Source organism: Paenibacillus amylolyticus (genome assembly GCF_051136285.1).
In the GTDB taxonomy this organism is placed as follows: Bacteria; Bacillota; Bacilli; order Paenibacillales; family Paenibacillaceae; genus Paenibacillus; species Paenibacillus amylolyticus_F.
The window spans coordinates 5,475,969-5,533,639 of the sequence record NZ_CP194938.1 but is presented as its reverse complement, the minus strand read 5'-3'; the positions used below and the strand labels follow the sequence as shown (position 1 = coordinate 5,533,639).

Genomic DNA, 57,671 nt, shown 5'->3' with positions numbered 1-57,671 from the left:
AGCCTGAATCAACTCCATCTCCTGACGGAGTGGAATCAGTTCTTCTGTATTATCCAGATGAAACAAAATTCGCAGATAACGACTGAAACTGCCCAGCAATTCTCCAGCTCGTGGTCCATCCGTAAAACACAGGGACATAATTGTTCCCAGAGCATTATATAAAAAATGCGGTTTGATCTGCGAACGCAGAAACGCCATCTCGTTATTCGCGGCTTGCTTCACAAGCTGCTTCATGCCAAGCAGCATGTGAATACGAACCAGAATCTCCCCGGCATCCAGAGGACGGGTAATAAAATCATTGCCGCCAGCCTGAATGCAGGCCTCAATGTCCGCTGGTGTACTTCGCATGTTAATAAACAACACCGGTAGTTCCGCCTGGCTGAAATCCATACGTATCCGTCTGCACATCTCATACCCGGTTATTTCAGGCAGCATGGCATCCAGGATCACCAGATCTGGCTGTCTGCCGCCAGCCAGAACAGAACTCACTTTGGTATGATTGTCTGCAAAGCTTAGTTGAAACCCTTCCGCAGAAAGCAATGTATTCAGCTGTTCCAGGTCTACGAGGTCAGATGTTGCAATCAATACGTGAGCTGAACTCATGCCTTCCACTCTTTTCTCCTCCCCCATATACGTCTCTTCACCAACTGCTGCTTCTAACAGACTCATGTCAGCATCTGAAGCCGGCGGAAGCTCAAGGGTAATCCATGCCTCCTCTTCATTAATCGTTAGTTTTCCTCCCATCGCACTGACAATCTCGAATGCCGCTGACAATCCGGCAGCTGTTCGCTCTGCCTGTGCTGAAGTCGTATCCAAACCTCCTGGACCCAGCCGAGAGCCTAATCCCTGCTCTGCTTTCATATGTAACATAATTCGAATCGCAGTTCGATCCCGTTCACTGGCAAAAATCAACTCTCCATGATGATACTGCCCCATCATGTGATAGACCAGGTTATATAATACTTGCAGCAGCCGAGTCTCATCGGCTGTAACGTACCTTGCATCTGGCTCCACTCTGCGGACGATAACGATCTCCTTGCCAGACGCCAGAAACCCCAGTACCTCTGTAACGAGCGAAAAACATGAAACCAGATCAACGGTGCCCAGTGAAATTTTCACGGCGCCATCCCTGAACCTTGACACATCGATGAGATCATTAACCAGATTGGACATCCGATAAGCCGTATTTCGGATTAATTGAAGCTTGGACCTGATCTCCAGTTCATTCGTTCGTTTCATGGACGTTGTCAAAAGAGAACGAGATAGATGAATGATGCTGTGCAGCGGCGAGTTTAACTCATGTGAAGTCAGCAGCAAAAACTCATCCTTTGCCTTATCCGCCACTTGCAGCTGGCGGGTAAGGCGCTGCATAGAGGCATACGCCTGCACATACTGATAAATTAGCAGCATTGCAAATGTGCCCAGAATCACGATGGTTGTACAGTTCAGTAACACCTGACTGACCGGATACCAAGTTACGATGACGCCCAGAACATAATTGACCAGCATGAGCCAGATGCAGACAATCAGCAACTGGGCCTCAGAACGGGTCCGTTTTTCATCACTTGTTCGAATATACTGACGAAGAATGACAATGAAAGACACTGCATAGGCGCAGACATTAACAGCATACATCACTTCCTGGATAGACGAATATACACGGAATGGAGATATCGTGATTAAACCGAGATACAGAGTCAACATGACACTGGGAATCATCCTCCACTTTTTCCACCAAACTCTATTATCAGGAACCAGTCTCCAAGTGATCAAGCTTGCAATGACGGACAAGCCATAAACAGCTATATATTTCAGCTTGTAAACCAGTTCAAAGGAGAAGTCCGGCACCAGATGTAACAGCAAACGCTCACCGTTGGTTACCACGGTCAAGGCAAAACCGATAAAGAACAATGCATACAGAAGTTGAATGCCATCCCGATGCAGACGTACATATAAATAGAAGAACAATAAGCTGAAGATGCCTACGATCCCAATGATCAGTAACTCAAGCCCCGATTGAATCATCGCTCTGGCCTCCATATAACGGCCTTGGCCCAGATCAATCGAATTGTAGATTCCGCCGCTACGAAAATCAAAATTGGCAACTTGCAGCACGATTTCGATCTCGGAGCGATCCGGATGAAAATAGACCATGTAAGGTTCATTCCTCGGAACATAGGAGTCAACAGATTCTCCCGGGATGCCGGAGCGATTCATTAATTTCCCATCGATATACATCGCATCCGAGAAGCGAACATAACGTTTGGCGATGGCCATCATTTCTCCTTGGGGTACGTTTCTCACGAGCAAACGATAGGTTCCATAACTTTTACCGTTCATGGTGTATCCGTGACCGTTGCTCTCTTCGTCCCAATTACCCGGAACCTGCATCATCATCGGCTTTAGGTGCGTGAGGTGAATCTGCCGGGGAGTAAGCAGATGCTCCGGGTAGAACTCCCATTCTCCATCCAGCGGGATAACGGATCGACTTGTCCACTCCAGACCTGCCAAGTCCATCACACCCTTTTTAGCCACTGGCCTCTCCTGCTCAGACGTAATCTGCCACATGACCACCAGGGCGAGCAACAAAGTCATGAATCCGATCCCTAACAAAAATCGATCCTTTCTGATGACCTTCATCTCTCTTTCTCCAGTAACGTCTATCTTACCAATAGCAATCTAGCGTTATTTTCGCACTCACACCTGAAACTGTCTATGCTTATTCAGATGATCTGCATACAAGATGGAAAAAAGGCATCCGAGGATGCCTTCGCAAATGCCTTCCGTAATACCTTCTGCCTTAATTGAATGATCTGCCATGGATGAACAGACTGAGAGAATCAGCAAGCTTCGTGCTACTTTTGGGATGCAGCCTGGATCGCTCCATACGCCCAGTAACTGGCAGGCACATCCTTCCACATCGGAGAACTCTCCGCAACCGATTCAACATGGTTAAAGCCTCTGCCCGTGTAACTGCATCGTCTGGGCGGAACGCGCCATGCTCTGACACACTCATAATGCCAGGGGCCAGTAGTGTAGTACCGCCTCTTTAGCCCAATATTGTGTAATATCAGAAGCATCCATTGCACCGTCATTAGTAGTTCCGGTTGTTTCCTTGTTCAAAACTCGATGTCTGTAGGTGCACTTAACGGAATGGATGTAGTTGCATCTGTGGTTGATGAAGCTGAATAACTAACACTAAAGAATAACGCAGTGACGAGCGTAAGTAGTAAAGTTTTGCGTTTTTTTACTTTTGCAACATTGAAATAATATGGTCTCAAAGCGTTTTCTTCTTATAAATTCTAATTATGTTTTGTATTACTCATTATACAAGCATATCCTTAACAATCACTGAACAAAAGTCAAAAGAACCGAAGGGGAGCTTTGAACGACAAAAAAACGATTGAATCAAACGGTAGCACGTTTGATTCAATCGTTCACTACTAGAACAAAATTTAAAATTCTCTTCATGATATCTCTCAAAATGATCCCATTCGTGTGCCAGTGATACGAATCGACGAGCAGAACTACATTGGACTGTATCGCATCGATCCAGTCCAATATATCCTCTACACGCCAAAGAAACGGATTCTTCGATTGCGTGCGCAAGTGATGACATCCCACAAATTCTAGTCCGAGCCGGATTCCATAAGCATCCAAAATATCAAGTAATATATTGTTCATCGGAGCCTACCCTCATTACTTCGTAGCCAAACTTTAGAGGTGCTAAGAGAATGGAATAGCCAGTATTTCAGTCAAGTTCATTCAGATCATAGATGAGCTCATTCGCGAAGCAGAGGAAAGACGTGCCCTCCTTGATGGTACTAATGATAAAGAGATGTATGAAGATGCAACACAAGGCAGGCGCATTTATCCCACCTTTAAGTTGAAAAAGGTCATTCTGATTCCCCAATACCATGCTCGTCCTTTTGTCACGTCAACCATCTTTAACGAGGTCATTTTCACGAATTACGCTTGTGACATCATGCCAACAGAACCGGGACGGCCTGATCCTAAATTGCTGCGTCTAACAAGAGCTTTGTCTGATGAGACGCGATTAGTTATTTTACGTCTGCTTGCGGGTAAGCAACTATCCTTTTCCGAGATCGTCCGTGAAGTCAAGCTTTCGAAGAGCACCATACACTATCATCTGATTTTTCTGCGAGCTGCAGGTCTAGTTCTCGTTCACTATGATCACAAAAAAATTAGCCACGGTTACTCTAAGCTCCTTCGGAGACGTTTTTGGTACATATTTCCACTTATAAATTATAAGTGGCACAATCTGATGCAGGAATATATTCCTGCATCCTCTTTTCTGTAAAAAAAACATTGCCCCACCAGAGGTTTCTGATGAGACAATGCCTGCGAATGGATTCTACTAGTATAGCGCGATGCTGTATTACATTTTTTGCAAAATGCCTTTAACCAAGCCAATAAAAGTTGTCTTCACTTTCGCGGCTACCTCAATAACTTCATCATGGCTGAGCGGTTGATCCAGAATACCGCAAGCCATGTTTGTCAGACAGGAAATACCGAGCACCTTCATGCCGCCATGAATGGCAACAATCGCCTCAGGTACAGTAGACATCCCTACAGCATCCGCACCCATCGTGCGAATCATGCGAATCTCCGCAGGTGTTTCATAAGCTGGGCCACTCCACCACGCGTATACCCCTTGTTGCAGGCTTACATTTTGCTCTTCGGCAACCTGTAGTGCGATACTGCGCAATTCACGATTGTATACTTGAGACACATCCGGGAAGCGCACACCCAGATCAGCATTATTTGGTCCAATCAGCGGATTGTTGCCAACCAGATTAATATGATCCGTAATCAGCATGAGCTGGCCTAGTTCAAAACTGGTGTTGACTGCACCACAAGCATTGGTGACGATCAGTTGTTCAACGCCCAGTGCCTTCATAATGCGAACCGGGAACGTTACTTCATCTAAGGTAAAACCTTCATAGTAGTGAAGGCGGCCTTTCATGGCTACAACTGTCTTCCCCATTAATTCTCCAATCACCAATTCATTGGCATGCCCGATAGCTTCGGATTGAGCAAAATATGGAATCTCTGTATAAGGAATCACTGTTGCATTCTCAATCTCGTCCGCAAGTGCCCCCAGTCCTGAACCCAGAATCATACCTACTACTGGCTTGGTGTTGATCCGGTTTAATATGTAATCGCGTGCTTCCTGAATGTGTGCTGATTGATGCATAATAACGTCCTCCTGATCATCTGAATTAATATTACGTATATCCTATTTATAAGCGTTACTTATCAAGTGTAATGAACAAAGGCTTGGATGTAAATGGTTGTCCTCATTCTCTCCTCGATACACCGTTCATAAGGTGACCTGCCCCATAGCTCTCTCCGATTCATGCAGATATCCAACGAAAGGATCGGAAGTGCACTCCTTCTCATTTTCAGGATTCTCTTTTCTCTCTTCCGTTGAGATCTGGAGCACCTGCAACTGTTCCTGTTTCCGTTGCATCCAGCATCGGAATGAGTCAAGCGAAATCGGTCGTGACATCAATCCAGCACCTCCTCTCCAAAATTGTACACCAAATAGCCGATCCTCTGCCAGGACCGGCTCCATGGTACCGTATGCTAATTTAGTGTATGACTCTTCCTACTCTTGTACCAGTCCAATCCCATCATCAACATAAGCATCCAAAACGCAAATATTAGCGGCTTACCGATTGTTCCCTCTCCAAAAATAAAATAGGCCATCGCGAAATTCCCGATAAACGTTAACGCATTATTACGGATGCTTTCCATCTTATTCAACCCCATCTTGAATTAGATTTATGACCCTTCAAGATATATCGTTTCGGCTCGATCTTCATTCCATTGAATATGAACAGAGACAGGAAATTGCTGAAGATCTAGAAACGTAGCACCTATCGAATTCTTGACCGCTGACTCACAAGACCACGCCGTATTATTGAAAATTATAACATATACAGCAAATGATTAGATGTCTTTTTCTACTCATTTTTCCGATACCTACGTATACCAAAAAAGCCGACCTCATTCGGCCGACTTCTTTAGATCCTACTATCATTCGCTTCCTAACGATGATAACTCATCGTTTCTGCTTCTTACTATTCTTTCACACTACCCAATTGCAATCCGTGTACAAAGTACTTTTGCAAGAACGGATACACGACCAGGATTGGCAATGCTGCAACAATAGTGATCGCTGCCCGGATTGATATTGGCGTAACCATGTTACGTGCTTGCCCCAAATTTGCCCCGTTGGATACCGAAGCACTGCTGTTGGTGTTCATAGAAGAGGACAGCAGTTTCATCAACTCGTACTGCAACGTACTCAGGTTTTGCTTGGATGAAGCATACAGGAACGTATCAAACCAAGAATTCCATTGCCCTACCGCAATGAACAACGCAACCGTTGCAAGTACAGGCTGACACAATGGTAAAATGATGGACATAAACGTTCTAAAATCTCCCGCACCATCAATCTTGGCCGATTCAATCAGTCCTTCAGGCAGCGTCTGGATATACGTCCGAATAACGATCATGTTAAACGCACTGATCAGACCCGGAATGATGTATACCAGGAAATTGTTAAGCAAGTGCAAATCTTTGATCAGGAAGTACGTTGGAATGAGACCTGCACTGAAATACATGGTCATTACAACGATAATCGTAATCGGTTTACGCAGAATGTAGTCTTTGCGGCTCAGCGTATACGCCAACATGGAAGTGAGGAACAAGCTGAGAACAGTACCAAGTACAGTTCTGGCAACCGAGACCCCAAAAGCCGCGAAGATGGTTCCACCCGCAAATACGGCTTTGTAGTTCTGGCTGGTCCACTCCCTCGGCCACAAATAGATTCCGCCTCGAATCGTATCGTTACCCGCATTAAAAGAAATAGCCAGCGTGTTCAAAAATGGATATAAGGTCACTACTGCAATAAAGATCATCAGCAAGCCGTTAAATGTGTGGAAGACAATCGGCTCAACTCGAGATTTGTTTATTCCCATCGATGTGTCCTCCTCATATTAATCGGTCTTCGCCGAATCGTTTGGATATTGAGTTAGCTGCAAATATCAGGGTGATACTAACGACGGTTTTGAATATACCGGCTGCGGTAGCAAGTGAATAGTTACCGATCTGTAGCCCGTATTTCAAAACAAAGATGTCAATGGTCTGAGACCAGTCAACAACTACACCATTTCCAAGCAAGTACTGTACTTCAAATCCGGCTTCCAGAATCCATCCCATATTCATAATCAACAAGATAATGACGATGGACTTGATGCCAGGCAACGTAACATACAACATTTTTTTATACCGGTTAGCTCCATCAATCTCAGCCGCTTCATAGAGGGATGGGTCAATGGAAGTGATCGCTGCCAGATAGATGATTGCATTCCAGCCGACCTCTTTCCATACGTGTGATGCCCCGACAATACCCCAGAAGTACTCTGGAACGCTGAGCCACATAATCGGTTCATTGATAAATCCTAACTTCATCAGTACCACGTTCACAATCCCGCCATCAACAGATAACGAACTGGCTACAATGCCCGTAACGATGATCCATGACAGGAAGTGAGGCAGATATGAGATCGTTTGAATCGTGCGCTTGTACAAATTGTGTTTGATTTCATTCAGCAAAATCGCAAAAACAATGGCTGTCACAAAGCCAAGAATCATGTTAATTAAACTCATCGCGATCGTATTGCGAAGCACGTTCAGAAACGCGTCGTCCGTAAGCAGAAACTTGAAGTGCTTAAGTCCGACCCACTCCTGCTGCGAGAATTTCTTCGCTGGACTGTAATTCTGGAACGCCATAACCCAGCCCCAAACCGGATAATACGAGAAAACCAAAATATAAGCGACGATGGGCAGAGACATAAACATCAGTTGTTTTTGACTGCGCAGGCGCTTCATCAGAGGCGTCTTGGTCACAACGGTTGGAGCAGATTTTTCCTGTATGGCTCCTGGCGTATTCGCCATCTTTCACTCCTCCTATCAACGTACGCGGATTTTGAGGATAAATTGTTCGGAAGGCACAGGCCATGATTTATATCCATGTACCTGACACCTTCCGAGCCAATCTAACAACCGCTTTTATTTATTTCACGGTCCAGTTCTGAATCCGCCATTGTAATTGCTCATTGATTCGGTCTTCATACGCTTTCACGTTGATTTTCTTGTAAGCGTCCACATACTCGCTCCAGATCGAATCAAATTGATCTGCATTGGACATGATTGCTTTAGGCAAGTACTTCAGCGACGTATCGGTCATTTGTTTGTTGGCTACCGAAGCATCTGAACCTTCTTTCAAGTCCACTTGCCACGCTGGATAATACACTGGGTTTTCAGGTGCAGGAGAGAAGAAATCACTCCATGTTTTGAAACCGTATGCATCCAGCAATTCTTTATCCTCCGGCTTCAAGCTATCGTAGAATTCCTCAGGCTGGTTAAGCGCTCCTACAGCATTACCGTCCTCAAAAGTTCCCTCGAGCTTCGGTGATGCTTTGTAGAAACCTTCCGCTTTGTTAGCCAGTTTCCATGCCGGGTCGTCCTGTTGAAGACGTTGTTCAGGTGTACGATAGAATCTACCTTTATCGTTAACCATGTAGTCTACGCCCTCTTCACCCCAGGACAGCAACTTTTGATACTTTTCATCCATCAACTTATCCAGGAATTTCAGAATTGCAACAGGATCTTTAGCATCTTTACTGATACCAAAACCGTTGTTCAAGTTAATGACCGGACGATCCAGGTAATGATCCCTGATGCTTGTGTCATAAACCAGCGGGAAGCCAACATATGTTTGAGCAATTTTGTTCTGAGCTACAAGCGGGTCCTCCCCTTGCTGGAAGTTCCAGTGCTGATCAAACATGCCGATAACACGGCCCGAAGAAATTTTCGCCAAATACTGGTCGTAGTTCTGAACGAAGGCTTCTTTATCGAGCAGTCCATCGTTATAGAGACTGTTCAGCTCTTTATAGTATCGTTTTGAAATGTCTTTATCCGCGAATACGGTTGCAACACCTTTGTCTTCTACAACAACACCACCATCATTTGGATGACCGGTCAAGTGCTCTGGCGGATTAAGGAGAGGGAATGTTCTCCAGTCAGAAGCCAGTGTTGTGAAACCGATGGTTGGCTGACCATCCGATGTCGTCGGGTGCTTAGCCGCATAATCACGAATCAGCTTCATGTACTCATCAAGTGTTTTCGGTGTTGGATATCCGGCTTCTTTCAGTACCTGCTTTTGAATCCAGAACGCAGGTCCGGAATAATAGTTACTAATGAATTCACCAGTATATACACCGTAGTTAGGCAACCAGTAAATATGCCCATCACTGGAATCTTTCATCCGTTCCCAGTCTTTTGCGTAATGCTTTTTTAGGTTTGGAGCATGTTGCTCGATCAGATCTTCCAGCGGGATCACCGCGCCAGCCGCAACCAGTTTGGTATCTGCCGTAATAAGATCCGGGTAATCTCCACCCGCAATCATAACCCCCAGCTTCTGTTGCAGGTCACCGACCAGAAACTCCATGTTTAATTTGACACCCAGCTCTTCTTCAATCCTTTTGTATATCCGGTTATCCGCTGCCGGTGCCTGATTCGGCTCACTAATAAATGCCGAGATGTTTAATATTTCCTTACCATCGGGTGTGGTCGTTTTGGCTTCTTCTCCACTGCATCCTGCCAGTGCCAAAGTTAATGCCAGAACAAGAGAAACGGAACCCCAAAGTTTCTTTTTCTTCAATCCCCCCATGTATTGCGCCTCCTTGGAAATGGTTTGCCTTACTGATTTCATTATGAGGAAATGTATGCGGTTTCAAAATAAACAGATTTAAGCATCTCCCCCCCTTAATTGCAGGAGGTCTTGAACCGGTTCATACCTCCTTATGTGTGCTCTACTTAGCATGCTTAAGGCGATACTCAGCCGGTTTCATCCCTGTTCTGCGCTCAAATTGTTTTAGAAAATGCTGGTAGCTCTTATAACCAACCTGCTCTGCAATCGCACATGAAGCATCGTCCGAATCTCTTAGCAGTCTCATCGCTTCCTCTATCCTTAGATCATGCACCATATCGAGAACACCCTTGCCATATTTGCGCATAAAAGATTGGCCCAGATGCACAGGATGCATGAAGAATCGTTCGGCCAGCTCCTTGATGGTAAACGTCTCTCTAAAATGCTCTTGCAAATACTCAGCTACCATCGCTTGTGTTCCGCCGAGCTGTTTTTGACGAAGAGATGATGCCGCAGCTTGACACTTCAGGCAAAATTTTTCCAGCATACTCGCTGATTTTTCGATGTTCCAGTGGTACCGCTCATCGGAATCAAAGGCTGTATCTAGCAACATATCCTTCGTTTCTCCTCCAAGCTCCTTGCATAGAGAAAAACCACGGAATAAAATCTGGGTCATGAATATGTGTACAAATTCAGGTGCAGTCTTGTTCATTACAAATTGATGGAATGCTTCTCTAATCGACAGACTCAGCTGTTCTGGCGAACCGTTCTCCAGATGCTCCATAATGAGATCCACTTCACGGAGAGATTCGGGATTAAACCTTAGTCGTTGTTCCTGAATATCTTCGGCGAATAGCAAATTCCCCTGGTGCAGAAACAAAAAACGCTCCGTCTCGACAGCCATACTTCTGGAAAGAGATAAAGCTTCCAGTTGCTGCACAGGCAAACCTACGGCAAACTGCACTCCGTCTGGGACGACTTCATCCAAGGCAGACAGCAGCCTTTTCGCAAAATCTCGATGACCTCTTCCTTGCCATGTTTCTGGCCCTGAAGATACTTCACCCCATACAATGCCGCAGGTATCCAGTTCATTTTCCACCACATAACAGCACGGTTCACGGCTTATGGTCTCATGAATCATCGAGCGAATCTGTCCAGAATCAGCACGCTGAAATCTTACTTTCACATACGTCCACCTCTGAGCTTGTTCATACAAATGAGCGATATCATGAGCCATCTGTTCTGCATCCTCAACTTCCTGTCCTGTGACCAGTGCAGCTATAACATGCCGGGTTTCCTGCACTTTGGCCTGTTCACGAACACTCTCGCGCTGTTGCTTCTCCTTCAACTCCTGCGCCAGTCGCTCCAGCATATCGTCCGCTTCCACCGTATCCACAGGTTTGGTTAAATAATTGCTTACGCCAAGACGAATCGCCTGCCTTGCGTAATTGAAATCGCTGTAACCGCTTGTAATGACAAACATTGTGGAATCATGCCCCAGACGACGTGCCTCTTCAATCAATTCGAGCCCGTTCATCGCTGGCATATGAATATCCGTGACAACCAGATCAGGTTTACTCTTACGGATCGCTTCGACTGCCTCTTCTCCATTGGTGCACACACCGTTAATTTCAAACCCGAATTTTCGCCAATCAATTAACAACTGCAGGCCTTCAATCGCAAATGGCTCATCATCCACCAATAGTACTTTATACATCTAGCTGTCCCCCTTTGTTCATCAGTCACAGTCTGTCTGTCGGAATATGAAATCCGGCTTCTGTACCGTTGCCCTTCTCACTGCGAATCGTGAACTTTGCATCTCCTTCATAAAATAACTCCAGTCGGCGATAGACATTACGAATGCCCACATGTGAACCATCCTTCGCCTGATCCGAGCGTACATCCTGTATTAATTGCCGCAGTTTATCCTGTTCCATCCCGATCCCGTTATCGATGACACGAATAATCAGTCCGGATTCACCTAGCTTTGCGGTAATATGAATTAATCGTCCCGTCTTGCGTGCCTGCAATCCATGTTTGCACGCATTTTCCACCAGCGGCTGAATACTCATACGTGGAATACGTTTGCCTGCAGCCTTTGGATCAATATCCAGAGTATAATCAAATAATTCTCCGAACCTGAACTTCTCAATTTGAAGATAAAGTGTTGTGAACTGCAACTCCTCTTCGAGTGGAATCAGGTTGTCTGATCTGCTGAGCAACTGTCTCATGAGTAAAGATAAGCTTTTAATAATTTCAGATACTTCGGTATAGCCGTTTTTAGTGCTCACGACGAGCAGCGCATTCAGTGTATTAAACAGAAAATGTGGATTCATCTGGCTCTGGAGCATAGATAACTCCGTTCGGACTTGATCCAGTTCCAGATCCTTGTGCCTGATCTCCAGTTTGTATACGTCATTAATCAGGGAATGGATTTTGCTGATCATCATATTAAACGTGCGAATTAACCCGCCAATCTCGTCCCGGCCTTCCTGGATCTCGATCAGGTCAAAACGTTCATTCCGCACTTTCTCCATATGCCGTGACAATTTACGGATACGGTAGTGGTACGAACGCAGAATAAAGTAAATGAGCACCGAGGGTACGATCACACTGATGACCGCCAGCCACAAAATAGAATTACGCGCTTCGTCCAACAACTGATCCACATGCCGCGTATCCGCAACACCAATCAGCTTCCAACCGTCCAGGTAAGCCAGATTACCAAGTGATTTTTCCATGATATATTCGGAATTCACATCGGAAGACCATCCCTCTGCCGGGAAGCGTGCACTGGAAACAACCGGACGGCTGTTTCCGTCCACAAGTCTGAGCTGCAGGCTGTTTGTCTCCCGATTAAGGATGCTGTAAATACGATTCACTTCGAGATCAATTCTGGAATACTTCGCATAGTTAGCATATGAAGTGAAGGTCTTCATTTTCCCGATGACACTAATTCGCTTCCCTCGGCTAAATCCAGACTTTTCTTCGTAATCAATAACTAAAATATCGCCGTTTGCTTGATTTAACTGCTCCATACCCGGCAGTGATGTCGTTTTGTCCTTCATGACGAAGTAGTGACTGCCCGTCTGAATGGTATCGTTATTCGTATAAATTCGGACTTCCAAAATATTGGCCGACATATACCGTGTCAATTTGTCACGCAAGAAAACATGATACTCGTTGTAATATTCCACAGGTGACGCGTAGGTACGATCCAGAGCCTCATACAAGGAATCATCCGCTGCAATCATACGGCTTAGCGCCACGCTCTCATCAATCATACCGACTAATTCTCCTGCAGCCCTGTCAATCGATTTGCGCAAATTTTCCTGTTCCCGCACTTTGATATCTGCAGATGTTCGTTGATAAAAAAACATATTAATCGCAATAATTGGAAGAAGAATACTGACCACATAGATCAGCAGAAATTTATATCGAAGGGGGATGTCGTTTACCGTATGAAAAGTCCTCTTTTTCTTATGCACATAATCACCCTTGGTTATTGTTTTTATATAGAGATGGGAGTTCACCTGTAAGCGCTTTAAATTTTTCTGTAAAATACTCCGCATCATGATAGCCTAATTCAAATGCAATATCTGAGATTTTCATATTGGTCCGGCGGAGCATCCTGCGTGCCTCTTCAATACGAAGACGATGAACATACTCACTGAAGCTGACTCCCATCTCACGTTTGAATTGCTGGCCTAGATAAGCCGCATTGACATGAATGTGATTGGCGAGCTGCTGCAGTTTGATTTTTGTGCGATAGTGCTCTTTCAGATACTGGACAGCCTCTGCCACCAGCCCACTGGAACCCGGGTCAGCCTGAGCCATTGAGGCAAAAGTTTCCGTAATCCGAATAAACAATTTCTTCAAGTCTCCCATGAACCAACTCTCTGTATGATGCCAGGTCCGCACTTGGAGAACAGTCTGATCTGCTCCGATCATGCTGTATCTGCGTAGCAGTTCTCCATGGATGTATCTAACTGCGCTTTGAGCCCAGACCATCGCGGCCCGTGATTCTTGCATCTCCTGTAGCATATCATCAACAGTGCGAGCAACGCCTGTTACATCTCCTGCCTCGATTAAAGCGATAAACTGCTGGGCGCGCGATGCCATTTTCTCCAGATCCGCCTCATTCAGCATGCCGCCCTCATCCATAGTTGTGTCCTTCATCTCCATGGCGTCATATTGTTCTTCTGCAAGCTTGATCTCTATTTCCTGTCGCTGGGTATCCAGCGGTATGATCAGGTTCCGTAATAACTCGTGAATTTCTTCTGGCACCAAAGGTTTGAGCACATATTCATTCACCCGATATCGTATCGCCTGCTGTGCATAACCAAACTCGGAATAACCGGTTACGATCACGATCTGGGAATCATATTTTAACTCTTCACGCATGGTTCGAATCAAACCCAGTCCATCAAGCACCGGCATCTGGATATCGGTTACCACCAAATCCGGATTTACATGATTGATCAGATCTAGTGCTTCTTCCCCATCGGTCGCAGTTCCACACAACTCATATCCGCAGCCTTGCCAATCGATCATCGTTTTCCAGCCTTCCAGCATAAACGGTTCATCATCAGCTACAATGACCTTGTACATTGGATTCACCTGCCATTTCCCCTTTTTTTCTCCAGTATGGCATCGTACCGTGCATGTGACAATGCTAAGATTCAAATAAATCTGCTCTCTATATAAGATACTTCAAAAAAGCCTTACATGCTCGCCTCTTTTTATGAGGTGTGCATGTAAGGCTTTGAGTCCAAAATAGTCAGCAGACTGCTGGATGTTTAGCTTGAGTCTAATCCTAAACTGAACCTGAGTTTATGCCTGAGCCTTCGTCTTTTCGAGAATACGCCAGAATGAATCCTTTGGCTGCAGCTGTGTATCAAACACAAATGGCCAGTTTTTGCGGCCTCGTACCGGAAAATGATCCAGCCAAGTATAGTTATCAGAAACACCCCAGAATGTCACGGAAGTGATATTGGATTTATACTCCTGGAACAGTTGAAAAACGTCCTCATACCGCTTCTCTTGAAGCTCCAACATCTCGGACGTTGGCTCTGTCAGATCGGTGCGCTGATCATCATGTTGAAACACGGATAGATCCAGTTCGGTTACGTGAAGCTGTACATCCAGTGAAGCATAACGTTCAATGGCTTGACGGATCTCCTCAATGGAAGGGCCATGGATATTCCAGTGCCCCTGCATACCAATGCCATGTACAGGTACTCCCTGCTCCAGCAGAGACCGTACCAGATTGTATATTTTTTCCCGCTTGACCGGGTTTGTCTCGTTGTAATCATTATAGAATAGCAATGCATCAGGATCAGCTTCATGAGCCATATGAAATGCTTGAGCCAGGTAATCTTCTCCCAGCAATCGCAACCACTTTGTATCTCGCATAATTACGTCGGTCTTATCCTCGATGGCCTCGTTCACAACATCCCATGCGTAAATCTGTCCTTTGTAACGGCCAACAACTGTATCGATATGCTGCTTCAACCGGGACAACATCAACTCTCTCGAAGCCGGGCCTCCGGAAGCATCCTCAAATACCCATGCCGGCGTCTGATTATGCCACACCAGAGTATGACCACGTACACCTATCGCACGACCCACTGCAAAATCAACGATCTCATCTGCTGCCTCAAACGTATATTCATGCTCTCGCGGATGAACCTCTTCAAACTTCATCTGATTCTCCGCGGTAACACTGTTGTAATGCTTCGCAATAAATTGCCCTTCGGATTGTAGCATTCTCGTATGTACTGCTGCACCTATTTTGAATGAATCGGCATAAGCAGTATGTAGGGACGGAATTTCGGTAGACATCCTGGTTCCTCCTCGCAGATTTGTTTCTTTATCATAACGAAAAATGAATGCGCTTTCCCTGAACAAAATAAACGTTTTGCCCCCTGAAATTCTACCAATTTCAGAACATAAGGATAGAAAGCAGGAATATACGTTATAACTTGTCTACCTGCAACAACGTAACCTGCTTCACGGTACATGCCGGGCTGACCTGTTCCTCGGAGAGAACATTCAGCTTGATCAGGCTCTTCAATTTATGGCTGTCCACCTTGGACATGAGCCTCCAGATCTCCGGGTCGGGCAGGGAAGCGTACAGCTTCTGATCGTCATATTCCTTACGGTGCTGGAGCACCGTTTTTACCTTATAGCTGCCTACTTCTGTCTCGTACACTCCTTGCTGCACACAGTACGCCACGATCTCATCTCTCAATACCGATAACGTTTGTTCAATCTCTTTCTGCTGCTGTTTCAGTTCGAAATACGTCTGTACCTTCTGTTCCATTATTCATCACGCTCCTCTACTACCATAGGTATGCAGAAAACGTGAATTTAGGACAGGCTTGCAGGCTACCTTGAAAAAGATATTGCAAATACCGAAAGCATATTTTGGGGATTCAGGAAAATGTTCCAGCTTTATGGAGGGAATATTTTATCTACAACAAGTTTGGGTCCAGGTACGGGTTTTGAGAAGATATATTCAACACACGTCGCATAACTCCCAAATCTCTCGGAACATCACCGCCGCGCGAAAGCAGTACCCAGCGTAACCAAGCCAACGCTTCAAAGGCTGGTTCTTCATCCGGCATGCTGCTATTAACAGCTCGTAATTCAGCCTGATAAAACTCGCCGTACTCTTCTCCCTTATAGATGGTAATTAGAAAAACAGACCATGCCGCATCATATCTCGGATCTCCGCACTGTCCGTTGGTCCAGTCTATGATAGTGTATTTTCCATTCATTTCAACAATATTCCCCAGGTTATAGTCGCCATGAATGAAGTGATTTTGTGTAATCTGTACACGCTGTATCAAGTCATGAACAATGGGATAGATATCTTCGTGTTTGGCAACCTGAGGAAAAAAATAGTCAACAAAGTTGTAGCGAGGGATGTAATCTTGTTCTAATTGTTCCGCCTGCGATTCACTAACATTGACTGGATACTGGTGGATATCATGTAAAGTCTGAGCCATTTGTCTTAATATTTCTTGATCTAGCCGGGTAACCGGCACACCATCGTAACTTGTGAGCAGTACTTGATTCCGATGCTGATCTATCCCCCAGCCATACGGCCTGGATACCTGAATCCCGCTTTGAATCAGCTTCTGCAACAACTGATACTGTCTTTCAATATCCGGGCGAGATTCCTTGTTCCATATTTTCAACACGCAGTCATGATCATACAACTCAACACGCATAACATCCGCTTCCAATCCAGGCTTAAGCGGGATCATCCGATGCTCCTGTCCTATTCCCTGCCGAATCGCTTCATCCAGTTGAACCCAGTGGATACAGCTAAGTTGTATCACTTATACTCACGGCCCTTCATCATGGTTTGGCTCGATCAATCCTTTACCTATGACATTAGCAGATACGGGCTCTCGGCCAAGTTCTCTAGCCCATACGGATAACTGTCCCATATGATGAATTTCATGCGCAATGACATGACGCATAATTTCACCCCAAGCATCGATATCCACGCGCCCATCACTCCGGCAGTCAATGAAAGTTCTCTTCTCCATGCCCGGCTCCCAAGCTAATACGAATGCTTCCACGTCCTGATGCAGCTTATGATCCAGTTCCCGAACGGATTCGAGCGTCTGATATTGTGCAAAATCCTCCGCACCATCCGGTTTCCCTTGCAGCAGCTGAAGCCAGCTCCACTCGACATCAATGACATGAAAAAACGTCTTCAAGATGCTTCCTACGCCACCTGTACGTGGTCGAAGCAATTCTTCTGGTGGCAGGTCTGCACACCATGCATACCACTGTTCACGCACCATCCAGTTGTATCGAAAAAAGGGTTCCATAATATAGCCTCCTATTCTGCTGTAATCAGCTGATTACAGCTTCTTAATCAATTCAATATTTGCAAAATTGTTTGATGAATGTTTCTCATCACCATAGATGCCGCCGATCTGGCTAAAACCCGACCTAAACCAGAAGCGTAAGGCTGGCCAATTTTTGAGTGCGACATTAATTCTGATCTCATCATAACCCAGAATGGTCAGCTGATTAGTTAAAGCAGACATCATTTCCTGGCCGTATCCTTGTTTCTGAACAACGTTCTGAATATATAAAAATTCCAAATACAATACATGTTCAGCAGGGTAGCCATGATATACACTTAACATCCCGATCGTTTGATTCGCCTCAAGCGTACGTATACTTTGAATTCTATAATTGGCTAATATTCCACCTGGGGGAAGGTTTCCTTGTTCTATACAATTCTTAACGTAATTCATATCATTTTCTTGTCCATCCCATTCCTGTATATAACGGCTTGTATCATATAATTTTTGCAGTTCAACAATCTCGAAAGGCTTTACATCTGAAATAATTAGCCTTTCTGAATTCCATCTTGAAGGAAGATGCTTCATTATTATTCACTCCACTGATTTCTTAGTTAATCTTTTTTTGATATACACAATCACATGTATTCCAGCATAAATAAATAGAACATTCACGAAATATATCAGTACATTAATATGCATATCGGATATAAACCAGATTGATCCGTTCGAATTCGAGACATGATAATCTGTCAAAAAACGAAGCGGGAATCCATATTCAGTTCGTAAAATTTTGTTATCGTTATTCAGCGTTCCTGGAATAAACAGTACAGCCAGTGCGGCAAGCCAAGCCGACAGATTGAATATTTTTTTATGTATCTTCATTACGTCTCCTCCTGTTCCTCCTTCGCCAGATTTCCTCCGTAATAGGTTCCTTCCAGCTCTTGATCCAGATAATTCTCCAACGCCTGATGTTGCAGCGAATACCTCGAATTTTTGCTAAAACGGCCAATCTTCGTAACGTATATCTGTTTGCCGTTGTATTCTATCATGACCTGAGTGTTATGCTTCAATCTCAAAGCGATGCCCATGAAAGCCCCTTTGAACTGCACTTCATTCCTATCTTCAATGTAAAAAGGCCATCTTTTAATGGATGGCCTTTACTATTTCCATGGAAATAAAAAAAAGTCTTGAATTTTTTCAAGACCCTATTCAACATTATACCAAAAAGATGATTATAAGTCTATATTTTTCTTGCCATATATGTGAAAATCATTTGTAAATATGTATTTGGAGGGGATAATGAATGATTCCTGCATGTTTTTCAGATTATCACTTAAGAATACCCTTGCTGAATCAGATTGATGAATGGTCACTGTTAAGAAAATGGACTCTTTCGGAAGTTTACCGAGTAAAACTAACAACCGGTGAATCACGCATAATTAAATGGGGTGGGCAAGAAATGGCAGGAGAAGCTGAAAAATACCGAAATCTAGTACACCCACTACAAATCAAAGCCCCACAGATTTTTGAGTTTGTACAACTTGACGATAGCGGAGTCATGGTCATGGAGGATGTTGGTGAGAAAAATTTGGAGCAGCAACCTCATCCTGCTCATTTTCTTGAGGCATCAAGAGAACTCGCCAGATTAAGAATGCGTGCAACAAACAATATAGAAAGAATGCTCTCTAAGAAGGTTATTGACACTTACTCAGCTTCAATGGAACACTTTCTGGAGCAACTTGATGATTATCATGCTAAAAATTTAGTCATTCAAGACAATGGCATTATGCCAATAGATTGGCCTATCTCCTATCTGAGCCCTCATCTTGGAGACCTATATTGCTTAATTATGGAAGCACACGGTTGGTGTAGTCTACCAAGAGAAGAAATGATATTAGCATACCTTGACGTAACTGAACTTAAAATTGATGACTTGAACTGGCAAGTGCATATAGGCGGTCTATGTTGGCTGATCAGAACGTTACGTTGGCTTGTTTATGGTGGTACTGATATAATCTCCGGATCAGAAACCTGGATACCTGGTTTGCAAAAGGAGGTAGAAACTCTATATCAGGAAATTATATAAGTTCTCTTTCATTCTAAACTTGTGAGCTAAAAAAACATTTATTATAATCTTGAACCAGCACCTCTATCTTACACGGAGTTGTCTTTACTGTCTCTCTTTCAATAAAGACTTAATTTCCTTTAACTCTTCCAAAATCTCTTTCGTATGCTGAGTATTTTTTGAAGTATCAATGGCCGTCTTGATGACATATTGACCTAGAATTAAAAGTACAAGTAAACAAATAATTATAACAAATATAATGATCTTCTCCTCCTTTTTCTGAAATAAAGAGGGCGATCTCCTTAGACCGCCCTACCTCTACAACATTTCTTTTTCGAATTGATTTCCATGGAACGCTTTCAAAATAAAATCCTTATCTGGAACGTTCAGGTGCTTATACGCTTGAAGATACTGCCCGTTGTCATAGGGAACCGCTGTAAACCTCACATCCAGACGTTCCTTCTGAAAATCCACAATTCCGTATCTTGCAACCGCAAGATCATTACATCCCAACGCTCCAGGATTCATGTAAACCCGCTGCTCTGTTCTGAAATAATGCAGTATGTGATAATGTCCAAAACAGATCAGGTCATGAGGGCTTCCTTTATATTTTGCATCCCACTTCACTCCTGAGGGTTCCCGGTCAATCGTATCCAGTTTGTTATCATTCATATGATAATGAGTCAAAAGTATATGATGTCCTTCAACTTCTTTTTCGATTGATTGGGGCAGGTTCTGTATTCTCTTGATCGATTCCTGACTCAACTGCCCGCCAACCCACTCATGATGTTCCTTCATTCCTTTGTGTCCTTCTAGCGGCCCTCTGCCTTGAAGTAAATGAAGCACAGCAGCTTCGTGATTCCCTGCAATGGCTGTCGTATGCTCACGGCCGTATAACATTTCGATTACTTCATTCGAATAAGGACCAATGCCAATCATATCCCCTAAACAAAATATTTGCTCAATGTCTCCCTGTTGATCGATATCATTTAGCACAGCTTGAAGCGCAGGAATATTTCCGTGAATATCGGTTAAAATGGCAACCTTCATTCCGCTTCCTCCTCTGGTATATACATCGTCTGAATCTCCTGCACACCTTGAACAAAACCGAGATTAAGATATACGGACTCTGCATCATTACCTTCCATCACATACAGCCGCAAAAATGGATAGTGTCCCTTGAGCATCGTTAATGCTCTTTGTAACATTTGGGTAGCAAGTCCTCTGCCTCTATACGCAGGAATGACACCAATACTGTAAACAGCTGCCTGATTGTCCTGTAGACATAAACGGCAGTTGGCGATCAACTCCCCCGTCTCCTGATCGTATACAAGTGTAGATGCCTGAGTCAGAATTTCGTTTGTATAATTAGGATCTTCGTCAGGTGTAAAATCTTCTAGTGAGCTCTGTTTTCTTCTCGTTGCTTCTAGAGTCCCGCCAAAACTCTTCAGGTCACACCTGGCAATCTCCCCTTCGTTTACATATTTGAAGCCACCTGATTCTTTTTCGATAATCTCTGGACTCTTTACGCTCACCCTGCTATCCCAATCGATATCAAAATGATCCGTAGGCCGCTGCATCCATCGGCATCTGAACTCGGCCGGCCAGAATCCGGCTCTTGCAAACCAGTCGACCTGACCCGGTAGAATCTCGAATGACAAAATACGTTTGCTGCGATCCGACCATTGCATTAATTTCTGTTTCAGCAGCTTGACGATCTCAGAGCCTTGCTGGAATGGTGGGATTAGAAAAAAATGATACATCTTGTTAGGCTCCATTCGTACACCACCTATTTTGCTTTCCCCCCGATAAATCCAGTACGCACTGCACCTTGAGGAACTGAATTCTTCTTCCCTGAAAAATCCGACGTATCCCATATCATAATAAATGGTGCAAAATAACCCCCACTCCGTAACATCCGCAAGCCGAATTGAATATTCATCCGATAAATCATATTGGAGCGTATCTGCAGTCCATTCTGTTAAATTCATATGTCATTCCTCCTGAACCTGGTATCCGATTTCTGTAATATCCTCTTCCAACTCGTCCAGCTCAAGCTCCGGATTTAACGCTTGCAGCAGCTGTTCATTCAACGGTTTCATGGCAAAAACATGCTGGATCAGCTTTAGATCCAGTTCAATCTCATAGTACTCCTGAGCCCAGGCATGATAGTACTCTGCACCGCCCACAAGAACTTGTAGCAGAGCATACGATTCATCCGAAAGCTGTTGAGTTGAAGCCCACTTGTTCTGTTCCTCTTCGTTCCAGATGCAGAAGGAGGTCTGATCCATCATAAAAGCAGGCTCTTCCAGAAACGTTTGGAACACCGACGGCACGCCCTGCAACATATCACCAGATTGATGCTTATGAAGAGACGCATACGTTTTATCGTACCCTTTAAAAATCAGACCGTTAGAATTAAACAAAGCAAAATAGTGATCTCCCTCCCCGTCTCTCATCGAAGCCAGCTGTTCGTTCGCATCCCACTGTGCATTGTACGAATAGTACCTATACTCCCATTCTGGCATTAGAATCGCATCCAGCATCGCTACTGCCTTGAGGATTCGCTGACATTCAGAAATGCCGGGCAGTTGCTTGATAAAATCAGAAGTATCTTTCATGTTTTACCTCCCGAACAGTTGTATGAATATTCCCGTTTCCTAACTCTCTAGTTCTATATTTCAGGGGCGTTCTTAACAAAATCAGCCAGCTGTTCGAGCCGCCATAATTATGATCCCTATCATTGAGGCAGTTCCTTGGTTTTATGAAATAAACTCTATCTCGGCGTATCCGTTCTTGAACTTATCAATGAAATAATGACATATGCAAATGCCTGGATCACAAATATCAGCGTAACAAACTCCACCAGAAGACCGCTTGCTGAACTAAAATCATGCATCAAATCGATAACAATCTGCCCGGGTCTGGACACGATATCCCATGAATTCCAGCGATTAAATCTCCCGATATATACGCCCACCCCGCTTAGAAGTAGAACGAATCCGACAATGATCCAGCAAACAAACCTGTGTACGAATCGTTGCAGCACATGTTCTATTTGCCTTATAGAACATATGGAGAGCATTAACCCTACAATGGCTACACCAAACGTAAGGGTCAGACTGTACCAAAAATCCATCTCGAACCAAAAAGCACTCTCCGGCTGAGCAATAAAATACCGGAATGCATGCAACATTTCTGTAAACAGATAGGCTGCGTTAGGCAAAAAGAAAAGCCAGATCAAACCGAGCAAACCTGTCAACATCATGCCCATCCATCCGGGTCTCACAGCCTTACGTCGAAAGATAAGAGCAATCATCGTTGAAATGAGAAACGGAACCCATGCCAGAAACATATCCCAGTCTAGAAATGCATACATATTCGAGCCTGACTTTGCACGCAGATACGCCGCAATGCCAAGACAGCATAACGTCATCAACAGCAGTGTGAACGCTAATGCAATGAATCTTTTGTTCAATATTCGATCATGTTTATCTCTCATCTTGTTGGACTAGTCCTTCTTCTATCAAATTATAGATATTTCTTAAAGGCTTTGCTGGACTCACCATCGTACCCTAGCTTTTGATAAAATTGATGGGCCGCGTACCTGGTAGCCCCGCTAGCGAGCAGCATCTTTGATGCATTCATCTGCACACATACCTCTTCCACATGTTCCATTAATTCTGTTCCGTATCCCTTGCCCTGTACCTCGCTAGACATAATGACCCTTTCAACCAAACCAAACGGTCGATTTCCTGCGAGAGCATCTAAGCAGATATGTAAATGTGCCGTACCTACCACCTGCTCCTGGACTTCATACACAAAAAGGAAGCTGTGTTCGTGACGCCTGATCTCTTCAATTCGTTCAGCCAGCACCTCAGTATCCGCGTGGTTAGGCAAGAGTTCCCTGTACAATTCCTCAATAGCTGCTACATCGCTCACTTCAGCTTCTCTGATCATTTTTTGCCACCTCTACTCTCTAACTTGATAACTTAAAATAATGTCACCGTTATCCTCAAATTCACCTGTTTCCTGAAAGCCACAACGTTTGTACATTGCATTAGCCGCTACATTATGAGGCACATGAGATACCCTGATTTGCCTACAGTCACTACGTTGTTGCAACATATGAATCATTTCCTGAATGGCACGTTTGCCGTAACCTTGGCCCTGATGTTTCCCATCAATCATAAAACGAAGAATCCAATAATACCCATCCGAATAAACTTCATTATCAAACAAAACAAATCCGACCATATCACTTCCCGCATAGATCCCGTAAGGTCTCGAAGTCACTTCCTTGGTTGCATGAATTAACGAATCGGCATTGCTGGCTACCAGTGAAAGTTGATCCTCCCGTGGCTCAAGACAAATGCACTCCTGTTCATTTTCCTGTGTGATCTGTTGTAAGGTCACTCTGTTCTCCATGTGATGATTCATATTCACTTCCCCTTCAGAGTTTTCAGACACCCCCTAAATTTTCTTCATCAATATAATCTCCAACGGCTGTGTATCCAGCAGCAATGCTCCCGCATCCACATAGCCCATTTTCCGATAGAAATGCTGCGCATGTTCATCCGACTGCGTGGAGGTCATAACCATCTCAAAACCCTTCTGTTTCATTTCATTCTCCCAATACTGCACAACACGTTGCCCTGATCCACGACTACGAAACGGCTCGTCAATCCAGATCATGTTCATGAAAGGGATGTTGTCCCAAAAGTATCCATATCTCATCCAGCCAATCCTTACCTCGTCTTCCCAGAGGATATATATTTCGTTCTCTTTCATTTTGGATTCAATAAGTGTGGGATGGATATGCCGATCTTTTTCAACGAGGTATGTATAGTCTGCCTGTGATGCGTATTTAATGTTCATATGACAACTCCTTCTATCCTAAAATCATAATCTATCATAACCTAAAATGTGGTACTAGCGTATAATTTCTTCCTCTATATGAGCTAACCTTCCTTCTACACTTTCCTATGAAAAAAAGCCACAGTATCCGTGGCTTAACCCTCATGCTTTATTTTGTTTGCTCTAGGCTAACGTTCCGCTCACCACTTGCCCTTGATACCACACTGCTTTCCGGTCGGCTCTACGGGCAACCGCTTCGGCTGCACAACTCGCCTGTACCAGTACAAAGCTCGCTGTATCTCCAGCCTTCGGCCATACTCTCTCTCCCGCTGTATTCAGCGGTGCCACTCCGCCCGTTACATAGGCCAGTGACTGGGACAACGATACCTCGTCGCTATATCCATATAGTTCGGCGAAACGGCCTGCCTTTTCCAGCATATCCCCGCTGCCAAAAGGAGACCAGTGATCCGTCAGACTGTCCGTGGCCAGTTTCACGTTTACACCCACTCGTTGCAGCATCGGAAGTGGCATCATCGTTCTGCCAATTGGCACTGTTGAAGCGATACTCATTCCTAACGACGCCATGCGGCTCGCCATCTCTTCGGCTTCCTGCTGCTCCGCTCCGGCAAACCAAAACGCATGACTCACCGTAACTTGACCTTGAAGCCCAGCTTCTTCAGTCAGCCTGAGAAGTTCAAGCAGTGTGTGCTTGCCAGCTTCACCGCCATCATGCAAATGCATATCGATCCCGGCCTGATGTTTTACTGCCAGTTCCATCATAGTATGCAGCGATTTCTCCCCATTCTCATCTACAGTGTAGGGATCAAGACCACCTACATGCGTTGCACCCTCAGCCATGGCTTGCCCCATCAGTTCGACTGAGTTTGAGCGTAATAGTCCATGCTGCGGGAAAGCAACAATCTCGGAAGATATTTTACCTGTATAACTCTCCAGAGCCTGCTTGGTTACTTCCAATCGTTGTAGCCCGCTAACAGGTTCAATATTGCAATGCGCACGAACATGCGTGGAGCCATAGGTCTGAATTAATGCGAGAATGCTCTCCGCCTGACGTTTCGCATCAGGTAGCAACTTCGGCAGCAGCACCTTTTCCTCCTCAATGCGATCAAAGATGCTGGAGCTACGTCGAACAGCTTTCCACGGCCCGTCATAATAGGTTTTATCCAGATGAATATGCGCTTCTTGGAATGAAGGCAGCAGAAGCAGCCCTCTCCCATCCACCTGTGGCAGCTTGTCCGTCAGTGGATCATTACCACCCACAACGGCAGCAATGACTCCGTTCTCAATCCGCAAATGAGCAAGGTCTGTTTGTGTGCCAGTTACCTCTGCTCCTCCGCGAATATATCCTTGTTCCAGTCTTACATTGGTCAGCCAGTATGCGTGTTGCTGTTGCATTGTCTATCCCTCATTTCTCTTAACCTGCTACATGATATAGATATCAAACGATACATTAAAAATCAAATCGTGCATGTCCACCATCCGTCACGCCTTCAATCCGTTCAATATCCAGTAATCTGCGTTTCATCTCCAGACCACCACGAAAACCCGTCAGCTTGCGATTGGCACCAATAATCCGGTGGCATGGCAGCAATACTGGAATGGGGTTCGCCCCGTTCGCCGCACCAACAGCCCGCACAGCCGAAGGTCTGCCGATGGCAGCAGCGATGTCTCCATATGTGCGTATCTCACCATAAGGCACTTGCCCAAGCGCTTTCCATACCTCCTGTTGAAATGGAGTACCGATCAGGTCAAGTGGGATTTCAGCTGTAAAAGCGGTCTTTTCTCCTGCAAAATAGGACTCCAGCCAGTCCATCATGCCCGTCTGTCTTAATGCCTGATCATTCTCTTCAAGTTCAACGCCCGGCGCAATTTTGCCGATCCAGCCATGCCAGTCCTCCAGCGTTTCATTGGGCATCACCACGCGGCACAGTCCCTTTTCGGTTGCCAGCAGGCTCCACGGACGACCGTCCAGCTGCATGGTGGTGTACATCATCTTTTGCCTCATCACATATTCACCTTCTCTTCTCCCGAGTTTATCTCATGAGGTTGTCTGTGTCTGCTTTTTCGTCTTACGTTTCATGCTTCGTATCATTTGTTTGTCCTCAGGTGTCACACGGTACGATTCCGTAATCTTCTGGAGTGCCTTGTTGTACGTAAAATCATCAAGCGTATTATGCTTTAAATAAGGCATGGTCACTTCGGGCTGTTTCACATACGCAATCGAGATTGCCCAAGCCACCGCCATTTTCACGTAATAGGCCTCATGTTTAATCTGATCAAGTAAGGGTAGCACCTCATGAATATAGGGCTCCTCCAGATAAAAGTTCAGCAGCATCACGACGCCAAACCGGATCTCATATTCCTGGTCAGACTTCAAATAAGGTTGAATGAAGTTCCACATCGCGTCGGCATGCACTTTCGTATACTTCAGTCCGGCACAGAAGCTGTCACACACAGACCAGTTATCAATTTTGGGCACAAAATCCGCAATGCGTATCAGCTGCTCGTCCAAATCTGCTTGCACATGACCAATAACCATCGCTTGCAACATCACTTCTTCAAAATATTCATCCTGCGCCGTATCCAGGTACGTTCGCCAGTCTGCAACAGCAATCTGTTTGGCAATTTTGCGGATCGTGGGTAAGCGCACACCAAGCACATTTGAAATGTTCGGAATAAGGGATGCTGCGAATTTCTGGTATTCCGGCTCAGCCAGACTGAGCAGTTGCGTTCGAATATCGGTTTCCAAGGGCACACGACCTCCTCATTTGTTGCTGTAGAACAAGTATATCCTGAGTGTTTTCATTTGTAAGCCCTTCTCGAATGTTTGAGCAAGATTTCAATATGTCTTCTACTTCACTGCACACATCATTGTTTAAGAACAGAGCGTTTCCGTTTAAAAATATGAAGCTGACCATTCAGGAAAGGAGTGTCAATATGAACGGTTCTCAAGCCAATAAAGATTTTTCCGTTGAGGAGATCACCCAGCAACTGACACAGCATGTACAATCCCAGAATCTGCCGGAATTCTATAAACTGGTGAAGGAATTGCGCCCCTATGATCTTTCACTTATCTATAAAAAATTCCCTGAAGACGAAAAGAATCGTTTTCTTCTTCTATTTAAACCGGATACCCTTGCCGATCTGGCCGAGAACCTGAAGCTGCACGAGCAGGCTGAACTGTTCGAACGACTCGGGCCAGAACGTACACTGGAAGTCATGCAACAGATGGACAAAAGTGACCTCATCCGTTTCATGAACGATCTGCCCGCAAAACGCAGGGAAGAGCTGTTATCCAGCATGAATCTGGACCACTCCGCCATTATCCGGTCTGTACTTAGCTATCCACCAGAGACTGCTGGACGGATCATGACTGACCGCTATCGCACCTTGTTCACCCACGATACAGCGAAGGAAGCACTGAGACAATCGCAAGGTACGTTACATCTCTCCGCCTCCAGTTATCTCTATGTTGTCGACGATCAGGGCAAGCTGGCTGGTGTCGTCAGTTATCGTTCTCTCGCCCTGGCTGACGACAAAACCAAGGTTGAAGAATTGATGACCAGACGCGTCATTCACGCCACCGTAGATATGGATCAGGAAGAAGCGGCACAGCTGCTGCAGCGTTACGAGTTCATTGCCCTTCCGGTTGTGGATGAGAACAACAGGCTGTGCGGGATCATCCAGATGGATGATGTCATTGACATCATTATGGATGAGGCCAGTGAAGACCTCGCCAAAATGGGCGGCGGCGGTAAAGATATTGACTTTGATACGAAACCGCTCGTTGCGGTCAGACGCAGGTTGCCCTGGCTTATTTTGCTGTTATTGATCGGATTGATTTCGGGAAGCATTGTGGATTTTTTTGAAGATACATTAAATCAGGTTGTGTCTCTTGCGTTCTTCATGCCCATGATAGCCGGAATGACGGGAAATACAGGCACGCAGTCTCTTGCTGTTGTCGTACGCGGACTTATTGGACGTAACCTGGACAAATCAACGGTACTCGCTCTGATTGGACGAGAGATTAAAGTCGGTACGATGATCGGTCTTGTCTGCGGTCTGCTGATCACGGTCATTGCGTATATCTGGCAAGGGGACTGGCTACTCGGTATGATTATCGGTGTATCCCTGTTCTTAACGCTGATTATCGGCACACTGACAGGCACATGTATCCCGCTCCTGCTCAGTCGTTTCAAGGTTGATCCCGCTGTGGCATCCGGCCCGTTAATTACGACGTTAAATGATATTCTCTCCCTGTTTATCTACTTTGGTATTGCTACACGTTTTATAGGAGCACTGATGTAAATCCTACTGTGTAGGGATCGGTTTAAACTAAGCCGTCTCTAATTCAAAAATGTATATTTAAGCCAGCGCCTCTTGACGATAAAGATAATTATGGTATTGTAAAGGCATATCACTTATTGAAACTACGTTTCATAGAACGGAACAAGAGGTGATTTTAATGCCAATTAATTTTCACGATAAACGAAACAGAATGACGTACACAACCAGAACTGCCGATGTATCTTGGTTATCTTTGATTAAGGAGCATGCAGGCATAGCTGGTAAAGAAATTGTTGACATCGGCTGCGGCGGAGGGATTTATACTAAAGCTTTAGCAAGCTCAGGGGCAGCCCATGTTACTGGAGTAGATTTTTCAAATGAGATGTTACAAGGGGCTGCTCGACATTGTGAGAATCTGAGCAATGTCACATTGCAACAAGGGAATGCCTACAACTCGGGACTTCCAGACCATACATTTGATATCGTATTAGAAAGAGCGCTCATACATCATTTGCATAATTTGGACAGCTGTTTTCAAGAAGCTAAGCGTATCCTGAAACCTAGTGGTGGTGTATTCATCATTCAAGACAGAACACCGGAAGATTGTTTAATGCCAGGGGATGAAAATCATATTAGGGGTTACTTCTTCGAAAAGTATCCTAAATGGATTGACATGGAACGCTCCCGTCGGCACGAAGCCGCTGAAGTCCAAAGATCGCTTGATTCTAATGGATTCGTGATCCTTAAAACAGTGCAGCTTTGGGAGACTAGATATGTTCACCAGGACATGGCTGCATTGAATAGCGATCTGGCGCAGCGAACTGGACGCTCTATTCTTCATGAATTAACAGACCATGAGCTTGGAGAGCTGATTGTGTTTATTAACAGCAAACTTAAAAACCGTGCTGATGATGCAATTATTGAGAAGGACTCATGGACGTTGTGGATTGCGGTTACAAAATAAAGACAAAAAGGCTTGGCACATGCCAAGCCTTTTTACTAAATCCAAATTCCAAATTTGCGGCATTTCATAAGCCTGTTGGCGTGAGCTACGAAACAGCTTGCCAATATTTACGCCGCTCTTTTGTTTTTGTTATAGATATCAAATGCAACGGCCAGCAGCAGTACCAATCCTTTGATTCCCTGTTGCCAGTCAATCCCTAGACCAATGAGGGACATCCCGTTATTCAGCACACCCATAACCAAACCACCGATGATCGCGCCAAATACGGTACCGATTCCGCCTGATGCTGACGCTCCACCGATGAAGCAGGCTGCAATAGCATCCAACTCAAAGTTCGTACCCGCTCTTGGCGTAGCCGCATTCAGACGTGCAGCGAAGATCAGACCAGATACAGCGGCCAGTGTACCCATGTTTACAAACACCCAGAAGGTCACTTTTTTCGTTTTAACACCAGACAGTCCTGCTGCCTTCTCATTGCCGCCGAGTGCGTACACGTGACGTCCCATCACGGTACGATTCATGACGAAGGAATACACCACAATCAGAACAAACAGGAGCACCAGAATGTTCGGAATACCCGCATAACTTGCCAGTACAAACGTGAACAGGTTGGTTACTGCTGCTACCACAATCAGCTTAAGCAGGAATAGCCCTTGCGACACGACTTCAAAGCCATACTTGCGCTGGGAAGCACGTTCCCGCAGTTCATTCACAATGTACCAGATGGTGAGCGCGATCCCCACAATGATGGACACCAGACCCAGACCCGAGAATTGAACATCCGGCAAGAAACCGGAGCTGATTTTCTGGAACCCGGCAGGGAAGGGAGAAATGGACTGCCCTTCAAGCACGATCATGGTCAGACCGCGGAACAGCAGCATGCCCGCCAGCGTAACAATGAAGGCCGGAATCCGTACATACGCAATCCAGAAGCCTTGCCATGCACCTATTAGTGCACCCACCAGCAGGGAAGCAATGACTGCGAGCCAGGCTGGCAACTGCCAATCCACCATCATAATGGCGGCTACAGCGCCGACAAAGGCTGCAATTGAACCAACGGACAAGTCGATATGTCCTGTGATAATGACCAGCACCATACCAATGGCGAGGACTAAAATGTAACTGTTTTGCAAAATCAGGTTCGTGATATTAATTGGCTTGAGCAGCAGCCCGCTCGTCAGTACCTCAAAGAGAATCATAATGACAACGAGGGCAATGATCATGCCATATTGACGTATATTATTTTTGAACAGTTTAGTTACCGTTTCCATGCTTACCGCCTCCAGACTTGGTCATATATCTCATCAGTGTTTCTTGCGATGCCTGCTCCCGGTTGACTTCACCCGTGATTCGTCCGGCATTCATCACATAAATCCGGTCACACAGGCCGAGAACCTCTGGCAGCTCTGATGAAATCACCAGCACACCCTTGCCTTCGGCAGCAAGCCGGTGGATAATCGTATAAATTTCGAACTTGGCACCTACGTCGATCCCGCGCGTCGGCTCATCCAGAATGAGAATATCCGGCCCGGCAAAAATCCATTTGCTCAGCACCACCTTCTGCTGGTTACCTCCGCTCAGATTGCCTGTTTTCTGCAGGATGTTCGGTGCCTTGATATTCATGCTTTTTTTCATCTCTTCCGCAACCAGCACTTCCTCCTGCTCGTTAACAACGGCATTACGGGTCAGTTTGCCAAGTCCGGTAAGTGAAATGTTGCGTTTGATATCATCCATCAAAATAAGTCCATATTCCTTACGATCCTCCGTCACATAAGCAAAGCCATTCCGAATCGCCTCGGTCACACTGTTGTTCTGAATCGGCTTGCCATCCTTGATCAGTTGTCCCGAGATGTTGCGGCCATACGATTTGCCGAAAATACTCATCGCAAGCTCCGTACGTCCTGCCCCCATCAATCCCGCGATGCCTACGATCTCACCGCGTCTGATGTTCATGTTGATCTGATCCAGCACCTTGCGCTCCGCTTGATGCTCGTGATACACCGTCCAGTCTTTCACTTCCAGCACCACGTCACCAATGGTGGCATGACGTTCAGGGTAGCGGCTTGTCAGGTCCCGTCCTACCATGCCGCTGATGATGCGATCCTCGGTGACGTTGTCCTTTTTCATATCCAGCGTTTCAATCGTTTTGCCGTCCCGCAGAATGGTTACCGCATCCGAAACCTTCGTGACCTCGTTCAGCTTGTGGGAGATCAGGATACAGGCGATGCCCTGTTTTTTGAATTCCAGCATCAGTTGCAGCAGATTTTCACTGTCGTCCTCATTCAATGCTGCGGTAGGCTCATCCAGGATAAGCAAACGTACTTTTTTGGAGAGCGCTTTCGCAATTTCAACAAGTTGCTGCTTACCTACCCCGATGCTGGATACCAGCGTGTTCGGGTTTTCGTTCAGGCCTACCTTGCCCAGCAGTTCACGAGTGCCCACAAAGGTTTCCTTCCAATTCACGATGCCCTTACTGGCACGTTCATTGCCAAGATATATATTTTCCGCAATGGAGAGATACGGGATCAGTGCCAGCTCCTGATGAATAATGACAATGCCCAAATCCTCGCTCTGCTTGATATCTTTGAATTCACATGTTTTACCACGGAACAAAATGTCCCCTTCATAGCTTCCATGCGGGTATACTCCGCTCAGCACCTTCATCAGTGTAGACTTGCCAGCTCCATTCTCTCCGCATATGGAATGAATTTCACCTTCACGGATTTTCAGGTTAACATCCTCCAGCGCTTTGACCCCTGGGAACGTTTTGGTAATGTTCTTCATCTCAAGAATGATGTCCGTCATGGCATGTGCTCCTTTCCTGGATTATGCGATATAACAAGCCAATCTTTTGCACCACGCTTTACGGTAGCCCGATCACTTGCATCATACTTTACGGCAACCCTATCTCCTGTTTTGTGTAATACTTGCTGCCCACAATATCTTTTTCCACATTGGTTCGATCCACCGAGATCGGGTCGAGCAGATATGCCGGAACAACCATTAATCCGTTGTTATATGATTTTGTATCATTAACCTCTGCTTGTTTTCCCTGCAAAATGCTATTGGCCATCTCCACCGTTTTCTCAGCGAGCTTACGTGTATCCTTGAAGACAGTCTGTGTCTGTTCCCCAGCCACAATGGACTTGATCGATGCCAGTTCCGCATCCTGCCCCGTAATAACCGGAAGTGGTTTGTTCGGCTTGCCGTAGCCGATACCTTTCAGAGATGAGATAATCCCGATACTGATTCCGTCATAGGGAGATAACACGGCATCCAGATTATCGCCCGAATAGTACGCACTGAGCAGGTTATCCATCCGTGATTGGGCCAAAGCCCCGTCCCAGCGCAGTGTGGCAATTTGAGCCATCGTCATCTGTTTACTGCGGACGACTAACTTGCCAGAATCGATATACGGCTTGAGTACCGACATCGCGCCATCGAAGAAGAAGTATGCATTGTTGTCATCCGGTGATCCGCCAAATAGCTCAATGTTAAACGGCCCTTTTCCATCCTTAAGGCCCAGCTTCTGCTCAATGTAGGAGGCTTGAAGCACCCCGACTTTAAAGTTGTCAAACGTAGCATAGTAAGTCAGATATGGCGTGTTACGAATAAGTCGGTCATACGAGATGACCTGAATGCCTTCGTCATGTGCCTTCTTGATGACATCCGTCAGCGTATTGCCGTCTACAGATGCGATGACCATCACGTCGACACCTTTGGTAATCATGTTTTCAATCTGGGAGATTTGATTCTCAACAACGTCTTCAGCGTACTGAAGATCTGTTTTGTAACCTTGCTCCTGAAACAGACGAACCATATTCTCTCCGTCGCCTACCCAGCGTTCCGATGATTTAGTAGGCATGGATATGCCGACATATCCTTTTTCCTTGCTACCCACATCACTTTCAGCCAGATTACAGGCCGAGAGCATCAAGGCCATGATTAGCAGCCAGATGAGTGTTGCTCCTTTTTTCATATGAAGTTCCCCTTTCCTCACGTCATCGCGTTCAGTTGGAATCTTAAGATAACGCTTACAACACATGGAGTATTCTGCAGCTTATTGTTCCTCTCTGCATCCCATGGTAGCATTTCACAACCAGCGGGGTCTTTGCAGGTTTTGAACCTTTTTTATAAAAATTTAACTTTTGATGGAAATGCACAACCAAAAACCCACCGCAGGCGCTTAACCTTTACGGTGGGTTTGTTTTTATGTTTGATATGTGAAATATCTAAATCGGGCCCGCGGACGAATTGTCCGTTCCGCCATTTTTGCGATATTGGGCAGGGGAGATGCCCATTGTTTTCTTAAATGCTGTGCTGAAATAATGCTGTGTATCATATCCTACTCGTTCGGCTATCGAGTGGATCGGGAGTGAAGTGGAGTCCAGCAACTGTGCAGCCTTACGAATGCGGGCACGGGTGACCAGTGTAACGAAGGAATCGTTCAATTCTTTTTTTAACACACGGCTGAGGTACACCGCCGACACCTGCAGACGGGATGCCAGTGATTCCAGCGTCAGCTCCCGTTCTGCGTATTCTTCCTGAATCAACTGCCGTGCCCTGCGAACCAGCGGAGAGAGCTTCACTTCTTCAAAAACCTGCTCCCGGCAAAGCCGATACGTATCCGGCACCTCTTCCAGCAAACCGAGATGAGGTTCAACATGGGTATGGACCGAGATATTCAGGCATGCACTAATCTGCTTCTCCAGCAGAGACCCGATCTCCTCCGGAGCCTCCTGCCACAGACAGATCCCGATAACACTGCTCGCGTCGCGGAACAGCACATGTGCACGATCGTCCAGTAGTTCCGCAATAATATTTTCGATGGCAAACAGGTACAACTGACGATCTGTCTCGCGCAGTATCGTCTGACGTGCTTCCGCAGCAGGCCAGCGCACAACACCAACTTGAACGGGCGATCCAGACGGCAGATGAAGAAATGTAAGCTGCTCGGTCAAGTTTTTCCCACTTGCCTGTCCCTCCATCCACTCTTGACAAAATCGCTGGCGAAGAAGCGGAATGTTGCGTTCAATCTGCTGCGCCGCTTGTCTGACATACGCTGTCCGTTGATGTTCCTCATCCAGCCGCTGACGCAACCGCTCAAGTGCCGCTTTCAACTGGTCTGCTTGTACAGGCTTCAGAATATAATCCTCCACCCCAAGACGAACCGCCTCTTGAGCATAAGCGAATTCATCATGTCCTGATATGATCAAATAACGTACTCCAGGGCACTGCTCCTGTAAAGCGCGAATTAGTCCAATACCATTCAGAAAAGGCATATTCATATCAACCAGCACCACATGTGCATTCAGCTCAACCGCCCGTTCGAGTGCTTCTTCACCGTCCTCGGCTTCGCCGACAACCTCCATGCCAAGCGCAGCCCAATCCATAGCCTCGCGGATGCCTTCTCGAATAATGGGTTCATCGTCAGCAATCAGCACACGGTAAAGGGTATCCGTTGCATTTACGGGTGTCATTGTATAATCCACGGCCTTCTTCACTCCTTCTCCTGTCGATCTTGGTTATCCGGCGGCTCAATCTGGGGAATTACGGTCGCAGGCATTTCCCGCATTAACGGATGGACAATTGTAACACAGGTTCCTTCATTCGGCTTGCTGTGCAGCAAAATCCCATAATCACTACCGAATGATAATCGTAAGCGTGCCTGTACATTCAGCATCCCATAACTTTTGCCTGTCCACTCCGGTGAAGTCGATTCCAGACTCTCCATAGGCATATCGAGCAGCTGCAGCATCTCTGCGAGTCGTTCCCTGGTCATTCCGGCTCCATCGTCCTGAATCGTCAGATGAAGTCTCCCCTGTTGCACATTCCCTCTAATAACAATATGACCTGGGCCACGTCTACCTTTAATACCATGGTAAATTGCATTTTCCACCAATGGTTGGAGCAACAGCTTGAGCACATACAAGTTCTGCAATTCTTCCGGGACATCTACGGTACAATGAAGACGATCCCGGTACCTTGTCTGCTGAATCTGCAAATAACTGTTGATATGCTCCAGCTCCGAGTGTAGCGGAATATAATCCTGACCCTTGCTCAGCCCGATCCGGAACAAACGGGACAAGGCGGAGGCCATATCGGACACACCGTCAGCCCCTTCTTTTCGAGCCATCCAGTGAATCGTATCCAGCGTATTATATAAAAAATGAGGTTTGATATGCTCCTGTAAGCTACGCATCTCCGCATCCCGTTTCTGCCGCTCCCGTAGCTCATTCAGCGAGATTAACTGACGAATCTGACTGAGCATTCGGTTAAAGCTGTTGCCCAGCATACCGATCTCATCTGCTCGATCACTCCAGCGGCCCGCACTGAGATTGCCCGTCTCTGCCCTTCGCATATATGACATCAACCGGAAAATCGGTTGGGCAATCGAACGCGAAAACCATAAGGATGCACTCAGACCAAACAGACACACCACAAAGACAAAGCTGACCACGTAAAACTGAATCTGCCGCACCTCGGATATGGACTCTTTGGTCGGGAATACCCCTACCGTTCTCCAACCTGTAAAGGTAGAGGATTGATACATGAATAATAAGGTCTCGCTATCCACCTCTTTCGTAAACGTTCCACTCTCCCCGGAAACAAACCAGTTCGTCGGGATCTGTTCAATTAACGGATGCTCCGGTTTGTATACACTTTGTCCTTTCGCATCCGTAACCATGACATACCCGGATTTCCCAAGCTTCACATTGCGTGCTGCCTGTGAAACAGACCTCAGCTTGAGGTCAATCAGCACGGCTCCCTTCACCAGCCCGGTTGTTTCATCCGTGACAGAACGGGCAACCGATACGATCTCATCGTTTTTATACCGCACATGGGTTGTCATGTTGCGCTCCTGCGGCTGACCGAGCACCGTGAAAATACCTGGTTGCGCTGCAGCTTTTTGATACCAATCTTCCCGGGTCAAACGCTGCTCCGTTCGAGGGTACATCTCGTTGCTAATATAGTCACCGTTACTGTTCACAAGCACGATGCCGGCTATCTCCGGATATAACGTGGTGAATCCTTGCAAGGTCTGCTTGATGCCATACAACCGATTCTGCTCGGATTCCGTGTAAACTTGATTGGCTGGTGGTTCAATGGGTTCACGTTCACGTTTGCCTCCGCCTCCATCTCCGCTGATCTTATTATCCATGAATGCATTGACATCCGGTTCAAACGCAATCAGGTATGTCATATTTTGCAAGTTCTCCATCTTGGTATTCAGCGCTTCATTGACCTTGCCAATCAGTTGCATCGTATGACCTTCAACCTGCCGCTCCACCACCCGTTCTACCGTCCAATTCACGAGCAGACCCAAGCCTACAGATGGCACAATCGCAAAAAGTAAAAACAGCAGCATCAGCTGATACCGTAACGGCATGTTGCGCAGACGCAAGCGACGTAGACCATTCCCCATTACAGAGCGCCAGGTTTTCTGATTATTTGGCATAATAATCATCCACATTCGAACGTGTCACGACAGAGATCCCCGTATCTACCGTTACAGGCAACGGTGCGTTTTCTCCAGATGGCGAAGGCGCGGGAACGGTCAAGTGGTGATGCAGATGGAACAAATATTGAAGTGACCAATATCCCATGTTCCAGGTTCCTTGTGCAATCGTAGCGGATATCGTGCCGTTTTGGATCAGATCCAGTGTAGTTTTATTCGTGTCAAAAGAAATAATGTGCAACTTCTGACCATGGTTTGAGCCTGCATTTTGCACCGCTTCCCCAGCCCCGGCTCCTCCCGTTGCCTCGGTTACAAATATACCCGCCAGCTTCGGATGTGCCATCATCATCCGGATCGTTTCGTCACGGGATTTCAGCGTATCCCCATGTCCGTCTGCCACTTCAACCACTTGCATGGAAGGATATCGTTGTTCAATTGTTTCACGGAATCCTTTGGTTCGTTCCTCATGATTCTGTTGTCCGGGTAACGTTAATACCGCTACTTCTCCCTCACGACCGAGCAGTTCGGCCATTTTATCCGCTGCCGTTACGCCCGCCTTGTAATTATCTGTTCCCAAAAATGAATATGCCTTACTCCCCGGTGCATCTGCATCGAACAGGATCACAGGAATATCTGCTTCCACAGCTTTATTAATAGCAGGAATCAATGATTTCGGGTCGATCGCTGATATGGCAATGCCCGCAGGTTTACGTGCAATGGCCTGCTCAATCACCGTAGTCTGCTCTTTGGCATCATACCGTGTAGCCCCGCGATATTCGACAGTCACGCCAAGCGCATCCGCAGCATCCTCGAAACCTTTTAGTGGACTCTTCCAATATTCCAGCCCGGACTGAAACGTAATCATCATGTAAGTCTCACCCAGATCACCGCGCAGCCCGCGGTTTTCCCACGAGCTATTCACCTGACTGGTATATTCAAACCTCAATACATACAACGCAAACGCCGCAATCAATACAATATAGATCAGCAGCATTTTTTTCATCTCGTTCACTTCCTCAAGTGGTTTATGTCTATTTGTACACCCTCACTCCGTTATAGATTGTAAACGCAATCATTCAAAAAGGGAACCTCTCCGTTAACGTATAAAGAGAAATTCAACTTATATAAATGGTAGCTGATCAGGAGACATAACCATGACCCAAAACTCAATTGCAATAATGTACTATAGCTAAGGTCTGCTCTGCCGTATGATTGCGACAATAATCTTCTATCTTAGTTGAGCTACTTTTTTACACATTAACGGAGAGGACAGAAAAAACCTGAAAAAGCGGAGAGGTCGCCTAAAAGCTTTCTGAAAGAAAGCTACATCGGAAGCATACGCTTATCACCGGATTTTTCCCTTTGGAGAAGGGAGTCTAAAAAATCTGGGGATAACAGCGATTGAAAGGGTATTCTGTCATCGGAGTGGACTGTGTAAAATCTTTAGTTCAAAGTGATAGCATCAAAGAAGGAGTTCACGATGAATATACTATCTTTTTTAATTTACTGTATCGTTGTCACATTTACGCCAGGCCCTAGTAACATTGTCATTCTCTCCTCCACACAAAAAGTAGGTGCACGCCGCACCATGCCTTATGTCTGGGGAGCCACACTGGCTTTTGGCTTGCTGCTTACTGCTTCAGCTTTTCTGAATCAGCTTCTTGCTGACATCTTGCCGAGCATACTACAAGTCATGCAGATCATTGGCAGCATCTACATGCTGTACCTCGCTTATCAGGTCTATCGAATGGGCTCTACTGAAGCCGCTCCCCAAGCCATATTAGGCTTTTGGAACGGTGTGATGATGCAATTTGTCAATCCCAAGGTGGTGCTGTTTACCTTTACCGTCATTCCAGCCTATGTACTTCCTTACGTCGCTGCGAAATCCTGGTCTGCGTTCTACTATGTTATGCTGATTACGTGTATTGGTTTTCTGGCATACTCCAGTTGGGTAGTGTTCGGTACTGTCTTTCGATCCCTGCTGAATCGATACCAGCGAACATGCAGTATGCTGATGGCCCTCTTTTTGATATACTCAGCTATTATTGTGTCAGGTCTTATCTAACGACTTACTTGATCTGCGGAGGTGTGCGGAATGGAACATTTTAGCTACAGAAGATCAGAAGACGTGCTGGCTCTGTCCGCCAGCTTCACCGATTTTACTTATAAAAAGCATTGCCATGAGGAATATGCCGTAGGTGTAACGCTGCGCGGTATCCAGCAATATCACCTGGACGGTCATTATCAAGCCTCACATCCGAATGGTGTCATGCTGTTTAATCGGGAACAGTTCCATGATGGAAGTTCCTATGATCGAGAGGGCATCGACTATGTGATGCTCTATTTGAGACCCGAATTAGTCGAGGAGATTATGGGCAAAAAAGAACTGCGCTTCACCAGCCCTATCGTCTATGATCCGAAGCTTGCCCGAAGCATTCTGATGCTCAACGATGCCGTGCAGCACAGACAAGATGAGGCCGAGTGCAGCACGCGGCTATATGATCTGGTGCAAATGCTCACCCAGGAAGAACAGCCGGCAACGCTCTGGAAACCTCAGGACAGTCTCGTTTGCAAAGCAAAAGAGATTATGTTTTGCAGCACCGCAGACGTGCTGAAACTGGATGATCTATCGGCTGAATTCGGCCTGTCCAAGTTTCAGTTTATTCGTGAATTCAAAGCGCATGCCGGAATATCACCCTATCAATTTTTCTTGAACTGCAAGGTTGAGCACGCACGCCAATCCCTTGAAAAACACAAAGATACCTACGCCGCTGTCGCCGAATGTGGCTTCGTGGATCTGACACATCTGAACAGACATTTTAAGCGAGTATTCGGTGTTACCGCGTATGAGTATCTGTTGCAGCTCCAGCGTTAGTATAAAGGTTAAACATCATGAACGGATGCTCAAAACAAAAACATAAACACAGTTAAACACGCAGTCACAAAATACAAAACCCCTTACAGAACGTGCTCACGTCCATAAGGGTTTTTTTCTGGCAAATTCTACTTTAAGCTGTACTCATTGCCGGTTCTGTTATTTCGTTTATTTGCCCTCAAACCTGTCAACTATGATGTCATAGACAATGCTACCACATTAGATTCTCCGCCGCTTCTTTCTCCACAGCCATCCACCTACCAGCACAAGTAATATAACTGCCCCTCCGCCATAAAGTGCGCTCATCCACGGATTGCGATATCCGCTGCTGCTCTTGAAATCATCCGAGCTTACTGGAGTGCCCTTACCCAGCATATTTATCGCCTCTCCAGCCTGTTCCAGCTGCAGATTGCCGCTGCACAGACTACTGTGAAGTTTGCCATCCTTATCATTCTTATTGGCGAAGATTAAATAAGACTGATCTTTGGTCAACGTTGTTCCACAAGCGCCCTCTCCCAGACTACTGATCAAGATGGTCATCTTTTTTGCATCTACGCCTTTCCATGCCGTGTCCACATCCAGTGTGTACTTCTTGTTCTTCTCATTGCTGAATATAGAAGGCCCACTGATCTCGACTACTTTCCCCGTAAATACCGAGGCATACATTTCCAGCTTCTCCTTGGCATTCGAATCCACACAACTGCATGCATATGCCCGCTCTCCCGACCAAACGATCACACTTGTTGCACACAACATCAGAACCAATACGGTCGTGATGATTCTTCTCATCCTCATGCCTCCCCTTGAGTTACCCTTAGATTGCCTTTATCTTAATTAACGCCTCCATTTTCGTTTTTGTTTGTTTTATTGTAAAATGTTAACACTATGTTAAGACATCATACATCACGGAGGAACTCAACATTTGAAACACAATTACATGAAAAAAATCTCAATTCCGCTGCTGGTTGCAGCGTTATGCTTGCTCGCTTTTATCACGATAGCGCTCTCGATTAGCGACAACCAGATTCACCGCTTTGATGCAGTACTAATCAATTGGATTCAAGGTATGGAATCGCCTGGCATGACTCGATTCATGCAATTTTTCACCTGGATTGGCAGCGAGCTTCAAGTGGTTGTCATTACAGCCATTGTCATGCTGATCCTCTATGTTTTCCTGCACTACAAACGCGAACTGCTCTTTCTCGCCAGCGTGCTGATCGGCTCAACCGTGTTAAATGCTTTACTCAAGCTTGTATTTCAGCGGGCGCGTCCGACCATCCATCGTATTATTGAAGTGAGTGGATACAGCTTCCCGAGCGGGCACTCCATGGCTGCATTCAGCTTGTATGGCGGACTTGCTTTTTTGATCTGGAAGCATATCCCTAGCTTTACAGGGCGTGTATGTATGATTGTAGCCAGTACAGGCTTTATTCTGATGATAGGTATTAGCCGGATCTATCTGGGTGTACATTACCCTAGTGACATCGTTGGCGGTTACTTTCTGAGCGGGTGCTGGTTATCCACCTGCATCTGGTTCTACAGACGTTATTTGCAGCGGCTGTCTCAGTTACAAGCCAAAAGTTTCGCCTAATCTACAGCGATGCCCGCCTGATGTGTCTTTTGAAGATAAAGAGCCTGTTGTTTCACTCTTTTTCTGCCCATTCAGTCTAACACACGGCAAAAAAGGAGCTGTCCCAAAAGGGTACCGACGGATAAGCCAGTCCCAAACGTTGAACGGAAAAGCCTTCAAAACCACCGCTAAAGTGGGTTTGAAGGCTTCTCTCTTGCTTGAACTCCTGTCTAAAGTGGGGGCTGAAAAATCATAACATGACTTTTGGGACAGCCCCTTTTACTAATTCATAATTGAACACAATTCTATAGAATATGCTTCATTCAAATTTACAAGTCTTCACCATTGGAAGAAATCACATTTTTGTACCAGTAAAAGCTTTTCTTCGGTGTGCGGCTCAAATCACCATTGCCATCATTATCTTTGTTGACATGAATGAAACCATAACGTTTCTTCATCTCGCCAGTCGAAGCACTCACAAGGTCAATGCAGCCCCACATCGTATAGGCAATGAGGTCAACGCCGTCTGCAACTGCTTCTTTCATCTGCTCAATGTGACCTTTCAGATAATCAATCCGGTAGTCATCCTGGATGGAACCATCTTCTTCTATGACATCAACAGCACCGAGACCATTTTCCACGACCATCAATGGCACTTGATAACGATCATACAGGTGATTCAGCGTGTAGCGCAGTCCTTTCGGATCGATCTGCCAGCCCCAGTCGGAGGCTTCGAGATACGGATTTTTGATACCGCCCAGCAAGTTGCCTTCTGCTCTGTCCAGCGACGCATCTGCACTTTCCACAAGAGACATGTAATAACTGAAGGAGTAGAAGTCTACACAGCCCTCACGCAGAGTCTGCTCATCATCCGGTTGCATTTGAATCTCAATGCCTTCTTCTGCGAAGAAACGTTTGGCAAATCCCGGGTATGCTCCCCGAACCTGTACGTCGCCACAGATCATGTTGGATAGCTGATCTTTCTTCTGCGCAAGCAAAATATCATCGGGATTGCACGTATTCGGATACGTTGTCATGAAAGCAACCATACAACCGATTTTGAAATCCGGGTTGATCTCATGCCCCAACTTCACCGCTTTGGCACTGGCAACAAATTGATGGTGAAGCGCCTGGAACCGAGTCTGTGGCTGATCGACTCCGTCCGTCAATGTTTCTTTACCTTCAAACAACAATCCACCTGCCATATAGGCACCGAGTGGCATCGTCAGACAGTTGATTTCATTAAAGGTCAGCCAGTATTTTACCTGATCTTTATAACGGTTGAATAAGGTTGTACAGTAACGGATGTAAAACTCGATCACTTCGCGAGAAGCCCAGCCGTTATATTTTTGTGTCAGGCCAAACGGTGTCTCATAGTGGGAGATCGTCACCAAAGGCTCAATGTTGTATTTTTTCAACTCGGCAAAGACTTTATCATAGAACTTCAAACCCTCTTCGTTTGGCTCCAGATCGTCACCATTCGGAAAGATGCGGGACCAGTTGATCGACATACGGAACATTTTGAAACCCATCTCGGCCATCATGGCAATGTCTTCTTTATAATGTCCATAAAAATCAACCGCCTCATGGCTCGGATAATAGGTATTCTCTTCAAGTACAGGTGTAATTCGGCGCGGCGTGGTATGTGTTCCGCCTGTCATCATATCCGATGTGCTCGGCCCTTTGCCGTCCTTATTCCATCCGCCTTCAAACTGATTGGCAGCCGTTGCGCCGCCCCAAAAGAATCCGTCTTTCATTTTCATGATGTGTTCCTCCTCTAATGTTGACTGCTGAGAGCAAGTCTCTGATCTTCAATCCACTGAAATACGCTGAGAACTATAACTTTATAGTCCAAGTGTAACACCCATACCCTGACAAGGGTTGTCATGATATAATTCTGTCATGGAACATAACCGATTATTCCGAATGTTGTTGCTGTTGCTGGAAAAAAAGAAAACAACCGCCCCCGAACTTGCGCGCCTGTTCGAAATCTCGGTTCGCACGGTATACCGGGACATTGACCGCCTAAGTGCGGCAGGTATCCCCGTCTATACTACAACGGGCAAGCACGGCGGCATTCATCTAATGGATCACTATGTGATGGACAAGTCGCTGCTAAGCAAGGATGAACAGAATGAAATTTTGCTGGGCTTGTACAGCGTCAGCGCCATTCCTCATCTGAACAGTGCCCGGATGCTGGGCAGGTTAACGACCCTTTTTGATCACAAACTGGACTGGATTGAATTTGAGTATTCTCCATGGGGCAGTATTCCCGAGCAAGAAATGCAGCTCTTTAATCAGGTAAAACAGGCGATATTCGCTAGCGAGCTACTCTCGTTTCACTATATCGATTCCAATGGAGAAGCGAGTGAGGAGACAGCGCTGCCCGTGAAGTTGATTTTTAAAAACAATACATGGTACTTCAAGGGTCTGAAACATTTCCAGCCTGTAACATCCAATTCATCCAATTCGCTTAATACCTTTGTCACATACAAAATTAAACGTATTACGAAACTACGCTTTGTACCCGGCCCATATGAGCGCGCGATGACATCCATAGCGGGGGATGCTGGGGAAGAGATCATTAAGGAAGATCTACCTCATGGAAAAAACAAAGATACTGATACACCGTCTAATCAACCGCCTGAGAAAGAGCTTCCGATCGAACTTCTGTTTGAACAAACGACTGCCTATCGTGTTTACGACCTGCTTGATCCCGCTATGATTCAGCAAGAGCCGGACGGGAAGCTTAGGGTTTCTATTCCAATTGATGAGGGTGAACAGCTGTATTCCTTTCTAATGTCCTTTGGCTCGAAAGTAACCGTAGTCACACCTAAGGCAGTACGCAGGGAACTGCTTCGCAGACACCAGGAGGCTCTCACACATTTACTGGAAGATGATGGGCAGAACACAGAGGATGATGTTACAATATAGTATGCATTTATACCATTTGGTTATAGGATCGACAGGAATTCAACGATGTTGGGAGGCACACACATGAATCAACAGCTAAGACATAATAACGTGGAACGTTTTAAAGGATTTGGCACACTGTATGATCAAAATAGACCTTCTGCTCCCCGTGAAGTCGTTGATATTCTGACTCATTATTTGGGCAAGAGGCCCCGCTTCGTGGCTGATGTCGGTTGCGGTACCGGTTTGTCCACCTGGATCTGGCTGGATCATGCCGAGCGAGTAATTGGTGTGGAGCCGAGTGAGGATATGCGCTCCGTAGGCATTGCGAAATGGGAAGCCGCAGGCAAACCGGATCAGCTTCGCTTCGCGCCAGGCATGTCCCATGACCTCGGCCTGCCGGATGACAGCGTAGATATTCTGACGTGTTCCCAGTCGTTTCACTGGATGGAGCCGGAATCCACCTTACGTGAGTTTGCACGGGTGCTGCGTCCAGGTGGCATTTTCGCCGCCTACGACTGTGACTGGCCGCCTGTACTGGACTGGCAGCTTGAAACAGCATACGAGCAACTTGTGAGCACAGCAGATGAACTTGCTTCACGTCTGTCGCGTGCAGAGGAGCAGGCACATAAATGGAGTAAAGAAGGCCATTTACAGCAGATCCAGCAATCCGGGCTGTTCCGTTACAACCGGGAAATAGTGTTCCATCATCGCGAGCTATTCACAGCCGAGCGTTATGCCAACCTGGCTCTTAGTCAAGGCGGACTTCAGACAGCTCTGAAGCTGGGCGCCACGGAATTGAAGGATATGGCGGATGATTTCAGACGTCAGGCGGAGCTTGTTTTTGCGGGGAGTTCAAAAGAAGTGCTGTTCTCTTATCGCATGCGAATCGGCATTGTTTAAATATGAACCTTAAAAGGTTGTGACCACTTTGATTAACAAAGAAGTTCTGGAACGAGATCGACATTTCATCAAAAGCTGGCTTGACACATATTTCGATTCTCCTTACCGGGATATTCTAATGTCTCATCCAGCCAAAATGCAAGAAGAGGACTATGGCGTGCCTGCGGATATGCAGGATGGTGAGGTTGATGAAGAAGAATGGGTTCGCTGGAGAATGCTGGACTCTTCCGTTACGGTAGAACAGATTAACGAATTAATTGCTAGTTATATTAAGCCTGGCTCGGATAAGTATAGCTCACCTTTCTCCCTGCCTCCGCTGTATATCGCCTATCTGAGCAGCCGATACGTTCTGAATGTCTATCTTCGTTATGAGGGATTTATGATCGAATTACCAAATCTACCTTCTGACTACCCTCTGCGGGAATTACGTGAACTCTGGTCATCATCGGAATCACTCATCAAGGCGGGATATATTCCATTTGCCTCCTATGAAGATCATGCGGGGCCTGTCTGCTGGGATACGAGTAAACCAAATGACGACAAGGATTATGCTGTCGTATGGTTCGATCACGATATATTAACAGAAGAGGGACAGACCCGCCGGAAACAGCTTGAACCCTATGCACAGCCTCTTTTTCACTCTTTCCGGGAAATGCTAATGCGCTCTCCTTCAAGCACTCGTTCTTAACTTGCCTATAGGGGGATAAAGAAAGAGTGCCTTCCCCGTTAATCGTCTGTCTTGACTTGGGGAGGGCACTCGAAAATACAACTCTAATTTCCTGAAAGGAACCGGGAGAACGCTACAGTTCCATTTTGTACAGCTTTTTTAAAGTGATTCTAAAGTTAAGAAGATCAAAATAAGCAGATCAGGACGAGAAGAGTTGATTCAGCTGCTGCTCCTGCACTTGAAGGGCAAGAGCAACCTTGGAAGGATCCTGCGGCAAATAAAATACGTTAATGATATGCCCTTGCTGAACCTGCGATATCGCAGAGGGCAAGATTTCTTTTTGTGTAATCGTCTCAAAGGTTTCACCATTGGGCTTCGTAATACTCAGTTTAAGCTGTAGCTTGATGTTGCCATTCTGTCCACTTCCCATAGGAGTAACGTCCAGAATTTTAGCGAACCCCTTCTCTCCTGTACGTGCAATATCCACCATCTCCGGTGCTATACCTTGTTGCATCATCTTTTCATTCAACAGTTGTTGCATATGCTCTTGCGACACCGTTCCTTGCTGATCCAGCCCGACTTTGCGCTCATCTTTCTCGGAAACGACAAGCGGGATGACTGCTCCCGGCTGAAACTGGGACAGCGAGGTTAAAGGAACAATGGTTCTTAGTTCGGTATCATACGTTTCCCGGCCTTGGCGAGACACCTTCAGCATCATTTTCACTTCCGGTTGTTCATTAATATAGGTGCCCGTCTGCTGTATGCTTTGGATCACACCAACTGCTGGCAATCCTGATTTGATCTTGCGCTGTCCCAAGCTTGTACCGAATATAGATCCAATGACCATCAAACCAATGCCTCCAAAAATCATCGGTTTAAACCACCACGATTGCATAACCATAAACGGATCATCCCACAGCCACTGAGCGACTACGGGGGAGAAACCCGCCCCAAACACCATAAGTAAACCGATTACTCTAAAAAAACGACTCATCTCTATCATCCTATCTATATCTATTTTCATTCTAACTATATATACTTATCGTTGTTATCTGTAATTTAAGTACTGATAATCCCAATTAAATCCTATCTATTAGCTAGTAAAACGTCCGCTTCCCACTCTCTTCGTCCTACCGCCCATCTAAACGGACAGAAGTCCCATATAGATCAGTTCAGAAGGATTGGCCGGATTCTGTCCCAAACCAACGCGATCACCAGCACGCGGAATCTGCAGCTTGGACACCAGTGTTTCCATCGTGCGCTGATAGGTGCGGCCACTCGTTTCAGTCACCTCAAGCACAAGCACCACAATCGGATCGAAGTTAATCAATTTCCCTGTATCCGTTACACTGAGCACCGTTCCAGTCGCCGTTAGAGGCAACGAACCGCTGGCAGCCAGCTGTGCCTGTTTAGCAGAGTCCAAACTTTGATTAATCGCATCCCGATGCTCCTTCGGCACAAAACCTTTCATCATCATGCCCGTGAGACCTTTATTCATCACACGATCCGCTTTGGCAACAGCATCTTCCTGTTTGTTTTTACGTTTAAACCATCCCATCATATCAAACACCTCGTTTGTTTTTTATTGGCTATGATTAATTATAAACACAACATTAATGTATTGAATACACATCTGGACACATACAAAAAAACCAGCAAAAAGCGTCTGTTACAGACACAACTTGATCGGTTTATTTGTGCTCATACCTTGTTTTTCACAATAAAAAGAACGTTCTCCCCGCTTCAATGAGCACTGAGACGTTTATTTTTGTAACATTGCCCTCTTGATTGCATCAAAATACCGTTACTAAGAGCGGTCAAGTACCCATTTTTAGATGGAACGTTAATATATATAAGTACATATCTAGCAAACATGAATGAATAAATATAAATATAAATATATACATATACATATACATATACATATACATATACATATACATACACATTTACTTTTACACTTAAATAATACATAATAAATACATTTTTCAAGATAATTATCGAGCCTGCCCCACCTATCCAGGCACATATCCCCTGTGTATATCTTACCTGAATAAAGCACAAGCATAAATATATGAAGAATTCACTGTTTGTCAAAAATGCATATTGAATATTTATGCTTTATTCCAAGAGTAAGCCGCCACCATACAGCTTATTTATTCTAACGATCTCAGATGAGCTTATTTGAGAGATATAAAGCTTTCGGGAATTGTAACGATCACCAGAAAGCTTATTTTGCTGAAAACCCCAGATAAACGTCCATTTTCGCATCATTTATCCGAAATAAGCTCTCCTGAGATCGTTAGAAAATAAAAACATGAAAAACCGCCTAAATAACGTCTCTGGAGATCGTTAGAAAAACAAACTCGCCGGAGAGACTAACTTCTCCATTGCACACTCTAAAGGTACCTTACTTACTTACTTACTTACTTACTTACTTACTTACTTACTTACTTACTTACTTACTTACTTACTTACTTACTTACTTACTTACTTGCTTGCTTGCTTGCTTGCTTTGCTTCCTCGCCTCCTTAATCCCTTACTCTCTTACTCTCTTACTCTCTTACTCTCTTACCTTCATTGTGACTTCCGCAGCAAATACACCAGCTTACGATAATAACCTGCCGCCTCTTTGTACCGCCGCTGATCCTCACTCACCACAGCCAACCCTTCATATAGGGATTCCAAACGTAACGACTGCTGCACAGACTCAAAATACGGCAGACAAGCCTGGGCTTGAGTTAAAAATGTGTCCTGCTCCCCGTGTGCCAGCGCTAGCTGACTCTGATAAAAGACAGCGTTCATCCGCTGATCTTCTGTGACAGCACAACTGAGCAGTTGATCGACACTTTGTGCCAGCATGCCCCAGTTTTTTCGGGCTGAGGCAACCTCGCATCGATACACCAAGAGCAACGGCTTCATCGTCTGCTGTGTCTCCTTCGTTTCTGCCTGGAGCAGGTTTTCGAATCTCTCAATCTCAGTCTGTGCCTGATCTAACTCCCCTGATATCGTCAACATGACAATTCGATTGTTCGCAATGGCTGTCACCAAATCTCCCTGATTCCCGGCGTAGACAAGATTCGCCTCAGCCATCGACAATGCGGACAAAGCTTCCTGCAACAGTCCCATCGTAAAGCAATATCCGCTGTATGCTACATACAGACTGGACAAACGATGAAACAACCGCTGATCATACACATGTTTCATCGTCTGCTCAAATATGCGCTTTGCCTCCTCGTACTGCCGGGTATGGATATAAGCCTCCATCTGAATATTCTGGATCGACAGCCATAGCTCGCTTCCTGGTTCCGTCAGGGCACTCAGTCTTGTCACATGAGTGAGCACGTCCACAAACGCCTGCTTGGATCGATAATATTGGATTTTGTAAAATAGCAAAGCTTTGGTAAGTGGTTGTGGTAGCTGCACATCATCCGGGCGGCCATACTTCTCCAAATAAAAATTAAGATACGATGTATGTATATATTCATGCGCAGCAGCGTCATTTAACTGCTGATAGTACACTGCCTTCATTAGAGCTGTCGTCAGCTCCACAGTGAGCGAATCATCCCGATCCTCCAGAGCATGTACCGTTTCCTCCGGGATCGCCGAGGCTGGAACTGACATCTGTACAAAGATCGCTTCTGCTCGTGCCAATGTCTGTTCATCCTGGACTGCTGTCCGCAATAGATAGGAGGAGCTTACACCCAAGCGCTCTGCAATACTCTCGGCCAAATCCTCAGGCAGTGGATAACGCTCTGCAAGGATATTTGCGAAATGTGCCTGCGTAACCAGACCTTCTACGAGGTCTTTACGTGAGATTTGTTTTCGTTTGCTTAAAAACTCGATCCGTTCTTTCAGCATAACAGGTCTATCCTTTCATTATGAAGGTATACTCTTTCTCTATAGAGAGTCTATCATCTCATTGGTACGATTCGTCATTTGCTATCAAGCCTAACTGTTGATTATAGCGAATCTGGCCTTCTTCATCCAGTACATCATTCTCATGCTTATTAAACTTATCATCCCAAAATGAAAGCCGAATGGCCACCCCCGTGCTATCCTTCGAGTAAAATTGACGAAACGGTTTCCGTTTCGAACGTAATTGTTTTACAATAGGGGAGATGTATACGTACAATATACGAAGCAGTATGATGAATCAACTAAATTTCAATATGAATTGAACACGAAAGGGTGCCACTATAATGATTATTAAACCAAGAACACGTGGTTTTATCTGTACAACTTCCCATCCTGTCGGCTGTGCGGCACAAGTCCGGGAGCAGATTGATTATGTAAAATCCCAACCCGCGATTCAAGGGCCTCGCAACGTGCTCGTCATTGGCGCATCTACAGGTTATGGACTGGCTTCGCGTGTTGTCTCTGCTTTTGGAGCTGGAGCAAACACTATCGGCATTTACCGTCCGTCCAGCTCAACCGAGAAACGGACAGCTTCCGCCGGCTGGTACAATTCGGCGGCATTCGAGAAGGCTGCTGATGAAGCAGGCCTGAAATCTTACAGTATTACCGGTGATGCTTTTGCCAATGAAACTCGTGAGAAGGCCGTTGAGCTGATTCGCAGCGAATTCGGTCAGGTGGATCTGGTCGTTTACAGCGTCGCTTCGGCACGTCGTATTGATCCGAATACAGGCGAGGTGCTCAATTCGGTACTGAAGCCGATTGCACAGCCGTATACGAACAAAACGGTCAATTTCCATACGGGCGAAATCACTTCAGTGACTCTTGAAACAGCTACAGAAGAAGAGATTCGTCAGACGGTTAACGTGATGGGCGGCGAAGACTGGGAACTGTGGATGGATGCTTTGCAACAAGGCGGCGTACTCGCAGACAATGCAACAACGATTGCCTTCTCTTACATCGGCCCTGAGCTGACACATGCGATCTATCGTGAAGGTTCCATCGGTCAGGCGAAGGATCATCTGGAGGCAACGGCGCGCAAAATGAATGAGCAACTGAGCGCAAAAGGCGGGCGTGCTTACGTTACCGTAGCCAAAGCACTCGTTACCCAATCCAGCTCTGCCATTCCAGTTGTGCCACTGTATATTTCTGCGTTGTATAAAGTGATGAAAGAAAAAGGACTGCATGAAGGATGCATCGAACAGCTGCAACGGCTGTTTGCGGATCGCCTGTATGCTGGTGGTGAAGTGCCAACAGACGAGCAAGGACGTATTCGGATCGATGATTGGGAGATGAGAGCAGACGTGCAGGAGGAAGTGGCAAAGATCTGGAACGAGCTGACCACCGAGAACATCTACGATTTGTCAGATCTTGAAGGTTACCGCCGCGAGTTCTTCCAACTGTTTGGTTTCGAAACCGATGGCGTTGATTATGAGGCCGATGTGGATCCCAACGTGGAAGTCCCCCACCTCGTTCAGTCACAAGTTTGATCTGTTATGCATTTAGGGAGGAGCTCCATTGCTTCTCCTTTTTTCCTGACATACTCCGCTCGAAGACAAAATAAAAAGAAGCACCACCATCCTGGATGATCTGCTTCTTGTGTTTGACCTTTTGCAATTTTTCCTGCTTGGTTGGTGTCAGGCGAACATGCTGCGATAATGCCCCATAATCTCCATTCACTCTTCGGCTTTGCTCGGAAGTCCATTGTCCTGACCGTGTTGCTTTACGTAATGCCTTCTGTGTCTGTGTACGTGCCATATTGATATACACTCCTTCATTAGATATACGTTCAATATATCATGTGTAACGATACAAGTGAAGGTGCAGCCAGCCCGAACTCATAGATACATCCGTATTTTTGAAAAACAACCCTCCAGCTCCGTGCTCCAAGCACGGCTCGTCTGACATCAAGTACGCTTGCGCCGAGACTGCCACGTCTCTATCGGTTCGTGGTCATGCTCTTCGATCAATTCCATCGCTTCGTCCAGCCTTCGCGACTTAAACAGCGCGATCAGATCGATCAAGTCCTCTCGATCCAGCAACTTCACCTCATTCACCGCAGCCAGCGTTCGGCATGCCTCTGTATATCGGGCAGATGTCAGTACAATGGATCGATCCGCCTCATAATATCGCATCGATGTATAGATCTCCTGCACCGCGCCAAGACCAACAGGATGATTCGCCCCGTATCGTTTGGCCTGTACCACACTGCGTCTTCCCAGTCTATCTACAAAAACGAGGTCTGCTCCAAAATCCCGGCTACTCGTCGTTTTGTGAACCTCGTCGTAACCAAGCTGCTCGAACAGATTGTAGAGATATAATTCAAACTCCGATCCATCCTCCATTTTATCGATATCCTTAATCGTAATTTTCTGAGGGTTCGCCTCGCTTCGTATCCGCTGTCCGCGATAAATGATCCGGCGAATAACCCAGGTTAGCAGCAATAACAGGACGATGCCTGTGATAACCCATAAGGTAATATTTTCACTCCAAATCATGTCTGCTCTCCTTGTCCTCATTGCTTCGTATATCTCGTGTCACAGCACTAAATATATCAAACTTCACTGCACATCTAAAGAAGATGAATTCCCTGTAACTGTTACATTTCTTTTAACATCGAATTATCACATTTGATGTGTAAAAAGGTTACAGTGTGTTCGGTTGAATTCCACTAGAAATCAATGGTAGAATTCTACAATCGGTGTTATTTTGACCGAAAACGAAAGGTGGTTTATTACTTGCATACCTATACCAACCCTAAACGCAAGTCTACTACATGGGCCGTTCTTCTGCTTAGCGGCATGCTTTTCTTAAACCTGAATACAACAACAGGATCCGCGGCGGCAGCCACTGAATCCTTGCCTAAACCGGCATGGACTTCTTCTTCCCTCATGTTAAATGAGGCCAATACGGAGAAGGATGTCATGATCAAGGACATTTACGCTGTACCTTCCAAAAATCTGGTGTATGTGCATTCTTCCCAACCCGTAACGAAAACGAGCAGTAAAACAACACTCGACTGGCAGCTTGATTCGTTACAAGCGCTGGATGCCAAGACAGGCCAGTTGAAGTGGAGCACTATTTTTCATGAGAAAAGCGGCCCTTATACGACCTATTCTAATTCATTATATACAAGCAATGGTACGGCTTACGTGTATATGGAATATTCGGATAAAAGCAAGAAATTATATTCTTTTAACACTTCCGGCAAAACTAACTGGGTGAAAAACGTGAATGCGTCTGCAACCGTCTCGCTTATGGATAATGAAAATGTGCTAGTTGCTACGAGTCAGGGTGTACAAGCGAATGGCTCCGTGCGTTCAAAACTCTCGATCTATGACAAAAAAGGCAAGTTGCTGACCGAGAAAACAATCAACGGCTCTGTGCTTCAGGCAGGACATGGACGGATCGTTGTGGATGCGAGCAAACAGGTGAAGTCAGGAAACTTCTGGCAGCCAGCAGCGAATCCCAAGATTGAAATCTATGATTCTTCGTTAACCCGCCTGTCCTTCTATCAATTCCCGGCAGATGCCAACACACAAGGAGATGGTGGCGGAGAAGCTCTGGCGATTCTGGACGATGGTTCCGTTCTGATGCGTGCTAACTTTGAATCCACTGGCAATCGTCTGATGGGATTTGGTTCGGATGGCAAACTTGCATGGGGTCGCACAATCGCGGGTGATGCTTACATTCAGACGATAGGTAACGGATATACTGTTCTAACTGGGCCGAAGCTAGAGCTATACACGATGAAAGGCAAAGTAACGGAGCGTTTGTTCCAGGATACGCAGCCTGTGCTCATGCATGTTGATCGGACACAGGATGGGCAATATCAGCTTGATTTTACCAAAACGGGTTATATCCTTGATCCGCAGACATTGGAAGACGTACATGTGTATACGGTTAGCGCTGCCGTTCCTTCATTAGACCGTATCTCGACCTATATGAACGATGTCATCTATTCCATGAAGGGTGAAGCCCTTTCGAAGTACGTACTCAAGTCGTCGTCAGCTAAATAATTGCTGTCACCAACACCTGACATAGCTTTAGTATTTAATAAATAAGAAGCCGGAAAAGCTCTCTCGGGGCTCCTCCGGCTTGTCTTATTTCCAATTCATATGAATAAAATCGTCTCTTCCGGACATCGCCCGATCTTCCTTATAATGTTTCTCGTTTTTCTTGTGGTAATCCTGGTGATAGTCCTCTGCAGGGTAAAAGGTTACCGCATCCCGTATTTCAGTCACGATTGGTTGATTGAAACGGCCGCTGGCCGCCAGCTCCTGCTTGGATTGCTCGGCAAGCTGCCGCTGGCCTTCATTGTGAACAAAGATCGCAGTGCGATACTGTGATCCCCGATCCTGAAACTGTCCACCGTCATCCGTCGGATCGATCTGAGGCCAGTACAGTTCTAATAAGCGCTCATAAGGAAATACATCCGGTTCAAATGTAATCTCCACCACTTCCACATGACCTGTTTCCCCTGTCTTGACCTGTTCATATGTTGGATTCTCGACATGACCGCCTGTATACCCTGATACGATACCATGGATGCCTGGTTGTTCCTCAAACGGGGTAACCATACACCAGAAACATCCGCCGGCAAACGTTGCTTTTTCCATTCCCTTCAGCTCCTCTGGTTCAAAACAATATCATGAAAGCAATTAGCTCAGACACGCATTCATTCCTTTATTGTAAAACAACAAGAGGTTGATGGAAAGCCACCGCAATGGCTCTTCATCAACCTCTTCATTTAGCTTCACTTGGAAGCACTTATTTTAGATGTTTCAAAAGGTTAACCTAAGCAACTGTTGTTCATAAGGAAAACTTCGCTCGGCTTATATTACCCGCGGCTTCGTCCCATCGAACGGAAGATCAAGCTGACAATCGCTACAAGCACAATCGCACCAATCAATGCCGGTACAATGTGGAATCCGCCCATTTCAGGACCCATATCTCCAAGAATGACTCCGCCTAACCATCCGCCGATAAAACCAGCAACGATATTACCAATAATACCGCCCGGGATGTCACGACCAACAATCAGACCTGCGAGCCAACCAATGATACCACCGATAATTAATGACCATAACCAACCCATATCATTCACCTCTAATTTAAAGTTTTTGTTGCGTCTGACTACTATTAACCGCTCCGAAGACATTTAAACAATTGGCATAAAAATTGTTGCATATTACCTTTTGTCCAGAATGCTTTCTTCTCTGCTACACAGGCGTTTCGTGAGGGCATGACAACAGGCCGCGTCAGTTTCCGGCATCTCATCAGCACATGGCTGCGATATGTACCTCCCGAAAATCATTGTATGTTACCAGAGACAAGGTTAGTATACCCAGTGAAGGTGAATTTATATTTATGGCAGATGCATTAATACTGCAAACTCAGCATTTATAGACTCAGTATTTATATCAGAGTGAAATCAGTGTATTAAATCAATAAAATCCGGCTCTTCCCTTGCCCGGCTGTGCAAGCCAATTATGTTTGTGGCTTTTGTCCAGCTCTCCTCGCATAGACTGAATGACTTGAACAATATCTGTTCGACCATTTTGATGCCACTCCAGCGCAGCACTGACATACAATTCGCCGAGTTGTGCAAGCGAGAATGTATCAGTCAGACGAGCAGCCTCTATCGTTCCTTCTTCACCTGCAAAAACGCCAAACCCACGCTGACGCAAATATTGCAGGCGCAACTCTTCATCGGGCAGTGGAATCTCATACGCCCGGTCGAATCGTCCCGCACGGTTCATCAGACCCGGATCAATTTTCTCGGGATAGTTAGTGGTTCCGATCAAGAAAATACCTTCTTTGGACGTCGCACCATCGAGCGTGTTCAGGAAAAAGGAGCGAACTTCATCTGGCATCGAGTCGATATCTTCGATGATCAACACCATCGGTGCCAACCGTTTGGCAGCATCAAACACTTCACGCACCGACTCACTGTTGGTGTATTCGGTAATTTGCCAGTACGCTGCTGGGCCAGGAATACTGCCTGCTATCGATTTTACCAATGTTGTTTTTCCGTTTCCCGGATGTCCATAGAGCAGAATTCCACGTTTGTAAGGGATATCATAATCCCGGTAAAAGGAACGATCCGCTTCAAAGAACTGGTCCAGCGAACGGAAAATGTCCTGCTTGATCTGTGCAGAGAGAACCACATCTTCTCTGCTCACGGAACGTGTTATCGACTCCACATGACGATCACTGCCGTTGCGGGCATCCGTGTAAACCGTTACTTTTTTCATGTTTTGCTGACGCTCGCGTTCCCGGACACTTCCCAGAAACTGCTTCATCTCTTCATCCCCTACTGCAAACACAAAGTCCTCACTGTAGATCCCGTTCTCCCGAAAAAAAGGTACCCGCACCAGGGCTACGCCCCATTTTGGGTAAGCAAATACGTTGTTGCGGATGGAATAATGCACACCATATGTAGGCACATCTCCATCATCATCATAATGCAGGGTCTGCAGTTCAAGATCCTCAAATATACGGGCTACAAGCTCAACCTCGTCACTGCCATTTTGCAAATCTTCCCGTAACAGTTCCCAATATTCGTTGTTTGGATCAGAGCTTGAATATAACTTATATTGCACGCCGTACCGTTGCAGGAGCGCCTCTCCAATCCCGCGAATCAGTCTGGAATAAACCGCATACCCTTCTACCCGAATTCTCGTGTCATGTTGTTCATCATAGGCGTAGATTGCCTGCATTGGACTCATCTGTTTTTCGTTATCGTTCATCATTTCGCTCCCTTTACCGCAGCAAGCGGTTTACATTTGGCTACCACTTGGGCCAGTCCGGCACCGGTAACACTATCTATAATTTCATCGACGTTTTTGTACGCCTGAGGTGATTCATCAATAATGGATTCCAGGGACTGCTGATTCACCACAATCTCATCCGCCGTTCCCACACCCAGTGCGGCAGCAAAATCTTCAACGGTCACCAAACGTTTCGTTGCTGTACGTGATCGTACTCGACCTGCACCATGACAAATGGAGTAATAGTTGTCTGCTCCTTCAGGTTGACCGACCATGATATATGAAGCCGTACCCATCGAACCAGGAATCAGTGCAGGATGGCCTGTAGCCATGTAAGGTTTTGGATTATCCTGGTGACCCGCAGGCAATGCCCGGGTTGCTCCTTTCCGGTGTACAAACACAGAACCCCGCTCTGCATGAGATTCCTCCCAAGCGTAATTGTGCATCAGGTCATACAGAGTACGGAATTCACATTTTGGCCCAAATACATCCTGGAATGCCTCTCGAATCGCATAGGCGATGAGGTGGCGATTCACTACGGCATAGTTCAAAGCAGAGTACATCATGTTAACGTAATGACGACCTTCCGCATGTTCCAGCGGGGCAAATACCAATCGGGGATCGGAAGTGCCGAGCCCGAGCCGCTGCATGACTTTGGCAATGGCAGCCGAACTTGTCTGGCTCACATGCCCGCCCCATGCCCTTGAACCGGAATGGATCATCACGGCAATCTGTCCATCGTAAAGCCCCCAAGCCTCGGCCACTTCACGATTCTCTTCTGCAATCTCAATGGACTGGATCTCGGCAAAGTGATTCCCGCCACCC

The 57,671-nt window shown here is 45.9% G+C and carries 58 protein-coding genes (2 of these 58 cut by a window edge); 13 read left to right on the top strand and 45 right to left on the bottom strand.

Annotation, left to right across the window (positions count from 1 at the left end; genetic code table 11):
- The 3 genes from ACR8BL_RS24095 to ACR8BL_RS24085 form a co-directional block, all read right to left on the bottom strand.
- On the bottom strand, positions 1-2,640 hold the 5' portion of the coding sequence (locus ACR8BL_RS24095; RefSeq protein ID WP_434749875.1) for a hybrid sensor histidine kinase/response regulator. 393 nt of this gene lie to the left of the window's left edge; the window shows 2,640 of its 3,033 coding nt (coding positions 1-2,640); its start codon is at positions 2,638-2,640; its stop codon lies beyond the left edge, outside the window.
- Between the two features lie 160 nt (positions 2,641-2,800).
- Positions 2,801-3,031, bottom strand: a complete 231-nt coding sequence (locus ACR8BL_RS24090; RefSeq protein ID WP_434753231.1) for an S-layer homology domain-containing protein — start codon at positions 3,029-3,031, stop codon at positions 2,801-2,803.
- A gap of 398 nt (positions 3,032-3,429) precedes the next feature.
- A complete protein-coding gene (locus tag ACR8BL_RS24085) occupies positions 3,430-3,684 on the bottom strand; it encodes a hypothetical protein (protein WP_434749874.1) in 255 nt (84 codons plus the stop codon).
- 154 nt (positions 3,685-3,838) lie between these two features.
- Between ACR8BL_RS24085 and ACR8BL_RS24080 the strand changes: the two genes are divergently transcribed.
- Positions 3,839-4,321, top strand: a complete 483-nt coding sequence (locus tag ACR8BL_RS24080; RefSeq protein WP_434749873.1) for an ArsR/SmtB family transcription factor — start codon at positions 3,839-3,841, stop codon at positions 4,319-4,321.
- 78 nt (positions 4,322-4,399) lie between these two features.
- On the opposite strand, the gene ACR8BL_RS24075 is transcribed toward ACR8BL_RS24080, so the two are convergent.
- The 15 genes from ACR8BL_RS24075 to ACR8BL_RS24005 all read right to left on the bottom strand — a co-directional run bounded on the left by ACR8BL_RS24075 (position 4,400) and on the right by ACR8BL_RS24005 (position 18,668).
- Positions 4,400-5,218 carry a purine-nucleoside phosphorylase gene (locus ACR8BL_RS24075; protein WP_434749872.1) on the bottom strand — a complete coding sequence of 273 codons (819 nt, stop codon included), beginning with the start codon at positions 5,216-5,218 and terminating at the stop codon, positions 4,400-4,402.
- Between the two features lie 126 nt (positions 5,219-5,344).
- The gene (locus tag ACR8BL_RS24070; RefSeq protein WP_434749871.1) at positions 5,345-5,533 is read right to left on the bottom strand and encodes a hypothetical protein; all 189 of its coding nucleotides are present in this window, start codon (positions 5,531-5,533) and stop codon (positions 5,345-5,347) included.
- Positions 5,534-6,107: 574 nt separating this feature from the next.
- Positions 6,108-7,010 (bottom strand): carbohydrate ABC transporter permease, encoded by a 903-nt coding sequence (locus ACR8BL_RS24065; protein WP_434749870.1) that lies wholly within the window; start codon positions 7,008-7,010, stop codon positions 6,108-6,110.
- 13 nt (positions 7,011-7,023) lie between these two features.
- Complete coding sequence (locus tag ACR8BL_RS24060) at positions 7,024-7,989, bottom strand: ABC transporter permease (protein WP_434749869.1); 966 nt, start codon at positions 7,987-7,989, stop codon at positions 7,024-7,026.
- 118 nt (positions 7,990-8,107) lie between these two features.
- The gene (locus ACR8BL_RS24055) at positions 8,108-9,766 is read right to left on the bottom strand and encodes an ABC transporter substrate-binding protein (RefSeq protein WP_434749868.1); all 1,659 of its coding nucleotides are present in this window, start codon (positions 9,764-9,766) and stop codon (positions 8,108-8,110) included.
- A gap of 142 nt (positions 9,767-9,908) precedes the next feature.
- The gene (locus tag ACR8BL_RS24050; RefSeq protein WP_434749867.1) at positions 9,909-11,462 is read right to left on the bottom strand and encodes a response regulator transcription factor; all 1,554 of its coding nucleotides are present in this window, start codon (positions 11,460-11,462) and stop codon (positions 9,909-9,911) included.
- Positions 11,463-11,487: 25 nt separating this feature from the next.
- Entirely contained in the window at positions 11,488-13,233 is a 1,746-nt protein-coding gene (locus ACR8BL_RS24045; protein WP_434749866.1) for a sensor histidine kinase, read from the bottom strand.
- A gap of 4 nt (positions 13,234-13,237) precedes the next feature.
- Positions 13,238-14,356, bottom strand: coding sequence for a response regulator transcription factor (locus ACR8BL_RS24040; protein ID WP_434753230.1), 1,119 nt, complete (start codon positions 14,354-14,356; stop codon positions 13,238-13,240).
- 222 nt (positions 14,357-14,578) lie between these two features.
- Positions 14,579-15,589: an endo-1,4-beta-xylanase gene (locus tag ACR8BL_RS24035; protein WP_434749865.1), complete on the bottom strand. Its 1,011-nt coding sequence runs from the start codon at positions 15,587-15,589 to the stop codon at positions 14,579-14,581.
- Between the two features lie 133 nt (positions 15,590-15,722).
- Positions 15,723-16,070, bottom strand: a complete 348-nt coding sequence (locus ACR8BL_RS24030; RefSeq protein ID WP_434749864.1) for a hypothetical protein — start codon at positions 16,068-16,070, stop codon at positions 15,723-15,725.
- Between the two features lie 151 nt (positions 16,071-16,221).
- Positions 16,222-17,094: an aminoglycoside phosphotransferase family protein gene (locus tag ACR8BL_RS24025; protein WP_434749863.1), complete on the bottom strand. Its 873-nt coding sequence runs from the start codon at positions 17,092-17,094 to the stop codon at positions 16,222-16,224.
- Positions 17,095-17,100: 6 nt separating this feature from the next.
- The gene (locus ACR8BL_RS24020) at positions 17,101-17,595 is read right to left on the bottom strand and encodes a DinB family protein (protein WP_434749862.1); all 495 of its coding nucleotides are present in this window, start codon (positions 17,593-17,595) and stop codon (positions 17,101-17,103) included.
- A gap of 33 nt (positions 17,596-17,628) precedes the next feature.
- Entirely contained in the window at positions 17,629-18,165 is a 537-nt protein-coding gene (locus tag ACR8BL_RS24015; RefSeq protein ID WP_434749861.1) for a GNAT family N-acetyltransferase, read from the bottom strand.
- Positions 18,166-18,171: 6 nt separating this feature from the next.
- Positions 18,172-18,462: a hypothetical protein gene (locus ACR8BL_RS24010; RefSeq protein WP_434749860.1), complete on the bottom strand. Its 291-nt coding sequence runs from the start codon at positions 18,460-18,462 to the stop codon at positions 18,172-18,174.
- A complete protein-coding gene (locus ACR8BL_RS24005; protein ID WP_434749859.1) occupies positions 18,462-18,668 on the bottom strand; it encodes a hypothetical protein in 207 nt (68 codons plus the stop codon). The genes ACR8BL_RS24010 and ACR8BL_RS24005 overlap by 1 nt, the downstream gene beginning before the upstream one ends.
- 215 nt (positions 18,669-18,883) lie before the next feature.
- Here ACR8BL_RS24005 and ACR8BL_RS24000 point away from each other — a divergent pair, with 215 nt between their 5' ends.
- Positions 18,884-19,666 (top strand): hypothetical protein, encoded by a 783-nt coding sequence (locus tag ACR8BL_RS24000; protein ID WP_434749858.1) that lies wholly within the window; start codon positions 18,884-18,886, stop codon positions 19,664-19,666.
- Between the two features lie 297 nt (positions 19,667-19,963).
- On the opposite strand, the gene ACR8BL_RS23995 is transcribed toward ACR8BL_RS24000, so the two are convergent.
- The 10 genes from ACR8BL_RS23995 to ACR8BL_RS23950 all read right to left on the bottom strand — a co-directional run bounded on the left by ACR8BL_RS23995 (position 19,964) and on the right by ACR8BL_RS23950 (position 27,269).
- On the bottom strand, positions 19,964-20,695 hold the full coding sequence (locus tag ACR8BL_RS23995) for a metallophosphoesterase family protein (protein ID WP_434749857.1): 732 nt from the start codon (positions 20,693-20,695) through the stop codon (positions 19,964-19,966).
- Positions 20,692-21,636 carry a GNAT family N-acetyltransferase gene (locus tag ACR8BL_RS23990; RefSeq protein ID WP_434749856.1) on the bottom strand — a complete coding sequence of 315 codons (945 nt, stop codon included), beginning with the start codon at positions 21,634-21,636 and terminating at the stop codon, positions 20,692-20,694. Before ACR8BL_RS23990 ends, ACR8BL_RS23995 begins: the two co-directional genes overlap by 4 nt.
- A 3-nt stretch (positions 21,637-21,639) precedes the next feature.
- Complete coding sequence (locus tag ACR8BL_RS23985) at positions 21,640-22,266, bottom strand: hypothetical protein (protein WP_434749855.1); 627 nt, start codon at positions 22,264-22,266, stop codon at positions 21,640-21,642.
- Positions 22,267-22,421: 155 nt separating this feature from the next.
- Positions 22,422-23,147, bottom strand: coding sequence for a DUF1361 domain-containing protein (locus ACR8BL_RS23980; protein ID WP_434749854.1), 726 nt, complete (start codon positions 23,145-23,147; stop codon positions 22,422-22,424).
- A 29-nt stretch (positions 23,148-23,176) separates the two neighbouring features.
- On the bottom strand, positions 23,177-23,605 hold the full coding sequence (locus ACR8BL_RS23975) for a GNAT family N-acetyltransferase (RefSeq protein ID WP_434749853.1): 429 nt from the start codon (positions 23,603-23,605) through the stop codon (positions 23,177-23,179).
- A gap of 12 nt (positions 23,606-23,617) precedes the next feature.
- Entirely contained in the window at positions 23,618-24,085 is a 468-nt protein-coding gene (locus tag ACR8BL_RS23970) for a GNAT family N-acetyltransferase (RefSeq protein ID WP_434749852.1), read from the bottom strand.
- Between the two features lie 33 nt (positions 24,086-24,118).
- Positions 24,119-24,523, bottom strand: coding sequence for a GNAT family N-acetyltransferase (locus ACR8BL_RS23965; RefSeq protein ID WP_434749851.1), 405 nt, complete (start codon positions 24,521-24,523; stop codon positions 24,119-24,121).
- A 162-nt stretch (positions 24,524-24,685) separates the two neighbouring features.
- Positions 24,686-25,915, bottom strand: coding sequence for an amidohydrolase (locus ACR8BL_RS23960; protein ID WP_434749850.1), 1,230 nt, complete (start codon positions 25,913-25,915; stop codon positions 24,686-24,688).
- A 55-nt stretch (positions 25,916-25,970) separates the two neighbouring features.
- Entirely contained in the window at positions 25,971-26,525 is a 555-nt protein-coding gene (locus ACR8BL_RS23955; RefSeq protein ID WP_434753229.1) for a methylated-DNA--[protein]-cysteine S-methyltransferase, read from the bottom strand.
- Positions 26,526-26,558: 33 nt separating this feature from the next.
- Positions 26,559-27,269, bottom strand: a complete 711-nt coding sequence (locus ACR8BL_RS23950) for a DNA alkylation repair protein (RefSeq protein ID WP_434749849.1) — start codon at positions 27,267-27,269, stop codon at positions 26,559-26,561.
- 188 nt (positions 27,270-27,457) lie between these two features.
- On the opposite strand from ACR8BL_RS23950, the gene mgtE reads away from it, so the two are divergent.
- On the top strand, positions 27,458-28,828 hold the full coding sequence (gene mgtE / locus ACR8BL_RS23945) for a magnesium transporter (protein ID WP_434749848.1): 1,371 nt from the start codon (positions 27,458-27,460) through the stop codon (positions 28,826-28,828).
- A 157-nt stretch (positions 28,829-28,985) separates the two neighbouring features.
- Complete coding sequence (locus ACR8BL_RS23940) at positions 28,986-29,771, top strand: class I SAM-dependent methyltransferase (protein ID WP_434749847.1); 786 nt, start codon at positions 28,986-28,988, stop codon at positions 29,769-29,771.
- 107 nt (positions 29,772-29,878) lie between these two features.
- Here the strand turns inward: ACR8BL_RS23940 and mmsB are convergent, their stop codons facing one another.
- From mmsB to ACR8BL_RS23910, 6 genes are all read right to left on the bottom strand, one after another.
- The gene (gene mmsB / locus ACR8BL_RS23935) at positions 29,879-31,042 is read right to left on the bottom strand and encodes a multiple monosaccharide ABC transporter permease (protein ID WP_434749846.1); all 1,164 of its coding nucleotides are present in this window, start codon (positions 31,040-31,042) and stop codon (positions 29,879-29,881) included.
- Positions 31,026-32,576: a multiple monosaccharide ABC transporter ATP-binding protein gene (gene mmsA / locus ACR8BL_RS23930; protein ID WP_434749845.1), complete on the bottom strand. Its 1,551-nt coding sequence runs from the start codon at positions 32,574-32,576 to the stop codon at positions 31,026-31,028. Before mmsA ends, mmsB begins: the two co-directional genes overlap by 17 nt.
- Before the next feature lie 88 nt (positions 32,577-32,664).
- Positions 32,665-33,750, bottom strand: a complete 1,086-nt coding sequence (chvE, locus tag ACR8BL_RS23925) for a multiple monosaccharide ABC transporter substrate-binding protein (RefSeq protein WP_434749844.1) — start codon at positions 33,748-33,750, stop codon at positions 32,665-32,667.
- A gap of 253 nt (positions 33,751-34,003) precedes the next feature.
- On the bottom strand, positions 34,004-35,251 hold the full coding sequence (locus ACR8BL_RS23920) for a response regulator transcription factor (RefSeq protein WP_434753228.1): 1,248 nt from the start codon (positions 35,249-35,251) through the stop codon (positions 34,004-34,006).
- Between the two features lie 20 nt (positions 35,252-35,271).
- A complete protein-coding gene (locus tag ACR8BL_RS23915; protein WP_434749843.1) occupies positions 35,272-37,239 on the bottom strand; it encodes a cache domain-containing sensor histidine kinase in 1,968 nt (655 codons plus the stop codon).
- On the bottom strand, positions 37,220-38,233 hold the full coding sequence (locus ACR8BL_RS23910) for a substrate-binding domain-containing protein (protein WP_434749842.1): 1,014 nt from the start codon (positions 38,231-38,233) through the stop codon (positions 37,220-37,222). Before ACR8BL_RS23910 ends, ACR8BL_RS23915 begins: the two co-directional genes overlap by 20 nt.
- Positions 38,234-38,710: 477 nt before the next feature.
- On the opposite strand from ACR8BL_RS23910, the gene ACR8BL_RS23905 reads away from it, so the two are divergent.
- Both ACR8BL_RS23905 and ACR8BL_RS23900 read left to right on the top strand, forming a co-directional pair.
- Complete coding sequence (locus ACR8BL_RS23905; RefSeq protein WP_434749841.1) at positions 38,711-39,295, top strand: LysE family translocator; 585 nt, start codon at positions 38,711-38,713, stop codon at positions 39,293-39,295.
- Positions 39,296-39,325: 30 nt separating this feature from the next.
- Positions 39,326-40,105 (top strand): AraC family transcriptional regulator, encoded by a 780-nt coding sequence (locus ACR8BL_RS23900; RefSeq protein ID WP_434749840.1) that lies wholly within the window; start codon positions 39,326-39,328, stop codon positions 40,103-40,105.
- Positions 40,106-40,324: 219 nt separating this feature from the next.
- On the opposite strand, the gene ACR8BL_RS23895 is transcribed toward ACR8BL_RS23900, so the two are convergent.
- Positions 40,325-40,894, bottom strand: a complete 570-nt coding sequence (locus tag ACR8BL_RS23895; RefSeq protein WP_434749839.1) for a hypothetical protein — start codon at positions 40,892-40,894, stop codon at positions 40,325-40,327.
- A 148-nt stretch (positions 40,895-41,042) separates the two neighbouring features.
- Here ACR8BL_RS23895 and ACR8BL_RS23890 point away from each other — a divergent pair, with 148 nt between their 5' ends.
- Both ACR8BL_RS23890 and ACR8BL_RS23885 read left to right on the top strand, forming a co-directional pair.
- On the top strand, positions 41,043-41,696 hold the full coding sequence (locus ACR8BL_RS23890) for a phosphatase PAP2 family protein (RefSeq protein ID WP_434749838.1): 654 nt from the start codon (positions 41,043-41,045) through the stop codon (positions 41,694-41,696).
- 22 nt (positions 41,697-41,718) lie between these two features.
- The gene (locus tag ACR8BL_RS23885; protein WP_434758275.1) at positions 41,719-41,931 is read left to right on the top strand and encodes a hypothetical protein; all 213 of its coding nucleotides are present in this window, start codon (positions 41,719-41,721) and stop codon (positions 41,929-41,931) included.
- A gap of 73 nt (positions 41,932-42,004) precedes the next feature.
- Here the strand turns inward: ACR8BL_RS23885 and ACR8BL_RS23880 are convergent, their stop codons facing one another.
- Positions 42,005-43,438 carry a glycoside hydrolase family 1 protein gene (locus ACR8BL_RS23880; RefSeq protein WP_434749837.1) on the bottom strand — a complete coding sequence of 478 codons (1,434 nt, stop codon included), beginning with the start codon at positions 43,436-43,438 and terminating at the stop codon, positions 42,005-42,007.
- Between the two features lie 139 nt (positions 43,439-43,577).
- Here ACR8BL_RS23880 and ACR8BL_RS23875 point away from each other — a divergent pair, with 139 nt between their 5' ends.
- The 3 genes from ACR8BL_RS23875 to ACR8BL_RS23865 all read left to right on the top strand — a co-directional run bounded on the left by ACR8BL_RS23875 (position 43,578) and on the right by ACR8BL_RS23865 (position 46,179).
- Complete coding sequence (locus ACR8BL_RS23875; protein WP_434749836.1) at positions 43,578-44,609, top strand: helix-turn-helix transcriptional regulator; 1,032 nt, start codon at positions 43,578-43,580, stop codon at positions 44,607-44,609.
- A 63-nt stretch (positions 44,610-44,672) separates the two neighbouring features.
- Positions 44,673-45,491: a class I SAM-dependent methyltransferase gene (locus ACR8BL_RS23870; RefSeq protein WP_434749835.1), complete on the top strand. Its 819-nt coding sequence runs from the start codon at positions 44,673-44,675 to the stop codon at positions 45,489-45,491.
- A gap of 28 nt (positions 45,492-45,519) precedes the next feature.
- On the top strand, positions 45,520-46,179 hold the full coding sequence (locus ACR8BL_RS23865; protein WP_434749834.1) for a hypothetical protein: 660 nt from the start codon (positions 45,520-45,522) through the stop codon (positions 46,177-46,179).
- A gap of 178 nt (positions 46,180-46,357) precedes the next feature.
- On the opposite strand, the gene ACR8BL_RS23860 is transcribed toward ACR8BL_RS23865, so the two are convergent.
- From ACR8BL_RS23860 to ACR8BL_RS23850, 3 genes are all read right to left on the bottom strand, one after another.
- A complete protein-coding gene (locus tag ACR8BL_RS23860; protein WP_434749833.1) occupies positions 46,358-47,152 on the bottom strand; it encodes a hypothetical protein in 795 nt (264 codons plus the stop codon).
- Between the two features lie 147 nt (positions 47,153-47,299).
- Positions 47,300-47,719: a hypothetical protein gene (locus tag ACR8BL_RS23855; protein WP_434749832.1), complete on the bottom strand. Its 420-nt coding sequence runs from the start codon at positions 47,717-47,719 to the stop codon at positions 47,300-47,302.
- 1,016 nt (positions 47,720-48,735) lie between these two features.
- On the bottom strand, positions 48,736-50,019 hold the full coding sequence (locus ACR8BL_RS23850; protein WP_434749831.1) for an XRE family transcriptional regulator: 1,284 nt from the start codon (positions 50,017-50,019) through the stop codon (positions 48,736-48,738).
- 341 nt (positions 50,020-50,360) lie between these two features.
- On the opposite strand from ACR8BL_RS23850, the gene fabV reads away from it, so the two are divergent.
- A complete protein-coding gene (gene fabV, locus ACR8BL_RS23845) occupies positions 50,361-51,563 on the top strand; it encodes an enoyl-ACP reductase FabV (protein WP_434749830.1) in 1,203 nt (400 codons plus the stop codon).
- Between the two features lie 4 nt (positions 51,564-51,567).
- On the opposite strand, the gene ACR8BL_RS23840 is transcribed toward fabV, so the two are convergent.
- Complete coding sequence (locus ACR8BL_RS23840) at positions 51,568-51,831, bottom strand: hypothetical protein (protein WP_434749829.1); 264 nt, start codon at positions 51,829-51,831, stop codon at positions 51,568-51,570.
- Between the two features lie 149 nt (positions 51,832-51,980).
- The gene (locus ACR8BL_RS23835; RefSeq protein ID WP_434749828.1) at positions 51,981-52,571 is read right to left on the bottom strand and encodes a restriction endonuclease; all 591 of its coding nucleotides are present in this window, start codon (positions 52,569-52,571) and stop codon (positions 51,981-51,983) included.
- Positions 52,572-52,811: 240 nt separating this feature from the next.
- Between ACR8BL_RS23835 and ACR8BL_RS23830 the strand changes: the two genes are divergently transcribed.
- Entirely contained in the window at positions 52,812-54,092 is a 1,281-nt protein-coding gene (locus tag ACR8BL_RS23830) for a PQQ-binding-like beta-propeller repeat protein (protein WP_434749827.1), read from the top strand.
- A gap of 84 nt (positions 54,093-54,176) precedes the next feature.
- On the opposite strand, the gene msrA is transcribed toward ACR8BL_RS23830, so the two are convergent.
- The 4 genes from msrA to ACR8BL_RS23810 form a co-directional block, all read right to left on the bottom strand.
- Positions 54,177-54,692, bottom strand: coding sequence for a peptide-methionine (S)-S-oxide reductase MsrA (gene msrA, locus ACR8BL_RS23825; RefSeq protein ID WP_434749826.1), 516 nt, complete (start codon positions 54,690-54,692; stop codon positions 54,177-54,179).
- 221 nt (positions 54,693-54,913) lie between these two features.
- Positions 54,914-55,171, bottom strand: coding sequence for a GlsB/YeaQ/YmgE family stress response membrane protein (locus ACR8BL_RS23820; RefSeq protein ID WP_090915436.1), 258 nt, complete (start codon positions 55,169-55,171; stop codon positions 54,914-54,916).
- A gap of 349 nt (positions 55,172-55,520) precedes the next feature.
- On the bottom strand, positions 55,521-56,804 hold the full coding sequence (locus ACR8BL_RS23815; protein WP_434749825.1) for an AAA family ATPase: 1,284 nt from the start codon (positions 56,802-56,804) through the stop codon (positions 55,521-55,523).
- Positions 56,805-56,824: 20 nt separating this feature from the next.
- Positions 56,825-57,671, bottom strand: partial view of an RtcB family protein gene (locus ACR8BL_RS23810; RefSeq protein ID WP_434749824.1) — the 3' portion only. The gene runs 617 nt beyond the window's last position; 847 of the gene's 1,464 nt are visible here — the last part of the coding sequence; its start codon lies beyond the right edge, outside the window; it ends in the stop codon at positions 56,825-56,827.

Bases quoted from the DNA above. Each gene is read 5' to 3' on its own strand.
- ACR8BL_RS24085 (WP_434749874.1), bottom strand. From the start codon at position 3,684: ATGAACAATATATTACTTGATATTTTGGATGCTTATGGAATCCGGCTC.
- ACR8BL_RS24080 (WP_434749873.1), top strand. From the start codon at position 3,839: ATGTATGAAGATGCAACACAAGGCAGGCGCATTTATCCCACCTTTAAG.
- ACR8BL_RS24075 (WP_434749872.1), bottom strand. From the start codon at position 5,218: ATGCATCAATCAGCACACATTCAGGAAGCACGCGATTACATATTAAAC.
- ACR8BL_RS24070 (WP_434749871.1), bottom strand. From the start codon at position 5,533: ATGTCACGACCGATTTCGCTTGACTCATTCCGATGCTGGATGCAACGG.
- ACR8BL_RS24065 (WP_434749870.1), bottom strand. From the start codon at position 7,010: ATGGGAATAAACAAATCTCGAGTTGAGCCGATTGTCTTCCACACATTT.
- ACR8BL_RS24060 (WP_434749869.1), bottom strand. From the start codon at position 7,989: ATGGCGAATACGCCAGGAGCCATACAGGAAAAATCTGCTCCAACCGTT.
- ACR8BL_RS24055 (WP_434749868.1), bottom strand. From the start codon at position 9,766: ATGGGGGGATTGAAGAAAAAGAAACTTTGGGGTTCCGTTTCTCTTGTT.
- ACR8BL_RS24050 (WP_434749867.1), bottom strand. From the start codon at position 11,462: ATGTATAAAGTACTATTGGTGGATGATGAGCCATTTGCGATTGAAGGC.
- ACR8BL_RS24040 (WP_434753230.1), bottom strand. From the start codon at position 14,356: ATGTACAAGGTCATTGTAGCTGATGATGAACCGTTTATGCTGGAAGGC.
- ACR8BL_RS24035 (WP_434749865.1), bottom strand. From the start codon at position 15,589: ATGTCTACCGAAATTCCGTCCCTACATACTGCTTATGCCGATTCATTC.
- ACR8BL_RS24030 (WP_434749864.1), bottom strand. From the start codon at position 16,070: ATGGAACAGAAGGTACAGACGTATTTCGAACTGAAACAGCAGCAGAAA.
- ACR8BL_RS24020 (WP_434749862.1), bottom strand. From the start codon at position 17,595: ATGGAACCCTTTTTTCGATACAACTGGATGGTGCGTGAACAGTGGTAT.
- ACR8BL_RS24015 (WP_434749861.1), bottom strand. From the start codon at position 18,165: ATGAAGCATCTTCCTTCAAGATGGAATTCAGAAAGGCTAATTATTTCA.
- ACR8BL_RS24010 (WP_434749860.1), bottom strand. From the start codon at position 18,462: ATGAAGATACATAAAAAAATATTCAATCTGTCGGCTTGGCTTGCCGCA.
- ACR8BL_RS24005 (WP_434749859.1), bottom strand. From the start codon at position 18,668: ATGGGCATCGCTTTGAGATTGAAGCATAACACTCAGGTCATGATAGAA.
- ACR8BL_RS24000 (WP_434749858.1), top strand. From the start codon at position 18,884: ATGATTCCTGCATGTTTTTCAGATTATCACTTAAGAATACCCTTGCTG.
- ACR8BL_RS23995 (WP_434749857.1), bottom strand. From the start codon at position 20,695: ATGAAGGTTGCCATTTTAACCGATATTCACGGAAATATTCCTGCGCTT.
- ACR8BL_RS23990 (WP_434749856.1), bottom strand. From the start codon at position 21,636: ATGAATTTAACAGAATGGACTGCAGATACGCTCCAATATGATTTATCG.
- ACR8BL_RS23985 (WP_434749855.1), bottom strand. From the start codon at position 22,266: ATGAAAGATACTTCTGATTTTATCAAGCAACTGCCCGGCATTTCTGAA.
- ACR8BL_RS23980 (WP_434749854.1), bottom strand. From the start codon at position 23,147: ATGAGAGATAAACATGATCGAATATTGAACAAAAGATTCATTGCATTA.
- ACR8BL_RS23975 (WP_434749853.1), bottom strand. From the start codon at position 23,605: ATGATCAGAGAAGCTGAAGTGAGCGATGTAGCAGCTATTGAGGAATTG.
- ACR8BL_RS23970 (WP_434749852.1), bottom strand. From the start codon at position 24,085: ATGAATCATCACATGGAGAACAGAGTGACCTTACAACAGATCACACAG.
- ACR8BL_RS23965 (WP_434749851.1), bottom strand. From the start codon at position 24,523: ATGAACATTAAATACGCATCACAGGCAGACTATACATACCTCGTTGAA.
- ACR8BL_RS23960 (WP_434749850.1), bottom strand. From the start codon at position 25,915: ATGCAACAGCAACACGCATACTGGCTGACCAATGTAAGACTGGAACAA.
- ACR8BL_RS23955 (WP_434753229.1), bottom strand. From the start codon at position 26,525: ATGAGGCAAAAGATGATGTACACCACCATGCAGCTGGACGGTCGTCCG.
- mgtE (WP_434749848.1), top strand. From the start codon at position 27,458: ATGAACGGTTCTCAAGCCAATAAAGATTTTTCCGTTGAGGAGATCACC.
- ACR8BL_RS23940 (WP_434749847.1), top strand. From the start codon at position 28,986: ATGCCAATTAATTTTCACGATAAACGAAACAGAATGACGTACACAACC.
- mmsB (WP_434749846.1), bottom strand. From the start codon at position 31,042: ATGGAAACGGTAACTAAACTGTTCAAAAATAATATACGTCAATATGGC.
- mmsA (WP_434749845.1), bottom strand. From the start codon at position 32,576: ATGACGGACATCATTCTTGAGATGAAGAACATTACCAAAACGTTCCCA.
- chvE (WP_434749844.1), bottom strand. From the start codon at position 33,750: ATGAAAAAAGGAGCAACACTCATCTGGCTGCTAATCATGGCCTTGATG.
- ACR8BL_RS23920 (WP_434753228.1), bottom strand. From the start codon at position 35,251: ATGACACCCGTAAATGCAACGGATACCCTTTACCGTGTGCTGATTGCT.
- ACR8BL_RS23915 (WP_434749843.1), bottom strand. From the start codon at position 37,239: ATGATTATTATGCCAAATAATCAGAAAACCTGGCGCTCTGTAATGGGG.
- ACR8BL_RS23910 (WP_434749842.1), bottom strand. From the start codon at position 38,233: ATGAAAAAAATGCTGCTGATCTATATTGTATTGATTGCGGCGTTTGCG.
- ACR8BL_RS23905 (WP_434749841.1), top strand. From the start codon at position 38,711: ATGAATATACTATCTTTTTTAATTTACTGTATCGTTGTCACATTTACG.
- ACR8BL_RS23900 (WP_434749840.1), top strand. From the start codon at position 39,326: ATGGAACATTTTAGCTACAGAAGATCAGAAGACGTGCTGGCTCTGTCC.
- ACR8BL_RS23895 (WP_434749839.1), bottom strand. From the start codon at position 40,894: ATGAGAAGAATCATCACGACCGTATTGGTTCTGATGTTGTGTGCAACA.
- ACR8BL_RS23890 (WP_434749838.1), top strand. From the start codon at position 41,043: ATGAAAAAAATCTCAATTCCGCTGCTGGTTGCAGCGTTATGCTTGCTC.
- ACR8BL_RS23880 (WP_434749837.1), bottom strand. From the start codon at position 43,438: ATGAAAATGAAAGACGGATTCTTTTGGGGCGGCGCAACGGCTGCCAAT.
- ACR8BL_RS23875 (WP_434749836.1), top strand. From the start codon at position 43,578: ATGGAACATAACCGATTATTCCGAATGTTGTTGCTGTTGCTGGAAAAA.
- ACR8BL_RS23870 (WP_434749835.1), top strand. From the start codon at position 44,673: ATGAATCAACAGCTAAGACATAATAACGTGGAACGTTTTAAAGGATTT.
- ACR8BL_RS23860 (WP_434749833.1), bottom strand. From the start codon at position 47,152: ATGAGTCGTTTTTTTAGAGTAATCGGTTTACTTATGGTGTTTGGGGCG.
- ACR8BL_RS23855 (WP_434749832.1), bottom strand. From the start codon at position 47,719: ATGATGGGATGGTTTAAACGTAAAAACAAACAGGAAGATGCTGTTGCC.
- ACR8BL_RS23850 (WP_434749831.1), bottom strand. From the start codon at position 50,019: ATGCTGAAAGAACGGATCGAGTTTTTAAGCAAACGAAAACAAATCTCA.
- fabV (WP_434749830.1), top strand. From the start codon at position 50,361: ATGATTATTAAACCAAGAACACGTGGTTTTATCTGTACAACTTCCCAT.
- ACR8BL_RS23840 (WP_434749829.1), bottom strand. From the start codon at position 51,831: ATGGCACGTACACAGACACAGAAGGCATTACGTAAAGCAACACGGTCA.
- ACR8BL_RS23835 (WP_434749828.1), bottom strand. From the start codon at position 52,571: ATGATTTGGAGTGAAAATATTACCTTATGGGTTATCACAGGCATCGTC.
- msrA (WP_434749826.1), bottom strand. From the start codon at position 54,692: ATGGAAAAAGCAACGTTTGCCGGCGGATGTTTCTGGTGTATGGTTACC.
- ACR8BL_RS23820 (WP_090915436.1), bottom strand. From the start codon at position 55,171: ATGGGTTGGTTATGGTCATTAATTATCGGTGGTATCATTGGTTGGCTC.
- ACR8BL_RS23815 (WP_434749825.1), bottom strand. From the start codon at position 56,804: ATGAGTCCAATGCAGGCAATCTACGCCTATGATGAACAACATGACACG.